Source organism: Bradyrhizobium sp. CFUWI (assembly GCF_056429085.1).
In genome coordinates this window covers 222988-280091 of sequence record NZ_JBWJZE010000010.1, presented here as the reverse complement: position 1 = coordinate 280091, position 57104 = coordinate 222988, and the positions used below count along the sequence as shown (strand labels likewise).

Annotated in this window: 53 protein-coding genes, 2 tRNA genes and 2 pseudogenes (2 of these 57 only partly in view); 18 read left to right on the top strand and 39 right to left on the bottom strand. The window is 63.6% G+C overall.

What is annotated here, in order from left to right:
• On the bottom strand, window positions 1–2788 hold the 5' portion of the coding sequence (locus tag AC066S_RS23170) for an ATP-binding protein (protein WP_135168508.1). Its footprint begins 50 nt before the window's first position; 2788 of the gene's 2838 nt are visible here — the first part of the coding sequence; the start codon lies at window positions 2786–2788; the stop codon falls past the left edge of the window.
• Window positions 2789–3216: 428 nt separating this feature from the next.
• Between AC066S_RS23170 and AC066S_RS23165 the strand changes: the two genes are divergently transcribed.
• The 4 genes from AC066S_RS23165 (at window position 3217) to AC066S_RS23150 (ending at window position 6497) form a co-directional block, all read left to right on the top strand.
• A complete protein-coding gene (locus tag AC066S_RS23165; protein WP_430644557.1) occupies window positions 3217–4191 on the top strand; it encodes a zinc-dependent alcohol dehydrogenase family protein in 975 nt (324 codons plus the stop codon).
• Window positions 4192–4224: 33 nt separating this feature from the next.
• The gene (locus AC066S_RS23160) at window positions 4225–4524 is read left to right on the top strand and encodes a tautomerase family protein (RefSeq protein WP_135168510.1); all 300 of its coding nucleotides are present in this window, start codon (window positions 4225–4227) and stop codon (window positions 4522–4524) included.
• A gap of 87 nt (window positions 4525–4611) precedes the next feature.
• On the top strand, window positions 4612–5436 hold the full coding sequence (locus AC066S_RS23155; RefSeq protein ID WP_135168511.1) for an alpha/beta fold hydrolase: 825 nt from the start codon (window positions 4612–4614) through the stop codon (window positions 5434–5436).
• A gap of 95 nt (window positions 5437–5531) precedes the next feature.
• Window positions 5532–6497: an MBL fold metallo-hydrolase gene (locus tag AC066S_RS23150; RefSeq protein ID WP_135168512.1), complete on the top strand. Its 966-nt coding sequence runs from the start codon at window positions 5532–5534 to the stop codon at window positions 6495–6497.
• A gap of 157 nt (window positions 6498–6654) precedes the next feature.
• On the opposite strand, the pseudogene AC066S_RS23145 reads toward AC066S_RS23150, so the two are convergent.
• Window positions 6655–7427 (bottom strand): annotated as a pseudogene (locus AC066S_RS23145) (SDR family NAD(P)-dependent oxidoreductase).
• Here AC066S_RS23145 and AC066S_RS23140 point away from each other — a divergent pair.
• A complete protein-coding gene (locus AC066S_RS23140) occupies window positions 7350–7520 on the top strand; it encodes a hypothetical protein (RefSeq protein WP_209311841.1) in 171 nt (56 codons plus the stop codon). The pseudogene AC066S_RS23145 and the gene AC066S_RS23140 sit on opposite strands and share 78 nt — an antisense overlap.
• A gap of 59 nt (window positions 7521–7579) precedes the next feature.
• Entirely contained in the window at window positions 7580–7849 is a 270-nt protein-coding gene (locus AC066S_RS23135) for a hypothetical protein (protein WP_135168514.1), read from the top strand.
• Between the two features lie 17 nt (window positions 7850–7866).
• On the opposite strand, the gene AC066S_RS23130 is transcribed toward AC066S_RS23135, so the two are convergent.
• The 5 genes and pseudogenes from AC066S_RS23130 to AC066S_RS23110 all read right to left on the bottom strand — a co-directional run.
• Window positions 7867–9978, bottom strand: a complete 2112-nt coding sequence (locus AC066S_RS23130) for a xanthine dehydrogenase family protein molybdopterin-binding subunit (RefSeq protein WP_135168515.1) — start codon at window positions 9976–9978, stop codon at window positions 7867–7869.
• Window positions 9975–10952, bottom strand: coding sequence for an FAD binding domain-containing protein (locus AC066S_RS23125; RefSeq protein ID WP_478270685.1), 978 nt, complete (start codon window positions 10950–10952; stop codon window positions 9975–9977). The genes AC066S_RS23130 and AC066S_RS23125 overlap by 4 nt, the downstream gene beginning before the upstream one ends.
• 2 nt (window positions 10953–10954) lie before the next feature.
• Complete coding sequence (locus tag AC066S_RS23120; RefSeq protein ID WP_135168517.1) at window positions 10955–11581, bottom strand: (2Fe-2S)-binding protein; 627 nt, start codon at window positions 11579–11581, stop codon at window positions 10955–10957.
• Window positions 11582–11694: 113 nt separating this feature from the next.
• Window positions 11695–12630, bottom strand: coding sequence for a helix-turn-helix domain-containing protein (locus tag AC066S_RS23115; protein ID WP_235885036.1), 936 nt, complete (start codon window positions 12628–12630; stop codon window positions 11695–11697).
• 162 nt (window positions 12631–12792) lie between these two features.
• Window positions 12793–13172: pseudogene (locus AC066S_RS23110) on the bottom strand (non-homologous end joining protein Ku); the annotation flags it as partial.
• Here AC066S_RS23110 and AC066S_RS23105 point away from each other — a divergent pair.
• Together AC066S_RS23105 and AC066S_RS23100 are read left to right on the top strand one after the other, a co-directional pair.
• Window positions 13129–13341 carry a hypothetical protein gene (locus AC066S_RS23105; protein WP_135168518.1) on the top strand — a complete coding sequence of 71 codons (213 nt, stop codon included), beginning with the start codon at window positions 13129–13131 and terminating at the stop codon, window positions 13339–13341. The pseudogene AC066S_RS23110 and the gene AC066S_RS23105 overlap by 44 nt on opposite strands.
• A gap of 1 nt (window position 13342) precedes the next feature.
• A complete protein-coding gene (locus tag AC066S_RS23100; RefSeq protein ID WP_135168519.1) occupies window positions 13343–13927 on the top strand; it encodes a DUF308 domain-containing protein in 585 nt (194 codons plus the stop codon).
• Between the two features lie 107 nt (window positions 13928–14034).
• Here the strand turns inward: AC066S_RS23100 and AC066S_RS23095 are convergent, their stop codons facing one another.
• The 13 genes from AC066S_RS23095 to AC066S_RS23035 form a co-directional block, all read right to left on the bottom strand.
• Window positions 14035–14637, bottom strand: coding sequence for a 4-hydroxylaminobenzoate lyase (locus tag AC066S_RS23095; RefSeq protein WP_135168520.1), 603 nt, complete (start codon window positions 14635–14637; stop codon window positions 14035–14037).
• Between the two features lie 158 nt (window positions 14638–14795).
• Window positions 14796–15437 (bottom strand): HD domain-containing protein, encoded by a 642-nt coding sequence (locus tag AC066S_RS23090; protein ID WP_135168521.1) that lies wholly within the window; start codon window positions 15435–15437, stop codon window positions 14796–14798.
• Window positions 15438–15616: 179 nt separating this feature from the next.
• On the bottom strand, window positions 15617–16591 hold the full coding sequence (locus AC066S_RS23085; protein ID WP_135168522.1) for a GlxA family transcriptional regulator: 975 nt from the start codon (window positions 16589–16591) through the stop codon (window positions 15617–15619).
• Window positions 16592–16803: 212 nt separating this feature from the next.
• On the bottom strand, window positions 16804–17226 hold the full coding sequence (locus tag AC066S_RS23080) for a cupin domain-containing protein (protein ID WP_167767413.1): 423 nt from the start codon (window positions 17224–17226) through the stop codon (window positions 16804–16806).
• Between the two features lie 429 nt (window positions 17227–17655).
• Window positions 17656–18327, bottom strand: a complete 672-nt coding sequence (locus tag AC066S_RS23075; RefSeq protein ID WP_135168524.1) for an HD domain-containing protein — start codon at window positions 18325–18327, stop codon at window positions 17656–17658.
• A 72-nt stretch (window positions 18328–18399) separates the two neighbouring features.
• Window positions 18400–19389 (bottom strand): NADP-dependent oxidoreductase, encoded by a 990-nt coding sequence (locus tag AC066S_RS23070; protein ID WP_135168525.1) that lies wholly within the window; start codon window positions 19387–19389, stop codon window positions 18400–18402.
• 329 nt (window positions 19390–19718) lie between these two features.
• Complete coding sequence (locus AC066S_RS23065) at window positions 19719–21062, bottom strand: anti-phage deoxyguanosine triphosphatase (RefSeq protein WP_135168526.1); 1344 nt, start codon at window positions 21060–21062, stop codon at window positions 19719–19721.
• 197 nt (window positions 21063–21259) lie between these two features.
• A tRNA-Ser gene (locus tag AC066S_RS23060) sits at window positions 21260–21359 on the bottom strand.
• A gap of 205 nt (window positions 21360–21564) precedes the next feature.
• Window positions 21565–21640: transfer RNA gene (locus tag AC066S_RS23055), tRNA-Lys, on the bottom strand.
• A 180-nt stretch (window positions 21641–21820) separates the two neighbouring features.
• The gene (locus AC066S_RS23050; RefSeq protein ID WP_478270684.1) at window positions 21821–22417 is read right to left on the bottom strand and encodes a Spy/CpxP family protein refolding chaperone; all 597 of its coding nucleotides are present in this window, start codon (window positions 22415–22417) and stop codon (window positions 21821–21823) included.
• A gap of 189 nt (window positions 22418–22606) precedes the next feature.
• Window positions 22607–23611 (bottom strand): TRAP transporter substrate-binding protein, encoded by a 1005-nt coding sequence (locus AC066S_RS23045; protein ID WP_126255385.1) that lies wholly within the window; start codon window positions 23609–23611, stop codon window positions 22607–22609.
• Between the two features lie 269 nt (window positions 23612–23880).
• Window positions 23881–25443 carry a 2-isopropylmalate synthase gene (locus AC066S_RS23040; protein WP_126255384.1) on the bottom strand — a complete coding sequence of 521 codons (1563 nt, stop codon included), beginning with the start codon at window positions 25441–25443 and terminating at the stop codon, window positions 23881–23883.
• A 465-nt stretch (window positions 25444–25908) separates the two neighbouring features.
• Window positions 25909–26172 carry a hypothetical protein gene (locus AC066S_RS23035; RefSeq protein WP_126255383.1) on the bottom strand — a complete coding sequence of 88 codons (264 nt, stop codon included), beginning with the start codon at window positions 26170–26172 and terminating at the stop codon, window positions 25909–25911.
• 322 nt (window positions 26173–26494) lie between these two features.
• Between AC066S_RS23035 and AC066S_RS23030 the strand changes: the two genes are divergently transcribed.
• From AC066S_RS23030 to AC066S_RS23020, 3 genes are all read left to right on the top strand, one after another.
• The gene (locus tag AC066S_RS23030; protein WP_126255382.1) at window positions 26495–27712 is read left to right on the top strand and encodes an SMP-30/gluconolactonase/LRE family protein; all 1218 of its coding nucleotides are present in this window, start codon (window positions 26495–26497) and stop codon (window positions 27710–27712) included.
• Between the two features lie 127 nt (window positions 27713–27839).
• On the top strand, window positions 27840–28961 hold the full coding sequence (locus AC066S_RS23025) for a D-alanine--D-alanine ligase family protein (protein ID WP_478270683.1): 1122 nt from the start codon (window positions 27840–27842) through the stop codon (window positions 28959–28961).
• A gap of 337 nt (window positions 28962–29298) precedes the next feature.
• Window positions 29299–30609, top strand: coding sequence for an ABC transporter substrate-binding protein (locus AC066S_RS23020; RefSeq protein WP_126255380.1), 1311 nt, complete (start codon window positions 29299–29301; stop codon window positions 30607–30609).
• Between the two features lie 276 nt (window positions 30610–30885).
• Here the strand turns inward: AC066S_RS23020 and AC066S_RS23015 are convergent, their stop codons facing one another.
• The 3 genes from AC066S_RS23015 to AC066S_RS23005 all read right to left on the bottom strand — a co-directional run bounded on the left by AC066S_RS23015 (window position 30886) and on the right by AC066S_RS23005 (window position 33056).
• Entirely contained in the window at window positions 30886–32055 is a 1170-nt protein-coding gene (locus AC066S_RS23015; protein ID WP_478270682.1) for a Gfo/Idh/MocA family protein, read from the bottom strand.
• Window positions 32056–32100: 45 nt separating this feature from the next.
• The gene (locus AC066S_RS23010; protein WP_126255378.1) at window positions 32101–32415 is read right to left on the bottom strand and encodes a septal ring lytic transglycosylase RlpA family protein; all 315 of its coding nucleotides are present in this window, start codon (window positions 32413–32415) and stop codon (window positions 32101–32103) included.
• A 206-nt stretch (window positions 32416–32621) separates the two neighbouring features.
• A complete protein-coding gene (locus AC066S_RS23005) occupies window positions 32622–33056 on the bottom strand; it encodes a hypothetical protein (protein ID WP_135168531.1) in 435 nt (144 codons plus the stop codon).
• Window positions 33057–33400: 344 nt separating this feature from the next.
• On the opposite strand from AC066S_RS23005, the gene glgC reads away from it, so the two are divergent.
• From glgC to AC066S_RS22990, 3 genes are read left to right on the top strand one after another with little or no spacing between them, the layout of a single operon-like run.
• Window positions 33401–34663, top strand: a complete 1263-nt coding sequence (gene glgC, locus AC066S_RS23000) for a glucose-1-phosphate adenylyltransferase (protein WP_478270681.1) — start codon at window positions 33401–33403, stop codon at window positions 34661–34663.
• Window positions 34660–36114: a glycogen synthase GlgA gene (gene glgA / locus AC066S_RS22995; RefSeq protein ID WP_478270680.1), complete on the top strand. Its 1455-nt coding sequence runs from the start codon at window positions 34660–34662 to the stop codon at window positions 36112–36114. The genes glgC and glgA overlap by 4 nt, the downstream gene beginning before the upstream one ends.
• A 36-nt stretch (window positions 36115–36150) precedes the next feature.
• Window positions 36151–36411 (top strand): SemiSWEET transporter, encoded by a 261-nt coding sequence (locus AC066S_RS22990; RefSeq protein WP_257175976.1) that lies wholly within the window; start codon window positions 36151–36153, stop codon window positions 36409–36411.
• Window positions 36412–36508: 97 nt separating this feature from the next.
• On the opposite strand, the gene AC066S_RS22985 is transcribed toward AC066S_RS22990, so the two are convergent.
• Complete coding sequence (locus AC066S_RS22985) at window positions 36509–37303, bottom strand: DODA-type extradiol aromatic ring-opening family dioxygenase (RefSeq protein WP_478270679.1); 795 nt, start codon at window positions 37301–37303, stop codon at window positions 36509–36511.
• A gap of 154 nt (window positions 37304–37457) precedes the next feature.
• On the opposite strand from AC066S_RS22985, the gene AC066S_RS22980 reads away from it, so the two are divergent.
• On the top strand, window positions 37458–37637 hold the full coding sequence (locus tag AC066S_RS22980) for a hypothetical protein (RefSeq protein WP_126255372.1): 180 nt from the start codon (window positions 37458–37460) through the stop codon (window positions 37635–37637).
• 20 nt (window positions 37638–37657) lie between these two features.
• Here AC066S_RS22980 and AC066S_RS22975 read toward each other — a convergent pair whose 3' ends face one another.
• Together AC066S_RS22975 and AC066S_RS22970 are read right to left on the bottom strand one after the other, a co-directional pair.
• The gene (locus AC066S_RS22975; protein ID WP_478270678.1) at window positions 37658–39115 is read right to left on the bottom strand and encodes a carboxylesterase/lipase family protein; all 1458 of its coding nucleotides are present in this window, start codon (window positions 39113–39115) and stop codon (window positions 37658–37660) included.
• Between the two features lie 76 nt (window positions 39116–39191).
• The gene (locus AC066S_RS22970) at window positions 39192–39404 is read right to left on the bottom strand and encodes a hypothetical protein (RefSeq protein WP_028137961.1); all 213 of its coding nucleotides are present in this window, start codon (window positions 39402–39404) and stop codon (window positions 39192–39194) included.
• A gap of 229 nt (window positions 39405–39633) precedes the next feature.
• Between AC066S_RS22970 and AC066S_RS22965 the strand changes: the two genes are divergently transcribed.
• The 3 genes from AC066S_RS22965 (at window position 39634) to AC066S_RS22955 (ending at window position 43084) form a co-directional block, all read left to right on the top strand.
• On the top strand, window positions 39634–42279 hold the full coding sequence (locus AC066S_RS22965; RefSeq protein WP_478270677.1) for a flavin-containing monooxygenase: 2646 nt from the start codon (window positions 39634–39636) through the stop codon (window positions 42277–42279).
• Between the two features lie 130 nt (window positions 42280–42409).
• Window positions 42410–42682, top strand: coding sequence for a hypothetical protein (locus AC066S_RS22960; protein WP_135168537.1), 273 nt, complete (start codon window positions 42410–42412; stop codon window positions 42680–42682).
• A gap of 96 nt (window positions 42683–42778) precedes the next feature.
• Window positions 42779–43084, top strand: coding sequence for a hypothetical protein (locus AC066S_RS22955; protein ID WP_126255367.1), 306 nt, complete (start codon window positions 42779–42781; stop codon window positions 43082–43084).
• A gap of 359 nt (window positions 43085–43443) precedes the next feature.
• On the opposite strand, the gene AC066S_RS22950 is transcribed toward AC066S_RS22955, so the two are convergent.
• From AC066S_RS22950 to AC066S_RS22890, 13 genes are all read right to left on the bottom strand, one after another.
• Entirely contained in the window at window positions 43444–43599 is a 156-nt protein-coding gene (locus AC066S_RS22950) for a hypothetical protein (protein WP_164718340.1), read from the bottom strand.
• 99 nt (window positions 43600–43698) lie between these two features.
• Window positions 43699–44217, bottom strand: a complete 519-nt coding sequence (locus AC066S_RS22945) for a septal ring lytic transglycosylase RlpA family protein (protein ID WP_126255366.1) — start codon at window positions 44215–44217, stop codon at window positions 43699–43701.
• 169 nt (window positions 44218–44386) lie between these two features.
• Complete coding sequence (locus tag AC066S_RS22940) at window positions 44387–46039, bottom strand: NAD-dependent malic enzyme (protein ID WP_126255365.1); 1653 nt, start codon at window positions 46037–46039, stop codon at window positions 44387–44389.
• Between the two features lie 304 nt (window positions 46040–46343).
• On the bottom strand, window positions 46344–47345 hold the full coding sequence (locus AC066S_RS22935) for a Bug family tripartite tricarboxylate transporter substrate binding protein (protein WP_126255364.1): 1002 nt from the start codon (window positions 47343–47345) through the stop codon (window positions 46344–46346).
• Between the two features lie 104 nt (window positions 47346–47449).
• The gene (locus AC066S_RS22930; RefSeq protein WP_478270676.1) at window positions 47450–49783 is read right to left on the bottom strand and encodes a mechanosensitive ion channel domain-containing protein; all 2334 of its coding nucleotides are present in this window, start codon (window positions 49781–49783) and stop codon (window positions 47450–47452) included.
• An 874-nt stretch (window positions 49784–50657) separates the two neighbouring features.
• Complete coding sequence (locus tag AC066S_RS22925; RefSeq protein WP_126255362.1) at window positions 50658–51608, bottom strand: polyphosphate kinase 2 family protein; 951 nt, start codon at window positions 51606–51608, stop codon at window positions 50658–50660.
• Window positions 51568–52587 (bottom strand): branched-chain amino acid ABC transporter permease, encoded by a 1020-nt coding sequence (locus AC066S_RS22920; RefSeq protein WP_135168542.1) that lies wholly within the window; start codon window positions 52585–52587, stop codon window positions 51568–51570. The genes AC066S_RS22925 and AC066S_RS22920 overlap by 41 nt, the downstream gene beginning before the upstream one ends.
• Window positions 52584–53465, bottom strand: coding sequence for a branched-chain amino acid ABC transporter permease (locus AC066S_RS22915; RefSeq protein ID WP_126255360.1), 882 nt, complete (start codon window positions 53463–53465; stop codon window positions 52584–52586). Before AC066S_RS22915 ends, AC066S_RS22920 begins: the two co-directional genes overlap by 4 nt.
• A gap of 5 nt (window positions 53466–53470) precedes the next feature.
• Window positions 53471–54175 carry an ABC transporter ATP-binding protein gene (locus AC066S_RS22910; protein ID WP_126255359.1) on the bottom strand — a complete coding sequence of 235 codons (705 nt, stop codon included), beginning with the start codon at window positions 54173–54175 and terminating at the stop codon, window positions 53471–53473.
• Complete coding sequence (locus AC066S_RS22905; protein WP_126255358.1) at window positions 54175–54945, bottom strand: ABC transporter ATP-binding protein; 771 nt, start codon at window positions 54943–54945, stop codon at window positions 54175–54177. The genes AC066S_RS22910 and AC066S_RS22905 overlap by 1 nt, the downstream gene beginning before the upstream one ends.
• Window positions 54946–54960: 15 nt before the next feature.
• Window positions 54961–56271, bottom strand: a complete 1311-nt coding sequence (locus tag AC066S_RS22900) for an ABC transporter substrate-binding protein (RefSeq protein ID WP_126255357.1) — start codon at window positions 56269–56271, stop codon at window positions 54961–54963.
• Between the two features lie 93 nt (window positions 56272–56364).
• A complete protein-coding gene (locus AC066S_RS22895; RefSeq protein WP_126255356.1) occupies window positions 56365–57069 on the bottom strand; it encodes an NUDIX hydrolase in 705 nt (234 codons plus the stop codon).
• A 21-nt stretch (window positions 57070–57090) separates the two neighbouring features.
• Window positions 57091–57104 carry the 3' end of an ABC transporter substrate-binding protein gene (locus AC066S_RS22890; protein WP_164718338.1) on the bottom strand. Its footprint extends 1012 nt past the window's final position, so the window shows 14 of its 1026 coding nt (coding positions 1013–1026); its start codon lies off the right edge, out of view — the gene reads right to left on this strand; it ends in the stop codon at window positions 57091–57093.

The window sequence follows — 57104 nt, the reverse complement described above, 5'->3', positions numbered from 1 at the left end:
TCAAATCCACAGTCGCGAATCCTTCAGTAAAAAGGGAATAAACCTCGGCTAGTATCACCCTTGCGTCACGAAGCCGGCCCTGCCGGACCATCAGCTTTGCGAAGCTCGTCGAGGTTCGAAGCCGCCACGACAAGGCGCGCTGATCGGCGGCAATGGTCAAAGATTGCAGGAAGCACGATTCGGCGCCGCGCAGGTCTGAGGCGTCCGCCAACAGGTCTCCATATACACGCAACAAATCCGGCGTATCATAGACGGCAGTTTGCTCCGCAATGGGGGCGATTTCGCTCATGAGGTTTAGGGCCTGATCGAGGTGCCCATCAGCGGCGAGGCCTTGGGCCAAAGTGCAGGTAAGCCAAGGGGTGTAAAGATTGTATTTCTCGACATGCAGGTCGTTCAAGGACTCCCGCAACAGTCTGATGCCAACGCCCAGCTCGCCGCGCCGGACGAGAATATCGCCCTTGAGGCCGACACCGACCGACCTGAAAGGGGACAGAGAGTGCTCGTCGGCATGCTGTATCAGCCGCTCGACGTAGTCTTCCGCCGTTGCCAGATTCCCCGTCCAATGGAACACGCTTGCACCCCAGATAAGTGCAAGGCAGGCGGTCACTGGATCTTGTTGCTCTAGAATTGACGCGGCATGGGCTGTTTCAGTCGCCTGATCCGCAAAGCCCTGCAACCAGAGAGTCCTCGCAAGAACGATTTCCGGATCCCCGTGAAAGCCGAAGAAATTCACAGCGAGCCGCTGGAGGCTCGCAGGCCTCCGAAGGGACGCTGCCAGTGCGGCCCGTGATTCGGTTAGATTGCCACTCAAATGATGGGAAATTCCTGTCATCACCTGCGCCGCGGCGATCGCCGTGAGGTCGCCAAGTTTCCGCGCAATCGCTTCGGCGCGCAACGCGGTCGGCAAAAGCCCGGCGATATTTCCGACCCGACGATCATACATGTGCAGACCGCTGAGCAGCCGGAGTTGCGAAGCCCGGTCGTCAAGCGCCTCGGCAATCTCCAGTGCGCGCTCAAGGGCCGAACGCGCCTGCTCGCTGTTGCCCCTAGTGAACATCATGGAATAGCCTAGCTCGGTCAGAAGCATCATTTCGCAACGTGATGCGTCCATGTTCCCATCGAGCACCGCAAGCGCCCGCTCGCACCATTTTTGGCACTCACCGAGCAGCGAGATTCCGGCGAACAATCGAGCCGCCCCGGCCGCAAGCTGCACCCCGAGGCTTGCATCCCCGGTCCCGGAAAAACTCCATTCCAGGGCTGTCCGAACATTTCCGAGTTGTTCGGCACCGAGCGCCGCAGGCGATTGCGGTGCGGTTGTCGGGTCCATTCCATTGCGTGCAAGTCTCTCCTGATAATGGAGCGCGTGGCGACGGGCAATCACGTCCGCTTCGCCGCTCTCCCTGAGCTTGACTTGCGAGTACGCACGCGTGGTATCCAGGAGCCGATACCGTCTCAATTCCCTGTTGGTCTCCGTAACGACCAGGGACTTGCCTACGAGTTCCGCCAGCGCTTCGACAACTCTCCCACGGTCTATGTGGTCGTCGGCCGCCACCGACTGGGCTTCCTCCAGCGTGAACGGACCGACGAAGACGGACAGCCGCCGCAGCACTATGCGGTCCCGATCTGGAACAAGATCGTGGCTCCACTCCAGTGCTGCATTCAGCGTCTGATGGCGCGCCATGGCCGTGCGACGTCCCTGCCACACCAATTTCATCTTGCTGTCGAGGAGCTCGGCGGTTTCCTGTAAGCCGTGTGTGCTGACGCGACCGGCTGCGAGTTCGACGGCAAGCGCGATGCCGTCCAGCTTGCGGCAGATATCGCCGACGATCTGCGCATCCGCATCATTCAGCTCGCGTCTGTGACCTCCAGCGACGGCCCTTTCAACGAACAGGCGCGCGGACGAGTACTCTAGCAGCTGATCGACGCCGATGGCACGGTCGGCGGGCGGAATAGCCAGCGGCGACAGCGGATAGACGTGCTCGCCGTCGACGCGCAGCGACTCACGGCTCGTAGCCAGGACGCCGGCGCGAGCAGCCCCCTGGAAGATGGCCTCGGCAATTGCCGCGGCCGAGTCGACGACATGTTCGCAGGAATCCAGAACCAACAGCATCTGGCGATCGCGCAAATGGCCCATGATACTGGAAGTCGGGTCACCGGACTGAACCATGAGGCCAAGAGACGCCGCCATTGCATGCGGCACGGAGCCGCCAGGCTTGAGCAAGCCGAGGTCGAGAAAGCAGATTCCGTCCTCGAAGTGTTCAATCAGCCCGTGAGCAACGGCAAGCGCGACCGTGGTCTTTCCAATCCCGCCGGGCCCGTGAATTGTCGTGAATCGGTGTGAGGCCAGAAGTTCTGCAACGGCGCGAACGTCGTCATCCCGCCCGATCACCCGGGCAGGCCGGCGCGGCAGGCCGCTGGCACGTTCGTGGCGCGGCTCAAACGAGACGTTATCCAACGCCGCGTTCCGGCGATCGACTTCACCAACGAAGCAATAGCCTCGCCCAGCCACGTTCGCGATGTAGCTTGCACCGTCCCGGCCGTCCCCCAAGGCCCTCCGGAGGTTCGCGATGTGAACGCGCAGGCTGCTTTCCTCCACGGTGACGTCAGGCCACACTCCCGCAGTCAGCTGCTGCTTCGACATGATGTTGCCGGCGTTCTCGATCAACAGGATCAGAAGGTCGAGTGCGCGGCCACCAAGCGGCACATGCGCATCCTGTTTGAGGAGCCGCCGCTGCGAGGGAAACAAGCGGAACGGACCGAACTCAACGCATGCCAGAGGGGCACTCATCACGCCTCCCGACAGCGTTCAATTCGGATCGTGAATCTCTGATAGGTCAAAATGATATCCTAAAGAAATACGCAGACGCCACGAGCTGGCGCGAAATGGGTCTGCGCCTTCTCGAGCATATTCCGACCATGCTCACGTTAAAGCAAGATTCTGTGCGCATTCATTCCACTATAGCACGGTCACGACCCGCAGCACGTACGGTCGGATGGTCGCAGCCACCGATGGCAACCTTCCAGCTTCATTGAAGGCCGGCCCCTACCCCAACGGGAGATCGCGGCGGGGCCCGACTGTCAGCGCCCATCACAACAACTCACACCGATTCACTGGCATCTGCCGGGTCTATGCGGCCATGGTCTGTCGCAACGCTGGCTCTTCAGCAAGCGGTCATTCACGAAGCGAGCAGGCAGATCATGACTACGAAAAACTCAATGGTTGCCGTGGTTTCTCATGGAGACAGTGCGCCATTCGTCCGCGAGACACTCGCCCGCCCGACGGCTGGTCCGGGCCAGGTCCTGGTTCGTATCAAAGCCAGCGGCGTCAATCCCCTCGATCTTAAAATCCGGAGCGGTAAGGCAGCTCATGCCAAACACCCGCTTCCTGCAGTTCTGGGGATGGACCTGGCAGGAACGGTCGAGGCGGTCGGAGCCGAGGTTACGGCCTTTGCACCCGGCGACGAGGTCTACGGGCTCACTGGAGGTGTCGGCGGTCTGCAGGGATCCCTGGCGGAATTCGCCGCGGTGGATGCGGATTTGCTCGCACCGAAGCCCGCAAACCTCACAATGCGCGAAGCAGCCGCAATCCCGCTGGTCTTCATTACGGCATGGGAAGGCCTGGTCGACCGCGCCGAGGTCCATGCGGGACAGAAAGTTCTGGTTCAGGGAGCCGGAGCCGTCGGCCAAATGGTCATCCAGACGGCTCGTGCCTTCCAGGCGGAGGTGTACGCGGTGGACAAATCTGCTCAGCGCAGTTCGATCGAACAGCTCGGCGCCACGGCCATCGATCGCCACCGCTTCACGGTCGAAGAGTATGTGGACGACCACACCAAGGGGCGCGGTTTCGACATCGTCTACGACACAGTCGGCGCCTTGGACGCTTCATTCAACGCGGTCATGCGCTTTGGTCGCGTCGTCAGTTGCCTGGGCTGGAGCACCCATTCTCTTGCTCCGCTCTCGTTCCGGGCGGCAAGCTATTCGGGCGTGTTTACTCTGCTGCCGATGCTGACCGGCCAAGGTCGAGCCCATCACGGACAAATCCTGCGCGAGGCCACGCGACTGGCAGAGGCTGGAAAGATAACGCCTCGTCTCGATCCGCGCCGATACACCTTCAATTCCGTGGCCGACGCGCATCGGGCGATCGAAGATCGTAGCGCCGTAGGCAAGATCGTCGTCGATATCGACGAATAACCAACCAACACACGAGCACCAAGGAGAATTGTCATGCCTTTCGTCAACGTCAAGTTGGTCGACGGTGTATTCACGCCCGAGGAAAAACACGCCATGGCCAAGGCTCTCACCGATGTGATGGTGAAATTCGAGGGATCGGAAGCCTTCCGCGAAGTGGTTTGGGTGCTGATCGAAGAGCTCCATACCGACGGTTGGCACATCGGCGGACGCCCTTTCGAGGGACCGAAGTCGCTGATGGACACGCTCGGAAAGGCGAAGGCCGTCTACGAAACCATCAACGGGCGCCCGACCACGCGCGAGGAACTTGCCCAGGCCGCCCCCGTCCGCAGCTGACTTTGGCTCTGCAGTTCAACTAGCGCTGCCGAGCGCTATTGCTCCGTCGCGTCAACACAAACATCGATAAAAAGAAGGACCACGACCATGAATACCATCACGACCAAGGACGGCACCCAGATCTTCTATAGGGACTGGGGTTCGGGCCAGCCCATCGTTTTCCATCACGGATGGCCCCTGAGCGGAGACGATTGGGACAATCAGATGCTCTTCTTTCTCGGGCAAGGTTATCGTGTGATCGCTCATGACCGACGCGGCCACGGTCGCTCCATGCAGACCACCAAGGGGAACGACATGGACACCTATGCGTCCGACGTCGCCGAACTTGCGGCACAGCTGGACCTGAAGAACGCGATCCATGTCGGGCACTCGACCGGAGGCGGCGAAGTGGTACGGTACGTCGCAAAGCACGGAAATAGCCGCGTCGCGAAGGCTGCGATCATCAGCGCCATTCCGCCTGTCATGCTGAAAAGCGAAGCGAATCCGGGGGGAACGCCGATGGAGGTATTCGACGGCTACCGGACGGCGCTCGCGGCCAATCGTGCCGAATTCTATCTCGCCGTGGCGCGCGGCCCCTTCTATGGGTTCAACCGGCCCGGAGCGGCAGTCGCCGAGGGCATGATCCGAAACTGGTGGCGCCAGGGAATGATGGGCAGTGCGCTTGCGCACTACGAATGCATCAAGGTGTTTTCGGAGACCGACCTCACGGACGACCTCCGGGAGATCAACGTGCCGATTCTCATCATGCACGGCGATGACGACCAAGTCGTACCGATCACCGATTCGGCCGAGCTTTCGATCAAGCTCGTGAAGAACGGAACGCTCAAGATCTACAAGGGTCTTCCGCACGGGATGTTCGCGACCCATCCGGAGATCATCAATAGGGATCTGCTTGCGTTCATGCGGGAATGACCACGCGCGGGCTGGCCGAAGGCGACGCCTGTCCTTACTTCCAGCGCCCATTCAGCACGCCAGCGCCATGCCGCCGGCAATGGAGACACATCGTCATGGCCAGCACACACGGGCTTTCACGCCGCGGATTTTGCCTTTGCTGCATCGGAGCAACCACGATGGCCGCAACTGGAGGCTGGCTAAGTCCGCGACAGTCCTTCGCCAAGGCACAGGGCATCGTAGACATGATCCGCGCCGACGCGGCGAGGGCCTCTATCAAAACCCACAAATTGCGCGGCAACGTTGCCATTCTGGAAGGATCGGGCGGCAACATCGCGGTGCTGACGGGGTCCGACGGTAAGCTGCTCGTTGACGCGGGCATCACGGCGACACGCCCGCGGATTGTGGAGGCCCTTTCCAGCCTCAACAATGCGCCGGTGAAGCATCTGATCAACACGCATTGGCATTTTGATCACGCCGACGGCAACGAATGGGTCAACGGTGAAGGAGCAACGATCCTCGCCCACGATAATACCCGCAAGAATCTCCTGGCTGCAGTACGCGTGGAGGATTGGGATTTCAACTTTCCCGCCGCACCGTCCTCCGCCATTCCGACCGAAACATTTTCCGACGAGACGATCGTCACATTGAAGGAGACGAAGGCAATCCTGAAGCATCATCCAAACGCACACACCGACGGCGACATCACCGTAACATTCGCAGAAGCGAACGTGCTGCATGCCGGCGATATTTATTGGAATGGCATCTATCCATTCATCGACTACTCCACCGGGGGGAGCATCGACGGCACGATCCGGGCGGTCGAGGCAATTCTTGCAACTACCGATGGCCAAGCAATCATCATCCCCGGGCACGGATATCCTGTAAGCAACAGGTCGGAACTCAGGGATTATCACGAAATGCTCGTCGCGATTCGCGATCGGATTTCCAAGCTCAAGAGTCAGAACCAAACTCTCGAGGAGATCATTGCGGCAAACCCAACGGCGCCTTTTGATCAGAAATGGGGTCGGTTCGTAATCACTCCAGCCTTCTTCACCAAGCTAGTTTACGAGGGGGTTTGACGTAGTGCAAAGGACTCGAGACAGGCATTCCTCCATTTCATGTCCGCTCTGGCCCGAAGGCGAAGGTCGGGTTCGCGTCCGGAACGTCTGCACTTGAGACCATGCCGGAAATGTCTTGGGATGCAGCCCGCTGAATACAAGACAGCCAGCCAGTGGTCTAAGCCTGAGGAAGTGCGATGTCGGTCATCTCACCGAGACGCCCGATGAGCTGATCCTGGAATCGAGGATCGACTGCCTCGCCGACCGGCTGCTCATCCGGAGATTATGCCAATACCGGCCGGTCACCATTGCAGCGGGATCGTCGCTGACCGCCAGCCAGGCCTGGGTTCGTTGCCCGGTCTCGATGTCGACCGGAGCGCCGGGTCCGCCCATCTTCGTACGCACCCAGCCGGGATCGACGGCATTGCTCAAATCGTCCGGCCAGCGCCGCGCCAACGCAAAAGCCAGCGCCACCGCGTGAAGCTTGCTTTCGGCGTAGGCCTTGGCTGGATCCCAGGTGCGCTTCGTCCAATCGAGGTCGGCGAGCGAGCCCTCGCTGCCGCAATGCAGGCCGCTGCTGAGGTAGATCAACCTGCCGGGCCGCTCGATCAGCGCCGTCAGGATGTATGGCGCCAGCGTGTTGATCGCGAGGACCCCGACGTGCCCCTCAGCTGTCGAGCCGCGACTTTGCTGCGTGCAGACAGCCGCGTTGTGGATGATCGCATCCATGCGACCGATGGCGTTGACCTGATCTGCGATGCTCCTGGTTTCAGCGGCGCTGCGGAGATCGCCGACGGCCACTCCCGCGGCCCGCGAAGCTAACCCGCTGAGGGACGCTGCGCGCTCTGCCGATCTGGCGTGCAGCACCACTCGATGGCCCTCGCCAAGGAGTGTCTCGGCCGCAGCGCGGCCCAGTCCATCGGTGCTGCCGGTGATGAAGACCAGCGCCATCAGGCCGACTTCCGCTGGGACCTCGCCGCCGGCTTCTTCGTCGCCGCCACTTTGGGCTGGCTGCCCCCGATCGGCATCAGCATTTCCTTCTGACCGCTCGATGCCTTGCGCGGCTTCTTGGCGGGTTTTTCCCCCGGCAGGAGAGGATGTCGATGCTGATGTTCAAGGATAGGCGACCGGCGATCCGGACGCTCAGCGGCTGGGCGATATCGGTGCTGCAGGAAGCCGGCGCCATCCGCGAATGCGAGGAGCACGGCTGGATGCACGACCGCGCCGACCCGCACGCCCGCGAGCGCGCCTCCGACATCGCTCGTCAAAACCCGCCGGCCGGCGTGTCCGCCGATGAGGCGGTCAAGGATATCCGGGACGTCATGGACTCGATCGGCGACACCTGTCTGGAGTGCCTGCCCAAGGCCGATTAGGCATCGCACTTGCTGAACTACGCGGTCAGGAAATCTTCAATCCGGATCGGTAGGGTGCGCACACGCTTGCCGGTCGCATGAAAGACGGCGTTGGCAATGGCGGGGGCGATACCGACGAGGGCAATTTCACCCAGACCCTTGACCCCAAGCGCATTGACGTGCGGGTCCGTCTCCTCGACGAAGTGCGCCTCGAGCTGGGGAATGTCGAGATTGACGGGCATCAGGTAGTCGGCCATGTGGGCGTTGACCGGACGACCGTCGCGCGTATCGAGGACGGTGCGCTCCATCAGCGCCATGCCAATGCCGCCGACCATGCCGCCGGTGCATTGGCTGCGGGCAAGGCGCGGGTTGACGACGCGGCCGATGCCATAGGCGCCCACCGCCCGGCGCACGCGGATCGTGCCGACGTCGGGATCGAAGGCGATCTCGACGAAGACCGCGCCGAAGGAATGCATCGAGTACCTCGCGGCGGCTTGAGGATCCCGCTGAGACGACGCTGTCGCGTCGATCGGTCGATCGTTCCGCCCTCTTGCGGCCTCCTCTCGCACGGCGATGCAGGCGGCGCGGATCGCGGAGCCGACCGAGGCCATGGTCCATGAACCGCCATGGGATGGTGCAGGCGGATAGTCCGAGCGGCCGAGGCTGAAGCGCACCCGCTCTACGGGGAGCTCGAGGCTCTCGGCGGCAACTTGCGTCATCGACGTATAGGTGCCCGGGCCCATGTCGCTGGCCGCGATCTCGACCTCGGCTGTCCCGTCCGGCAGCAGCCGCGCCCGCGCGGTCGCCGGCGCGTGAAAGGCCGGGTAGCTTGCGGAAGCAACGCCCATCCCGATCAGCAGCCGGCCGTCGCGCATCGAGCGCGGTTCGGGCGTACGCCGCGACCAGCCGAAACGTTCGGCGCCGAGATCGTAGCATTTCATCAGCGATCGGCTGGAGAAGGGCTTGTTTTCTCCCTCGTCGATCTCCGGCTCGTTGCGGCGCCGCAGATCGATAGGATCAAGGCGGAGCTTGTAGGCCAACTCGTCCATGGCACATTCGAGAGCGAACACCCCGCTGGCCTCTCCAGGACCACGCATGTGGTTTGGCGTCCCGGTATCGAGCGGCACCAGACGGTAGCGCGTCCGCACGTTGGGGGAGGAATACAGGAAGGTCGTGACCGAGGTCAGGGCCTCCATGAACTCCTCATAGCGGCTCGTCTCGCCCGTGCCTTCGTGGACCACGCTGGTGAGCTTGCCGTCCGCCGTGGCGCCGAGAGCGATCCTTTGCACCGTGCGCGGCCGATGCCCGGTCGTGAAGAACATCTGCTTGCGAGTCAGCACGAGCTTGACCGGACGCCCCACGTGCCGGGCGGCCATGGCCGCGAGCGTCACATGCGGCCAGGTTCTGAGCGAGGTGCCGAAGGCGCCGCCGATGAACGGGCAGATCACCGTCACGTTTTCGGGCGGCAGGCCGAAGATCGCCGCGATCTCGGCCTGCTCGTTGACGACGAACTGGCTTTTGCTCCAAAGCGTCAGACGATCGCCGTTCCAGGCGGCGATCGTTGCGTGCGGCTCCATCGGATTGTGGTTCTCGCGCGCGATGTCGTAGGTCTCGTCGACTTTCACCGGCGCGTCGGCGAGCTCGCGGTCGGCGCTGCCGCGCGCTTTGTCGGCCGGAAGCCGGGCGTCCGGCTCCTTCCCTGCCTCCGGCACGATGGCATGGGCTTCGGGACCGGCGGAATCAACGATTGGCCGCTCGGCATTGTAGGTGACGCGCAATGCGGCAGCGGCGCGCTCCGCCTGCGCGATGGTCGCGGCCACAACAACCGCCACCGGCTGGCCGTGGAAACGCACGCGCTCGTCCTGCAGCACATGCAGCCGCTCGCCCGTGGCCGGATCAATGTAGCTCTTGTGAGGCCCATACGCCAGGCGCGGCGCGTTGAGGTGCGAGAGAACGGCGAGAACGCCAGGCATCTTCTCGACCGCCGCGCTGTCGATGCCGGTCACGCGGCCGAGTCCCACGGTGGCGCTGACGATCACAGCATAGGCCTGGCCCCGCTGATTGAAATCGGCGGCGTACCGCGCGGCACCCGTGACCTTGGCGCGGCCATCCACGCGGGGCAGCGGCTGTCCGATGATGCCCATCGTCATGCGATTCCTCCCGTCATTTCGAAGGCGCGGACGATCGTCCGCGGCAGGAGTTCGAGTTTGTAGTGATTGCCGGACAGCGGACGGGCCCCTTCCAGCGCCGATCGGGCGGCCGCCTGAAACACCTGCCGATCCGGCACCTTGCCGATCAGAGCCGCTTCCACCGCGCGCAGTCGCCAGGGTCGGGTGCCGACCCCGCCAACCGCGAGCCGCGCGCCGCGGATCACGCCGTCCGCGACGTCCAGCGCCGCCGCCGCGGAGACCAGCGCGAATTCGTAGGACGCGCGGTCGCGCACCTTGAGATAGCGCGCCCGGCGGCTATCCGGCCCTCCGGGGACCCGCACCTCGACGATGAGCTCGCCAGGCAGCAGCGTGTGTTCGAGATGGGGAGTAGCGCCGGGCAACCGAAACAGCTCCTCGACCGGGAAAGTGCGCTCGCCCTTCGGACCCTTGACTCGCATCGTGGCGTCGAGCGCGACCAGCGCGACCGCGACGTCCGAAGGATGCGTCGCCACGCAGTGGTCGCTGGTCCCGAGAACGGCGTGGCCGGCATTGAGGCCATCGCGCGCGGCGCAACCGGAGCCAGGGTTGCGTTTGTTGCAGGCTGCGTCGAGCATCCGGAAATAGGGGCAGCGGACGCGCTGGAGCAGGTTGCCGCCGATCGAGGCCATGTTGCGCAATTGCGGCGAGGCGCCCTCGATCAGGCTCTCGGCGATCAGCGGGTGAAGGCGCTGGACATCGGGATGGGCAGCGACTTCGGCCATCCGCGCGAGCGCGCCGATGACGAGATCGGACCGGTCGATCCGGATATCTGACAGCGGAAGCGCATTGATGTCGACTAGCTGCTGCGGCTGCTCCACCTCGTCGCGCATGAGATCAATCAAAGTCGTGCCGCCGGCGATAAGGCGGCGTCCGGAGGATGCGGCGGCGATGGCGGCGTCGACGGAAGTCACCTTCTCGATCGTGAACGGGAGCATGGTCAGACCCTCTTGGCAGCGTCGACAACGGCGGCGACGATCCCTGGATAGGCCCCGCAGCGGCAGATGTTGCCGCTCATCCAGAACCGAATGTCGTCCGGCGAGCCCGCATGACCTTCGGCGATGCACCCGACGGCCGACATGATCTGCCCCGGGGTACAGAAGCCGCATTGCAAGCCGTCGTGCTCGACGAATGCGCTCTGGAGGGGGTGAAGCTCGCCATTCTTTTCGAGGCCCTCGATCGTCTCGACCTTGGCCCCGTCATGCATCGCTGCCAGCGTCAGACACGACACGACCCGCCTGCCGTTGAGCAGGATGGTGCAAGCGCCGCAGGCGCCCTGGTTGCACCCTTTCTTCGTGCCGGTAAGACCGAGGTCCTCGCGCAAGACGTCGAGCAAGGAATGCCGCGTATCCAGCTCAAGCTCGTGCCGCGTTCCGTTCACGGCCAGGCGAACCTTCGCCATCGTCGCAACTGGCTTGCTTTCGGATGCGGACTGCGCGGCAACTTGGGGCACGACCGCCAGGGAAGCCGCTCCCCCGGCAGTCAGCAGGACCGAACGGCGCGATACTCCTCCCTGAGTGCTTCCGGTCTCAGCAGCGCCGGCGATGAACGGCTCTTGGTTTGTCATGGTGGTCGGGATCCCCTCGGATGATCACGCGCAGTAGGCCATGATCCCAACGGACGCACCGTTCCGATCTTGCGGCGACTATCGCGGTCTTGCGCCGAATTGGTGCGGCGTCCCTAGAGTGCGCGGCGGAATGCGGATGGGGTTACTCCCACCCTTTTGCGGAAAGCCGCAGCGAAGGCCGATGGCGTCTCGTAACCGACCGCAAACCCGACCTCCGTGACGCTCAGCCTGGACCGGGCGAGAAGTTCGCGCGCCCGTTTCATTCGTTGCCCGGTCAACCATTCATGCGGGGTTTGGCCCGTCGATCGCCGAAACGCCGTGCAGAAGTGAAAGCGGCTAAGATCGACAAGCGCGGCAAGTTCGTCGAGCCCGATGTGGCGGTTCAGAAACTCGTCCATGAATGCGGTGACACGCTTCACCTGCCAACCGGCAAGCCCACCCTTTCTGTCCTGAGCAGGCAAACTGCCGAACGACGAGTGTTCCTGGACCAGCCGCAAGCACAGAAGGTCGATCGCCCGCTCCGCGAACAGACGCGACGATGCACTGTCCCGCTCCGCCTCCTGACTCAGGATTTCGAGCAACCCCGCGGCCGCGGGATCGGTGAAGGCCACGCGCGGCAGAAGTTCGATACGCCTTCCACCCGCGATCTCGTCGGCGCACGCCTGGAGGCGTTCCTGCGTGAGATAGACGTGCGAAACCACGACGGGACCTGCAATATTCCAGTGGCCGTCGACGCCTTGCGGAATGAGGGTGAACGCTTTCGGATTGGTCCTCGAGTCCAGGAGCTTGTTCTCGATGCGCCAGGATATCTGATGCTGTCCTTCGTAGCAGCCGACCGCGATGTGTCCGGTCACGCCGCGCATGTAATCCTCTTTCAGCCCACCATGCGCCCACTTCGGCGTCAGGCGCGCATCGCCCTGCAGAACCTCGGACAGCAAGATCGGCGGCTCATCCAGGATGCGCGCCATCTCGGCGGCCGCATCAGGACCGAGGAGTTCGGGCGGATTCTGTGCCGTGTTGCTTCGAGAGCGTAGGAATTGCTGGCCCAAACTGTCGACCTCTCGGAGCTGAGACGTGATTTAGTGATCGGGTTCCATTATGCAGAGGAAACCTCCGCAGCGCCACGACGGCAGCGCGCGACCCGACGTCGCTGCCTTCAATTTGGTCAGTCAGTCATCGATCGCGGCGTGCGGTTCGCGAAGATTTTAGGCTCACGCCGATTTCCGCTGCGGTCTGGCCGTCGGCTTCTTCCCCGCGGGCTCCTTCGCCGCCTTCTTGCCGGCGATCGACATCAGCAGCTCTTTCTGACCGGCTGACTTCGGCTTCTTCGCCTTCTTGGCCGGCTTCTTCGGAGCCTTACTCTCGGCCGCCGCGCCTCCCACGCTCCGCCGCAGGGCCTCCATCAGGTGGACCACGTTCTCTCCGCGGGGACGCTCCTTCGGCACGATCGGCTTGCCTGCCCGCTTCTGGTTGATCAGTTCGACCAGGGCGCGTTCGTACTGGTCTTCGAATTTTCGGGCTCGAAGGTTCCGGATTTCTGGTCGACGATGTGCCGGGCCAGATCAAGCATATCTTTGGTGACTTTGACGTCTCAGTTTATCTCGAAGTCTGAGCGCGAGCGAGCCCGCCTAATTACAGAAGCCCGCGCAATGTATGACAGCATCTTCCCGCCGGCTCACTCAGTCAGCGTACAGGTGGACAAGGCACCCGTTGGTCTTCCGTTCGGCAGACAGCTGGTCTCACTCGGTGATGGAGAGTGAAATGACAACGACAACACGCGTTTTGACAAATGCGCGCACGCAAGCGGAACTAACGCCGAATCTTTCGGGCTATTATCTCGCTCGGGCCATCGTTGCTGCGGCGTGGGCCGCAGCCGCGGTTGCGATCGGCGGTGCAAATACCGTAGCCGCGGCGCTGCTGCTAGTCAGCTATCCTGCTTGGGACGCGTTTGCGACTTGGTTTGATGTTCGCAACAGCGGTGGTCTCAGAGCGAACCAAACACAGGCGCTTAATGTCGCAGTGAGTCTCGTCGCCGCGCTCGCAGTGGCCGTCGCTTTGCAGTTAAGCATGCATGTAGTGCTCGCGGTCTTCGGGATCTGGGCAATCGCCGCGGGATTGGCTCAACTGGTCACCGGCGTTCGTCGCTGGCGCACGTTCGGTGCGCAGTGTGCAATGATCCTGAGCGGGGCGCAGTCAATGCTTGCCGGCGTGTTCTTTGTCACGCAATCGAGTCTCGCTAAGGTTCCGACGATTTTGGATGTAGCACCCTACGCGGCCTTTGGTGCGTTTTACTTCCTGGTCTCTGCCGCATTGTTGATGTTCGCAAATCTGCGGCGAAGCGCCTGACTTTTGCGTCGCTTTCGCGCGGCGCGCCTAACAAGCCCCAGAGAACTCGCTCATCGAGCTAGCCAACCCTTGAGACGAGCGGACAGGCCGAACCGCTAAAAGCGCTTTCATTGCCGATACCCAAGCCGCTTCACAATCCTCACTAGGCTCGAGAGGTTTTTGTTTCGCTCATCTGGTCGAGGCTCGAAATCGTATGATATGCGTCCAGCCGGCAGATAAAACAGCGCGATAACCGCACCGCCCCTGACCTCGGGATAATGCCTGCTGCCCGGATCGGGTGCCGTCCAGCCCGGTCCCCGCCACCCCTGCAACCCCTTCAACTCCGCGCCCTTGTTCAAGGGCACCACAAGGTTGAGCTCGCCATAGGGATGGCCATGATACTGTCCGCGCAGCACGTCGTGTTCGTGCTCATCCTTGAAGCGGCGCGGATCGCCGCTGTTCATGTAAACAGCGGTGATGCTGAACTGGAACGTTTCGTGGGTCGGCTCCATGATCCGACTGCGCCGGTAGTTCGGGCCGTCCACTTCCTGGTTTGCCGCCCATCCCTCCTCGACCCCGATCTTGGTCAGACGAGCGAGGTCCTGGTAGAGCGCGCTATCTTCACCATATGTCTCGTTAAGCCATCGTTCCATCTTGGCTCCGGGTGTCATGTCCTTGACTTCCCGGAGAAACGGAATGCTACGCTGGATCAGTTCTTCCCGGCTTCCCATCGCGGTCTCCTCTTCGACTAGGTATTACAACTCGAATCGATCGGGCTCTGCGAAAGCCCACGCTGCTCGCCGCCGCGGGTCACGGCTTCTTCTTCAGGACCGGACATCCTCTTACGGTTGGTGCTGCATCTTCCTCCCTGGCTCGCGGCAACGGGGGGTCAGTTTGGCCAAGCTGAGCCAAGGATGATTGAGCAGAAGTTCTGACGGACATAGTTCATGTCCTTCAGCGCCAGGACATCAGCCTTCACATTCCCGAACGTCGTCAGCGGCTTCTTGATGATGCCGCGAGCGAAGTGATCTATGATGTTCTCCTTGAAGTTCGTCTCGCGCTGATGATGGACGCAGACATGCTCACGCTGTTCATGCGTGAAGTCGTAATAGGCGATGCCGAGCACATCCATCTCCACACCCGCGGTCACCAGCGCGATGGTTGGGCGCATATGCTCGGGGATTCCGGGCGTGGTATGGAGTGCGATCGCGGTCCAGACATCCTCGATGTCGCGTTCCGGCACGCCGTAGCTTTTCATGAATTTGCGGGCGGCATTGGCGCCGTCGACCTCGAAGCGCAGATCGGGGCTCGAGTATTTCTCGGTGAGGCCCATATCGTGGAACATCGCGCCGAGGTAAAGCAGCTCCGGGTCGTATTTCAGCTCGCGGCGCTCACCCGTGAGTGCGCCCCACAGGAAAACACGGCGACTGTGATTGTAGAGCAGGTCGTCTTCGGTATCGCGCACGAGCTGCGTGGCTGCGCGCGCGATGGCGCTGTCTGGCACGCGGATGCCGGCGATGATCTCAGACATGGAGCAATCTCCTCGTTTGAGTAATGGGCTGGTTGCTTGTCGTATTAGGCAACACTGCCCTGCTCCGGACAACGAACGGGATGCTACGGATCAGGACAGCCGTCCGTCGTTTCCTGACAAGAGGCTCGTTGGCGCCCTCGCACTAGCAGGAGACAGCGCTTTCGTGTTTAGCTCGCGATCTATTCCGACTGCGCCCGTCGGAAGCTAGCGCGATATTGGACAGGGGTTACGCCAAGACGGGCGCTGAAGACAATTCTCATCCGGTCAGCCGACCCGAAGCCGCAATCGAAGGCAATGGCCTTCAGCGGCCGGTCGCTTGCTTCCAGCATCATGCGCGCGGCATCAACGCGGGCGCGCTCGACGAATTCATGCGGTGTGGTCCCGGTCACCTGCCCGAAATGTCGGGCCAGATTCCGTGGGCTCATGCCGACCACAGCGGCAAGCGACTCCAATGTGTGGCGATCCCCAATATTCGCCATGACATGGTCCTGGATGCGTGCGATTGGCGATTCCGGATCAGCAGGCGCCGTGAGATAGGGACTGAACTGCGACTGGCCGCCCTGGCGCTGCGCAACCACGACCAGCCGCTTGGCGACCTTGAGAGCCGTTTCCGCGCCGTGCCGCTGCCCGACGAGCGCCAAGCCCAGATCTATCCCCGCAGTCACACCAGCCGCGGTGATCAACCGTCCATCGCGGACATAGATCAGATCCGGTTCGACTTTTGCCTTCGGAAACCTGGCCGCCAGTGCCTGTGCATCCTGCCAATGGGTTGTGACACGCCGATCGTCGAGAAGGCCGGCATAGCCGAGCACAAAAGCCCCTGTGCAGATCGATCCATAGACGCTCGAGCGCCACGGCAGCTCCTTGACCCACTGAAGCAGGCAGGGTTCGGGCTCCGCTTCCGGTGGCGTTGGAGTGCCGGCCACCAGAACGATGTCGAAGCCGCCCGCCGCCTCATCGAAGGTCAGGTCGGCGACCATGCGTATGCCGTTCGACGCGCGCAGCGGATTGCGGTGAGCAGCAACCAACACGGCTTCGTAGCGGTCCGCGCTGCCGAGAAACGTATTCGCCTCGCTGAACACATCCATCGGCCCCGCCACGTCCAAGGCCTGGACCCCCTCACAGACGACGATGGCGACAGCCTGTACCGGCACCTATTACTGCCTCTCCACTCTGGAGCCTTATTATGCAGGTACTCCGGCCCCCGCAAAAGGCCTACCGCAATCCGGAGGCAACAGAACGAACATTCGTCTACCCCGGATCACCCAGGGGCTGTGGACTTCAATTGGTCAATTTTGCCCTCCCGGCGGCCAACCAAGCGGCCCATGCAGGTCAAAAAAGAAAAACGGGCGAATTTGTCGCGCTGTCATTGTGGTCCCGGCGCCTTGTCTGGCGTCGTTAAGGGCTCGTCCTTGGAATCCACAACGAAGACCGCCAGTAAGCTGGCGGACTCCTTGTCACTCGCGTTCTCACTCACCCTGTGATGCGAACCGGGCATTTCGTAAAAGCTTTCGCCTGCGTGATAGATCTTCGCGGGTTCGTCGCCGACTTGACTTCGAATGGCGCCGGACAGCACATAGGCGTAGATAAATGCCGACGCTGCGTGGTGATGAGCGAGCGATTTGGCTCCGGGAGGATAAGTCACCGTCACAGCAACCAGCCTCTTTCCTTCGACATTCGGCAGTGCGTGCGCGAAGGCGACTTTCACCTGCTCCCGGCCCTGCGCGATCGCCGGCGAGGCTCCCAAGGCGATCGCTGCTGCTATCAGCGGGACGGCGGCCGTTCTCAGTGCTTTTCTCGCTGCTTTTGCCGACATAGCTCGAGGGTTTGATACAGCACCAATCCGATGGGCAAATCCACTGATCGACATCATCGCACCTCCTCTTTTAACGATCTACGCAACTGCTTGAAACCAGAACGCAGAGCCGAACCGATGGTCATGGTGAAGCTTCCGATGAGAAGCCAGACGCCGCCATCACCTTCGGCCTGATGTGCCGCTGCCGCTGAGCAGCGCCGACGGCGGAGCTGCCAGAGCGAGTCCCGCAGCTACCCAGCCGAGCCGCTCCACCGCGCCGTGAGCAATGACCACAGCGCCCGCCGCGGCACCCATCGCGCTGTCAAGCATGCGCCGAGGGTTAGGCAGATGAGGGAGGCCAGCGAGTCGGCGCTGGTAGCTTGCGCGCGATCGGGGTTGAGCTCGCAGAGCACAGGATAGGTCCTAGTCATGATGGTGAGCCTTGTGCTGGGAATCCGGGAAGGGCGAAGCAGCGATGAGATCGCAGGCGTTGGGGCTCTTGAACCCCGGGATGAAACGTTCGCAGACGGCGGCGTTGACGGTGCCATACGTCGTCGCTGGCTTGTGCGCAAAACCGGCGAAATACTCCTGAATGAAGCCCTCTTTGAAATTTGTGCGCGGGTACTTGGCGACGATTTCCTCGCGCAGCTCCGCGGGAAATTGGTCGAACCCCACCCCGATGACATCGAGAAGCACACCGGAATTGAGGAGCGCGACTTCGGGACTCATGTACTTCGGGATGCCGGGGGTGGTGTGCAGCGCGATTGCTTCCCAAACGGTTTGGACCTGATCTTCAGCGATGTTGTGGGTGCTCAGAAACTGCCGTGCGGCATTTGCGCCATCGACCTCGAAGCGCTCGTCCGGGCTCGAGAACTTCTTGATGAGACCGAGATCGTGAAAAGCGGCAGCTACGTAGAGGAGTTCGGTATCGAACCGCAGCTTCCTCTGCCGACCCTGCTCAGCTGCGAACAGGTAGACCCGGACGGAGTGATTGAAGAGCAGATCGGTGGAATGTTCGCGCAGGATCTCGGTAGCCTCTTTCGCGAGCAGAGAATCGGGAATGATGAGGGCGTTGGAGAAATTCGGCGTGGTCATGATTGCGACCTTTCGATAGTTGCTGTCGTGTTTGGCTGCGGATTTGGGGCAAGCTCCGGAAGGTTTAGCCGATCAACTCGCTCCGACGTCGAGCACGATCTTTCCTTTCGGCTGAGGCCGTAAGTGCTCCAGCATGAGATGAGCCTCGCGCGCATCCGCGAGGGGTAAGACTGCCCCTACCTTTGTTCGCAGTTTCCCGCCGTCGATGAGGCGGGCGATCTCCCTCAGATACCGATTCGTGACGTTGACCAGAAAGAAGCTGGCTTCAACATCATGGCGCTTTGCGAGATTCTGATCCGGGCGGGACACTGCGGAGATCAGCTTGCCGCCGCGATGAAGTACCTGGAACGAGCCGGTTTGGGTTTCGCCCCCGACCAGATCAATGACAGCGTCCGCGTTCTGAACTTCTTCCTCGAAACGCTGCATCCGGTAGTCGATCACCGTGTTTGCGCCGAGGTTGCGCACCGCGGAAATATCGCCCGTCGATGCGGTTGCGACAGTTTGCAGACCCGCATGATGGGCCAGTTGAACCGCATAGGATCCAACGTTGCCGGCCGCGCCGTGAATGACGACCGTTTGACCTGCTTTGAGTTGGGCGTGATCAAACAGCGCCTGCCAAGCCGTCACGGCAACGACAGGAACGGACGAGGCTTCAACGTGGGTTAGCGAGGTTGGCCTAGTCGAAACCATCCCTGCGGACGCCACAGCGTACTCGGCGTAGGCCCCGACAAATCGCGGGTTCGTGACGCCGTAGACCTGATCCCCCAGCCGTAACTCGGCAACGGCGGGGCCCGCGGCAACGATTTCACCGGACAGATCCGAACCCAGGGTGAGCGGTAGCGGTTGCGGCAAAGCGCTCTTCCCAGCTCTGATCCAGCCGTCCCATGGTCCGACCCCGGCGGCTTTGACTTTGACCAGGACCTCGCCAGGGCCGGGCCATGGCCGCGGAATGCGCTCGAACTTCATGATCTCTGGTGACCCAAACTCATGAACGCGCCAGGCCATCATTGTTGAAAGAGTTTGCTCTTCGCTAGCGTCAGAAATGATGCTGCTGGGACCCATCTGAGGCTCCTTGAACTTGGCTTCACTCGTTTATGGAGACTTCTCGGCAGCGCCGGCTGGGTTGCTTACTCTGCCGACCTAATCGAAGCAGCCCACGTCCCGCTCAGTAGCGACACTCGGTGACGAACTTCCTCACGAGGATTCCACCTCTTTCGGGAAGCGGACTTCGTCATTTGCGTTCGTCTCGACCAAAGGCGCCAGGAATCGCATGGATCGTTCTCCAGTCATGACGGCCTTGCCCCGTATGTGGCCACGGCCCTCTGGTTTGGGCAACGAAGCCCATCCTGCGGATCAGGACAGCCGCACGTCATTTCCTGACAAGATCAGCGCTACAGCCTGTCGAACACCGATCCCATCCGGGGACTGAACAATCGGTCATATGTCTTCAGCAGGAAGTCGTCGGTCATTCCTGCAACGTAGTCGCAGATCACGCGCACGTCTTCTTTCAAAGCATAACGAGCATATACGTCCGAAGGAAGGAGTTGTTTAGGATCCGACTGAAACGCTTCGAAGACCGAGACTACAAGCTTCTGTCCCTTGTACTCTAAGTGCTGGACGTTCGCGCTAAAGATGACTTTCTTTTCGATGAGATCCTGCAAAGCATCCAGGAATTTGCGTTGCGGTGCTTTGATATGCGCGCGATATCGGATCAAAGGTTCGACGAACTGTCCGAGCGCCACGATCTCGATGTTCGTCACGAAGTGATGCACTAGGCGACCGATGAAGCGCTTGCGCCAATTACCGCCGGAGAACAGCTTCGAGACGAAATAGCCGTATACATCGTTGCCGCATTCCTTGTCGTATTTGAGCTTCAAGGACTCCAAAAACGGCGCGCTCGCCTCCTCGCTCACGTGCTCGCGGAAGTCCCGCTCGTCGACGAGCCCGAGCGCGACCGCATCCTCGAGGTCGTGAACACCGTAGGCGATATCGTCCGACTGATCCATGATGCTGCAATCAAACGACTTATGCCGCGCCTTGCCGTGCTTACCCGGCATAGGATCGAACTCTTGAAACAACATGCGATCGCCAGGCGGCAACGGATCGAGGATCCAGTCGACCACGTCTTTTTCCGAATCGAAGTAGCATTTGGGCGGCTTGCAGCTGCTCCGGTCGAGAATCCGGATCGAAGTCGCCCGCTCGTCGAGACTGGGCTTTATCTCACCGTTCGAAGCCTGCGAAAACCGCACGGGGTATTTGAGGATGGCAAGCAAGGATCGGCGCGTGAGGTCGGCTCCCTGCTCCTGCGAGAAGTTCTCTAGCTTCGCAAGGATTCGCAGAGTCTGCCCATTACCTTCGAAGCCGCCGGCGCTTCGCATGCAGTAGTTCAGCGCCACTTCACCACCGTGTCCGAAGGGAGGGTGGCCCAGGTCGTGGGAGAAGCCCGAAGCTTGGATTAGGCTCAGGGGCGGTAGATACGGGATGGCCGGGTGATCGGGATATGTCTTAGCGAGCTGACGGCTGACCCCTCCGGCGATCTGAGCGACCTCAAGCGAATGGGTCAGTCGGGTGCGGTAGAAATCGCTGTCGCCGAGATTGAGGATCTGGGTCTTGCCTTGCAGTCGGCGGAAGGATCCGGAATGGACGACCCGCCCATAGTCGATGTCGAACTCGCCTCTGGCGTCCTCCTGTTGCTGCCCCCAAGCACTGCGGCGCGCCGACCAAACGTCAGTCATGATTCACCTTCCAGGACCTACCGAACTCGACTTTTCGGACACACTCCCTGTAGGAGGTAAATCGCGCTTCTGCCAAGTCTCTGAAGTGAAGAGCTTTTATCCGCGCAGATCGGGGCAAGCGGCTGAATTAGGTGGTACCGTACGTGGTACGAAACTTTTCGGGAGATGTGAGAATGACGAAAAAGGCTTATTTTCATTGGTAGCGGGGGAGGGACTCGAACCCCCGACCCCAGGATTATGATTCCTGAATTCTCAGTTGCAGCAGCGACATTTCGAATCGTGGCCGCCTACGCCGCCCGAATCCCCCATGACGGCAGTCTAATCCTTCGGCCGTAACTTTCGTCGGCGCCCGCGCTCCGCTCAAGGATTCGAATGCTTGGTTCGCCTCCGCACACAGAAGGGAGGGTAAGCCTCTTCTTCGTGACCCACGCGTGACCCCAATCGGCGCAGCCAATGAGCGTCCGCCGGGTGGTCTTACAAATTATTGATTCGTATTAGATTTTGGTGGGCGCACCAGGGCTCGAACCTGGGACCCGCTGATTAAGAGTCAGCTGCTCTACCAACTGAGCTATGCGCCCGAAAGGCCGGTCAAAGCCCCTGCGAGGCCGGTCGTTTAGCAAAGCGATCCGGGTCTGGCAAGCGATCGGTCGCAAGTTTTCCAAGGTTCTTCTACAGCTCCGGAAAAGCGAAAAGCCGCTGGATTCCAGCGGCTTCGCCAAGGTTAATCCCGGGGCTGACCCCGGCAAGACCCGCCTCGTTCAGAGCCTGCCCTCGCGGTCGCGGCCTTCGCCGCCGTCGCGGTCATGGTGGTCCATGCCGTGCCCCATCATGCGGTCCATGCCGCGCTCCATGAAGCGGCGGTGCCGCGGGCCGTCGTCGCCGCCGCCGAACGGGCCGCGGTGGCGGGTCAGCACGGCGAGGCGCCGCTTCTGGCCCTCGTCCAGGGTCTTGTAGAGCGGATCGGCGGCGTCGGCGATCTTCTTCAGGGCCGCCGACGTCGCGCCCATGTCCTCGGCACGCTGGCGCAGACGGGCGACCGGATCTTCCGGCCTGTCGGCGTCCTTGCCGGCATCGCCGGGGCCGGCATTCATCCGCGCATTGGCGCGGTCGAGACGCAGCTTGGCGAAGTCGCGCACGGCAGCCTCGACCGGCGGCCACAGCTTCTCCTGATCGGCGTTGAGCTTCAGCCCGGCATGGACGGCGGCGATCCGCGCGTCGACGAGGGCGGCGCGATCCTCGGGGTTCATGCGCATGTGGCGGACGTGCTCCATCCACGGGCGATGGTATTGGGCGTAGACCGCGCCTGAGCCGGCGATGCTGAGCACGGCGATGGCGGCGATGGTGAACTTCTTCATCCGAACCTCCTCTGGAAGGACGTCCGTGAGGATGGGCGCGGTGCGACTGACGCGCAACTTACAAGTTGGACAGGGAGCGCGTCCTTACCAAGATGTAACGCGCGATTTTACCTCCGCAATCGGAATCGTTCGCAACAAAAAGGCTTCCGTGCAGACCGCACGGAAGCCTTGGTTCATCGTTCGGATCGATCAGTTCGTCGCGCTCTTGGCCTCTTTGAGGAATTCGTCGATCAGCGGCTGACCGATGCGGCTCGCGGCATCCTTGTAGACCGGCTCCATGGCCTTGCGCATCGCCTCGTTTTGCTCCGCCGTGAGCTTGATGATCTCGCTCTTGCCGCTCTTCTTGATTTCGGCGAGCGCGTCGTCGTTCTCCTTCTGCGACTGCGTGTTGCCGAATTCGGTTGCTTCCTTCATCGCCTTGGTGAGCTGGTCGCGGATGTCGGCCGGCAGATCGTCCCAGAACTTCTTGTTCACGATCACGACGTAGCCGATATAGCCGTGGTTGGTTTCGGTGATGTACTTCTGCACCTCGTGCATCTTCTGGGTGTAGATGTTCGACCAGGTGTTCTCCTGGCCGTCGACCACGCCGGTCTGCAGCGCCTGATAGACTTCCGAGAACGCCATCACCTGCGGCAGCGAGCCGAGCGCCTTGAACTGGGCCTGGATCACGCGAGAGGATTGGATGCGGAATTTGACGCCCTGATAGTCGGCGGGCGTGATCAGCTTCTTGTTCGCGCTCATCTGCTTGAAGCCGTTGTCCCAATAGGCAAGGCCGGTGATGCCCTTGGCATCCAGCAGCTTGAGCAGCCGCGTGCCGAGCGGCCCTTCCGTCACCTTCCGCAGCGTCTTGATGTCGGGCAGGATGTAGGGCAGATCGAACACCTCGAACTCGCGGATGCCGAGCGGTCCGAACTTGGAGTTGGAAGGCGCCAGCATCTGCACGCTGCCGAGCTGGAGCGCCTCGAGCTCTTCCTTGTCCTTGTACAGCGTCGAGTTCGGGTAGACCTCGACCTTGACCTTGCCGGCGGTGTATTTCTCGGCCAGCTCCTTGAACTTCTCCGCCCCCTTGCCCTTCGGCGTGTCGGTGGCGACGACGTGGCTGAACTTGATGATGATTGGCGATTGGGCCGATGCCGGCCCGGCCAGCCCGAGTGCCAATGCCGCGATGGACGCGGCGATCGCGAAGGTGCGCATAATCTCTCCCTGCTGTTATTTGGGCCGCCCGGCGTGCGGAGCGGCCTTTCCTCTTGCCCGGCTGCATCAATACAGGCCGCCGGCTTACACCGCTATTGGCCCTTAGCAGGGCAGGTATTCATGGTGAATGCCGCAGGCACTGCTGTGCACCCTCTCCCGCTTGCGGGAGAGGGTGTTTCGGCAACGGGACATTCCCCGTGGGGAAACAACCCTCACCCGCCACGCTTCGCGTGTCGGCCTCTCCCGCAAGTGGGAGAGGCGAAGAAACGTCAGCTCGCCGCGGCCGTCGTCACGGTGTCGCGCTGGCGCTTCATGACGATCTTGTTGAGCGCACCGAGATAGGCCTTGGCCGAGGCCACCAGGGTATCGGGGTCCGCCGCGCGCGCCGTCATCGAGCGGCCGTCCTGCGACAAGCGCACCGACACCTCCGCCTGCGCGTCCGTGCCCTCGGTGACGGCATGGACCTGATACAGCTCCAGCTTGGCTTCGTGCGGCACCAGGCGCTTGATGCAGTTGAACACCGCGTCCACCGGACCGTTGCCCTCGGCCTCCTCGATCTTGATCTGGCCGTCGACGTCGAGCTTCATGGTCGCGCGCTGCGGGCCATGGGTGCCGGCGATCACGGTCAGCGAGGTCAGCTTGATGCGGTCGTGGGACGCCGCCATCTCCTCGTCGACCAGCGCCTCGATGTCCTCGTCGTAGATGTCCTTCTTGCGGTCGGCCAGCGCCTTCATCCGCGTGAACGCATCCTCGAGCTGGTTCGGGCCGAGCTTGTAGCCCATCTCCTCCAGCTTGTGCACGAAGGCGTGGCGGCCGGAGTGCTTGCCGAGCACCAGCGAGGACTGCTTCAGGCCGACCATCTCCGGCCGCATGATCTCGTAGGTCGAGGCGTCCTTCAGCACGCCGTCCTGGTGGATACCGCTCTCATGCGCGAACGCGTTCCGGCCGACGATGGCTTTGTTGTACTGGACGGGAAACGAGGTTGCCGCCGAGACCACCTTCGAGGCGCGGGTCAGCTGGGTGGTGTCGATCTTGTTCCAGTAGGGGAATTTGTCGTTGCGCACGTTGATCGCCATCACGATCTCCTCGAGCGCGGCGTTGCCGGCGCGCTCGCCGATGCCGTTGATGGTGCACTCGACCTGGCGCGCGCCGCCGACGATGCCGGCCAGCGAGTTCGCGACCGCCATGCCGAGATCGTTATGGCAGTGCACGGAGAACACCGCCTTGTCCGAGTTCGGCACGCGCTCGATCAGCGTCTTCATGAAGTGGGTGTATTCCTCCGGCACCGTGTAGCCGACGGTGTCGGGGATGTTCACCGTGGTGGCGCCGGCCTTGATCACGGCCTCGACGATGCGGCACAGGAAATCCATCTCGCTGCGGGTGCCGTCCTCGGCCGACCATTCGACGTCGTCGATCTGGTTGCGGGCGCGCGCGACCATGGCGACCGAGGTCTCGATCACCTGCTCCGGGGTCTTGTTCAGCTTCACCCGCATATGCAGCGGCGAGGTCGCGATCACGGTGTGGACGCGGCCGCGCTTGGCGAACTTCACCGCCTCGGCGCAACGATCGATGTCGGCGGGATGGGCGCGCGACAGGCCGGCGATCACGGCGTTCTTGGAGCGGCGGGCGATTTCGCTGACGGCCTGGAAGTCGCCTTCGGAGGTGATGGGGAAGCCGGCTTCGATGACGTCGACGCCCATATCGTCCAGCAGCTCGGCGACCTCGAGCTTTTCCTCGAAGGTCATGGTGGCGCCGGGGCACTGCTCGCCGTCGCGCAGCGTGGTGTCGAAAATGATGACGCGGTCCTTGTCGGACTTGTTCTGGGTGGCCATTACGAAATTTCCTTTTGAGCGTTTGCGCCGTTCAGACCGATTTGTCCCCTGGCGCTTGAGGTGTCCGGTGATCTCGACCAACCCCTGAGCGCCCAGGCGCGTGGCGCCCAGCCGGCCCTCAGGGGCAAGTAAGAAGAAGGCCGCCAAGAAGGAGGGTGGGCAGCAGCGCGGCCGGGATCGTGGCGGCGGCCAGAGCCACCTCCCCCGAAATCCCTTCGATTTGGCCGCGAATCAGCATTGCCGGACCCTTTTGAGCCCTCAAATCCTCGGTCAAAACCGTTGACGGTTGGTTGCCGGGAGGCTCAGTGGCCCGTTTCTAGACGAGAAATGGCCGCAACTGCAACGCCAAAAGATGGTCAAGGGGGCTGACCTGATTGGGCGCTCCGTGTCTTCGCTTCGCCGATGGGCTGCGTCCGGGGTACGAGAGCGGAATGGCGGCGCCCGCTCTCTCCACGCCGATCTCCCCTATCCCGCGCGGCGGGCGCGGGCCCTCGTCTCCCAGCGGTTCAGCATCTGGCCGAGCTCGCCGTTGACCACGGGTACGGCCGTGATGGCGCTTGCGATCTCGTTGGTGTTGGCGGGCGCGTTGGCGGACAGCCAATCCGGCTCGGTGTATTCGCGCCAGCGGCGGGCTTCCGCACGCCGCTTGTTGGAGATGTGGTCACGCGTGAAATAGCCGGCCGCGAATGCGATCCCCAGCAACACGATCAATACGATGACGCCAGCCACATTTAACTCCGTTCATCGCCCCCGCACGGTGTCTGCGGGGCAATGCGCGCAAAATCATGGCTTGAACCGGGCCGAATGCGTTGCATGCCGCGCTTTGCCGCAAGCAAATTTTTGCTCAATCCTGCGGAACATTTTCGAGCCCTGCAAACGGCGCAAGGCGAACGCGAAGCGCATCCATTTCGAGCGCATTCGAATATGACGGGATTGCGGCCGCTACATCGCGCGAATCCGATTTCCGCCCTCGCAACCGACTCCGGACCGCATTAACCTCCGGTTGCTCGGCCGGATCAACCGGCCAGCCGAACATCACTGGGAGGACGCGATGACACGCCAAGAACAGCGTGAGCAGGACGCTGCGCTTTCACGACGAACACTTGTCCGGGGGCTTGCGCTTGGCGCCGCGGCCACCGTCGCCGGCCCTGCGCTGGCCCAGACCGGACCCGCCGCACCGCCGACCACCATCACCACCCCGCCGCGCGATTTCGGCCCCAACGGTGCACCGACGACCTATTTCTGGGACCCCGACATCATCGCGGTCGATCCCTCCTTCAACGATCTCGCGCAGCCCAACACCGCGATCAAGCGCCTTTACACCGGCTTGCTTTGGGCCGAGGGCCCGGCATGGAGCGCGCAAGGACGATATCTGCTCTGGAGCGACATTCCCAATAACCGGCAGATGCGCTGGAGCGAGGACGACGGCCGCGTCAGCGTGTTTCGCACGCCGTCCAACAATTCCAACGGCAACTCCTTCGACTTCCAGGGCCGCCAGCTCTCCTGTGAGCATCTGACCCGCCGGGTGACGCGCTACGAGCATGACGGCACCGCCACGGTGCTGGCCGACTCCTATCAGGGCAAGAAGCTGAACTCGCCGAACGACGTCGTCGCGCATCCCGACGGCAGCTATTGGTTCACCGATCCGCCCTATGGCGGCCAGCTCTACGAAGGCGAGCCTGACGTCGCGGGCGGCCCGAGCAATGCGGGCGGCAAGCTCAATCCGCGGATCGGACAGCCGGCCGGCTTCACACCGGGCAGGCGCGAGCTGCCGACCAATTGCTATCGCATCGACCCCTCCGGCCGCATCGACCTCGTCGTCACCGAGGAGCAGGTGCCTGATCCGAACGGCCTCTGCTTCTCGCACGACTACAAGAAGCTCTACATTGCCTCCACCGGCAAGGGACCGGGCGATACCGGACCCGGCGGCAAGGGCGAGATCTTCGTGTTCGACGTCGGCAGCGACAACAAGCTGTCGAATCACAAGAAGTTCAGCGACTGCGTGGTCGATGGCGTGAAGTGCGGGCCGGACGGCCTGCGCTGCGACGTCAACGGCAATTTATGGGCCTCCAGCAATGCCGGCCGCGCCGTCGGATATAGCGGCGTGACGGTATGGTCGCCGGAGGGCAAGCTGCTCGGCCGCATCCGCCTGCCGGAGGTGTGCGGCAATGTCTGCTTCGGCGGCCCCAAGCGCAACCGCCTGTTCATGGCCGCGAGCCAGTCGCTCTACGCGGTGTTCACGGCGACGCAGGGCGCGGGGCCGGGTTGAGCGGCACGGGCCCTGTAACGACACGGCGCCGGCGTCTCCCGCCGACGCCGATTGTCCTGACGGTCATCCTGCTGCATGGACGGGACTACGCAGGTGACTCCCGGACGGAGCGCGTGATAGTTGAGCCATGGCAGACAAGATTCGCGTCGTCGTTCTCTATGGTGGCAGGTCAGGTGAGCACGAGGTCTCGCTAAAATCCGCCGCCTCCGTGCTCAGGCATCTCGACCGTTCGCGCTTCGAGGTCATCCCCGTCTCCATCGACAAGGCAGGACGGTGGCAGTGGAACGATCTGCATGCGATTGATCGGGCGCAGGCGGCGTCCTTGCCGATCCTGCCCGACGCACCCGAGATGCGGCTCGCCCGGGGCCCCGACGGACGCTGCGCGCTCGTGCCGATCTCGCAAAGCGGAGCTGGCCCGCTCGATATCGACGTGGTCTTTCCTGTCCTCCATGGGCCGCTCTGCGAGGACGGCGCCGTGCAGGGCCTCCTGGAATTGGCGGAGGTTGCCTATGTCGGGTCGGGCGTTCTCGCCTCCGCCGTCAGCATGGACAAGGATGTCGCCAAACGCCTCGCCGGATTCGCCAGCATTCCGGTCGCGCCCTATCGCGTGCTGACCCGCAAGGCCTTCGTTCGGGACCGCGCCGCGTCCGTCGCCAAGGCGACCGAGGGCTTGGCGCTTCCGGTCTTCGTCAAGCCGTGCAACATGGGCTCCAGCGTCGGCATTCACAAGGTCAAGACGTGGGAAGCGCTCGGCGCGGCGCTCGACGACGCATTTCGCTATGACGTCAAGGTGCTGGTCGAACAGGGTATAGACGCCCGGGAGATCGAGGTCGCGGTGCTCGATGGCGAGACGCCGTTCGCGAGCATCGCCAGCGAGCTCAATCCCAACGCCCATCACGAATTCTACTCGTATGAGGCCAAGTACCTGGACCCCGACGGCGCCCGGGTCGATCTTCCGGCCAAGCTCGACGCCGCCCAGATGGCGCGCGTGCGCATGCTTGCGGTGCAGGTCTTCGCGGCCCTCGAATGCAGTGACCTCGCGCGCGTCGACTTCTTCCTCGACCGGCACTCCGGTGAATTCTGTTTCAACGAGATCAACACCCTGCCCGGCTTCACGTCGATCAGCATGTACCCGAAGATGATGGAAGCCTCCGGCGTACCCTATGGCGAGCTGCTGACTCGTCTCGTCAACCTGGCACTGGATCGGCACCTGCAGCGTCGGTCCCTGGAACGCACCTACGCAAGCTAGGTTATCCGCCGGCACCGGCGACACCTGGTCGCTGCGCGAAGCATGCGACGCGCGGAGCCGCTCCCGCCGCGGCTGGAGGATCCAGATCGATGACCGGTCGAAACCGACCGATGACCTGATGCAGGGACGACGGCAGTCCGCCGCCGACTATCCGGCGACGAAGCTCAGCGCATGACCCCGTGACCAGACGTCACGCGCGCCTCGCCGTCATTTCGCATTTGCGTTCCATGCCGCGGGCGACTGACCTCGACTTTCGCGATGTTGACTTTCCGTCGTCGCGCTCCCCATACTTCGCAAAAGATAACAAGATCATACGACGGTTTTGAGGGAGGATAGGATGCCGACTTCACGCAGGCAGCTGCTGAAGGGTACGGCGGCTGCCGCCGCCACACTCAGCCTCGATTGGACCAGGGCCCAGGCGCAAGCCGAGAATTTGCGCATCGGCCTGATCTACGACCTCACCGGCCCCTTCGCCGCCGGCGGCTCGGTCGCCTCCTCGATCGGCGCGCAGATCGCCATCGACCTCGTCAACGAGAAGGGCGGTGTCGGCGGCAGATACAAGGTCGCTCCTGTCGCCGCGGATTCCCAGAGCAAGCCCGACGTCGCGATCAACGAAGCGGAACGTCTGATCAGCCAGGAGAAGATCGACATCCTCAACGGCGTCTATGCGAGCTCGCACGCGGTGCCGCTCGCGGCCAAGGTCGAGCAGCAGAAGAAGATTCTCTGGATCACGACCGCGGTCTCCACCGCCGTGTTCAAGGACAAGAACCTGCAATACGTGTTTCGCGCGCAGATCCATTCCGACCAATACGGCCAGGCCTTCGCCGGCTTCCTCGTCGAGCACGCCAAGGCCAAGCTCGGCATCGATCCGAAGGAGGTCAAGGTCGCACTGATCCACGAGGACGGGCCCTACGGCGTCGGTGTCGCCGCCGCCGACGAGACCTACGCCAAGCAGGCCGGCATCCAGGTCGTGCTGCGTGAAGGCTATTCGGCTTCCGCGCCCGACCTTTCGGTACTCGTCACCAAGATCAAGCGCGCCAAGGCCGACGTGATCTCGCACGCCGGCTACAACCCCGACATCACCCTGTTCCTGCGCCAGGCCCGCGAGAGCGGATTGCGCTTCAAGATGCTGTTCGGCGCCGGCGCCGGCTACAGCCAGCTCGACAAGCTGCGCGCGACCTTTGGCGCCGACATCGACAATTTCTGCAACATCGATCCGGTGCCCGCGCAGCTGCTCGATCCCGCCAAGCTTGCGCCGGGCATGGGCGAGCTGATCAAGACCATGGTCTCGCGCTATCAGGCCAAGACCGGCGCCACCGACGTGCCGCCGCATTGCTCGATGGGCTTCAACCAGACCTGGGTGCTGCTCAACAACGTGCTGCCGGTCGCCAAGGAGAAGTACGGCAGCTTCGAGCCCGAGGCCATTCGCAAGGCCGCGCTCGACGTCGACATTCCCGCCGGCGGCACCATTCAGGGCTACGGCGTGAAATTCTTCCCGCCGGGCACGCCGCTCTCCGGCCAGAACGAACGCTCGACCCCGGTGGTGATGCAGAATGCCGGCGAGCACATCTCGGTGGTGTGGCCGACCAACATCCGCACCCAGGACCCGGTATTCCCGCTGCCGAAGGGCTCGACCTACGGGGCGTGAGCGAATTTCTTCGCCTCTCCCCGCATGCGGCAGGGCTATCGCATACGGCGCTTTGGGAGACTTGAGCGCGCGCCTCGTCCTTCGAGACGACCGCTTCGCGGTCTCCTCAGGATGAGGCTAAGCAGCATTGGTGCTGGTTGAAACTCGAGCCGCGCACCCGGTCCTCATCCTGAGGGCCCGCCAACGGCGGGCGTCTCGAAGGATGGCCACAGGCGAGATCGCTCGCATATGCGACTGCCTGCCGCTTGCGGAGCGAGAGAGCGGTGACGATCTCATTCACAGCACCACCCGTCGTCCCTCCTCCGCGGCCCAATAGCCGGCGTAGTTCACCTTGATCGTCTCATAGGCCAGCGCGAGATCCGACAGCGGCTGTCGCCCCGTCGCCACGCATTCCATGAAGTCCTGGATCTCCTGCAGATAGCCGCGCGTCCATTCCTCCTCGAGGCAGACATATTGCCAGCCGGTTTTGCGGTCGACCTTTTCCGTGATGTAGACCGAGGCAAGCTTGTCCTCGCTGGTCTGGTAGCTCATCAGATGATTGTTGGGGGTGATGTTGGCGAACAGCGAGCCGCCGGACGTGTAGGTCTCGATCAGGTTGCGCACGCCGCCCATGATCATGTCGCCGGAGAACACGGTGGCCTTGGTGCCGTCGGAGAACGTGGCGGTGAGCGTGCCCCAGTCCTCGACGTCGACGGGATTGGCCTTGATGTAGGTGCGCTCCTCGGGCTTGAGACCGGCGGTGACGTTGCCGACATCACAGGTGACGCTGGCGACGCGAATGGTCTCGCCGCGCGCCCTGGCCTCGACCTGCTTGAGATAAAGCACGGCGGAGAGCGGATGGCAGCCCATGCGGATCAGCGAGCCGCCGCCGGTCATCGCCCATTGTGCGGCATGGGCCGCATGCGAGCCGGAATGGCTCTCCTCGCCCTTCATGAACAGGATTTTGTCTTTTGTCGCCCTGATGATTTCGGCCGTCTTGGTCACCGCAGGCGCGTAGACCCAGTCCTCGGCATACATGAAGAGCTTGCCGGTGCGCTCGATCGCCGCGCGCGTCTTGTCCATCTCCTCGATCACGCGCTCGTACATCAGCGCCTTCGGCACGCGCCTGCCGATCGGCTGCGCATCGCCCTCGCGGCCGAAATAGCCGGCGAACGGCTTTTCGCAGATCACATGCTTGCCGGCCTGCATGGCGCCGACGATCATCTCGGCATGAAGGTTCGGCGGGGTGCAGATGTCGACGACGTCGAGCTCGCGGTCGGCGATCAGATCAGTGAAGCTGCGGTAAACGCGCGGGATATTGTGGTGCTGCGCGAACGCGATGACCTTGTCGCCACGCGCGGCAACCGCCGCGACCTCGACATCCACGCCATAGACGCGCCGGAATGCATACATGTGCAGCTCCGACACGAAGCCGCAGCCGACGAGTCCCACCCTGATCCTGGCCATCGTGCTCCCCAATACTTTGGGCAGCACTATAGCGTGCGGGCCGGCCTATTCCACGGAGACCCGCACCACGCCGGCACTCATCATGCCAAGCGCCCGGGCGGCGGGGACCGAGAGGTCGACGATCCGACCGCGGATGAAAGGACCGCGATCATTGACCCGGCATTGGATCGAGCGGCTGCCATAGGACACCCTGAGCACGCTGCCGAACGGACGCGTCCGGTGCGCGCAGGTCAGCTCGCCGCCCTTGCCGGCTTTTGCATAGCTGTAATACGAGGCAAGCCCGCTTTCGGCCTGGGCAACAGAAATGGCAAAAAGCGAAAAGCTGGCCAGAGAAAAAAATAGTGTGGTTTGCGCGCGCACGGCACCGCTCCCGGTTGACCCTGCCCTGCGCTGCAAACGTCGCTTTGTTCCCTTGGGTTCCAGACACTGCCGCCGGACGCACGGCGGTGCCATCACACATTGTTACTGTGTTACTGTGAAAAACTGGCACGCCTCCAGCAATCATGCGTGCAAACGCGTTGCGCGTTTGCACGTAGATCATGCTCAAAGCCAAAGGGCGCGGGCGCTCACCAATATCGGCGGTAATAGTGTCGGTGATAGACCCGGTACGGCCGGTAATAGCCGTAGCTGTAATACGGACGATAGGGCCGATAATAGCGCGGATAGGCATAGACCGGCGCGTAGCCGTAGCCGCCGTAATAGGCGGGGGCATAACCATAGCCGTAGCCTGGATAGCCGTAGCCGCCGTAATACGGTGCGCCATAATAACCATAGGGTCCGCCGCCGGCGATGGCGCCGCCGATGATTGCGCCGGCCGCGAGGCCGCCAAGGGCAAGTCCCCAGCCGCCGCCGCGCCAATGCACCGGCGTGACGTCGTCGCCGACCGCGGCCTTCATGGTCGCGACGTTGGTCGGCAGCGGGGCTGCCGCCGCCTGCTCGATCTGGCCGGCGATGACCACACCGGCCAGCGAACAGGCAATTGCCGTTTTCCAGAACCTCATCGTCTTTACTCCTGTTGACGTTTCGCTTGGAAAAGGATCGCAGCGTCATGATCGGGCATCGTTGCGTTAAGTCAAAGCCCGGATTTGCGTGCGGCGCACAAGTCTCCTTCTGCCTCCTTGCGAGAGGGCCGCCGGCACGCGAAGCGCCCGAACACCCGCCGCCCGGCGTCGCCGCGGCGATGCCGAAGCTCGGCGCCTAAGGCAAAGCATTAAGCTTCCCGCCTTCGCAACCAACAACCTACTTCACGATTTACTATGCGTACCGTTACTATCTGTTCCAATGGCGCGGGGGCTTCTCGCGACAAATGGCCTCGGCCTGCGCCGGGCGTGAGTGGGAGGATGACATGAGTGCCGTGGGTAGTGAACCGCTCGCCCGTCAGGCGCTGGCGTTCGTCCTCGCTGGCGGACGCGGCAGCCGGCTCCTGGAGCTGACTGACCGGCGCGCCAAGCCCGCCGTCTATTTCGGCGGCAAGTCCCGCATCATCGATTTCGCGCTGTCGAATGCCGTCAATTCAGGCATCCGCCGCATCGCGGTCGCCACCCAGTACAAGGCACACAGCCTGATCCGGCATCTTCAGATGGGCTGGAACTTCTTCCGCCCCGAGCGCAACGAGAGCTTCGACATCCTCCCCGCAAGCCAGCGCGTCTCCGAGAACATGTGGTATGTCGGCACGGCGGACGCGGTGTACCAGAACATCGACATCATCGAATCCCACGCCTGCCGCTTCATCGTGGTGCTGGCCGGCGACCATATCTATAAGATGGATTACGAGGTGATGCTGCGCCAGCACGTCGAGAGCGGCGCCGACGTCACCGTCGGCTGCCTGGAGATGCCGCGCGCGGAATCCTCGGGCTTCGGCATCATGCATATCGACGAGAACGGCTGGATCCAGGAGTTTCTGGAGAAGCCGAAAGATCCGCCGCCGATGCCGGGCAAGCCGGACGTCTCGCTCGCCAGCATGGGCATCTACGTCTTCAACGCAAAATTCCTGTTCGACCAGCTCAAGCGCGACGCCGAGGACCCGGACTCCAACCACGATTTCGGCAAGGACATCATTCCCTACCTCGTCAAGAACGGCCGCGCGATCGCGCACCAGTTCTCGACCTCCTGCGTCCGCTCCAGCCGCAACAACGGCGCCTATTGGCGTGACGTCGGCACGGTCGACGCCTACTGGTCCGCCAATATCGATCTCACCGACGTGGTGCCGGAGCTCGATTTGTTCGACCGCGCCTGGCCGATCTGGTCCTACGCCGAGATCACGCCGCCCGCCAAATTCGTCCATGACGAGGAGAGCCGGCGCGGCCAGGCGGTGAGCTCGCTGGTCTCCGGCGGCTGCATCATCTCCGGCGCCTCGCTGCGCCGCTCGCTGCTGTTCACCGGCGTGCGCATCAACTCCTACGCCAATGTCGAGAACGCGGTTATCATGCCCTATGTGAATGTCGGCCGCGGGGCTCGCTTGAAGAACGTCGTGATCGATCGTGGCGTCGAAATTCCCGAAGGCCTCATCGTCGGCGAGGATCCCGAGTTCGACGCAAAGCGCTTCCGCACCACTGAACAGGGTATCTCGCTGATCACCCAGCCGATGATCGACGGGCTCAATAGATGATGCCTGCTCGCGTCCTCGCGGTCGCCTCGGAAGTCTATCCCATCGTCAAGACCGGCGGCCTCGCCGATGTCGCCGGTGCGCTGCCGATCGCGCTGAAGGCGCACGGCGTCGAGATGCGCACCTTGATGCCGGGATATCCCGACGTGATGCGACTGGTGTCCGGCGCCGCGGAGATCCGCAAATGGCCGGATTATTTCGGCGGTCCCGGACGGCTGCTTGCGGGCTTCCACGAGGGGCTCGACCTGTTCGTGCTCGACGTGCCGCATCTCTATGCGCGGCCGGGCAATCCTTACGTCACCACTGAAGGCGTCGACTGGCCCGACAATGGCGTGCGCTTCGCGGCGCTGTCGCGCGTCGCGGCCGACATCGGCCACGGCCTCGTGCCCGCGTTCGTGCCCGATATCGTGCACGCCCACGACTGGCAGGCCGGGCTCGCTCCCGCTTATCTGCATTATGACAATCGCCCGCGGCCCGGCACCGTGATGACCATCCACAACATGGCCTATCAGGGCAAGTTCGCGCCCGAGCTGATCGGGTCGATCGGACTGCCCTGGCACTCATTCAACGTCAATGAGCTCGAATATTTCGGCGGCATCAGCTTCCTCAAGGCCGGCCTGCAATTCGCCGATCGCATCACCACGGTATCGCCGACCTACGCGCGGGAGATCCAGAGCGACGAAGGCGGCATGGGATTCGGCGGCCTGTTGCGCGCACGCAGCGACGTGCTGAGCGGCATCCTCAACGGCATCGACGTCTCGGTGTGGAATCCGCAGGAGGATCCCCACATCGCCTACCGCTACGGCGCCGAGGACCTCACGTTCCGGGCCGCCAACAAGGCGGTGCTGCAGCAGCAATTCAACCTCGATTCCTCGGACGAGGCGCCGCTGCTCGGCGTCATCAGCCGGCTGTCGTGGCAGAAGGGACTCGATCTCCTGCTCGAGGCGATCCCGACCATCTTGCGCGAAGGCATGCAGCTCGCGCTGCTCGGCAGCGGCGACCGCGATCTCCAGGACCGCTATCAGGCCGCGGCCCGCGCCAATCCCGGCCGGATCGGCGTCGTGATCGGCTATGACGAAATCCTGGCGCACCTGCTCCAGGCCGGCTCGGACGCGCTGATCGTGCCCTCGCGCTTCGAGCCTTGCGGCCTCACCCAGCTCTGCGCGCTGCGCTATGGCGCCGTCCCGATCGTCTCGCGCGTCGGCGGGCTCGAGGACACCATCGTCGATATCGGCGAGGCCGACGCCTCCGGCCGCGACGCCACCGGTTTCAAGTTCGCACCCGTGACCGCGGATGCCCTCGCCGGCAGCTTGCGCAAGGCCAACGCCGCCTTCCACGACAAGCAGACCTGGCGCCGGCTGCAACGAAACGGCCTTGCGACCGACGTCTCCTGGCGTGGCCGCGCCGGCGACTATGCCGCACTGTATCGTGATCTGATGGCGGCGCGCGCCTGAAGATGACCATCGGCGAATCCATGTTATAGAGCCGGCATGGACCCCTTCGTCATCAAGCTGATCGGCTTTGCCGCCGCCACCTGCACCACCGTCGCCTACGCGCCGCAAGCTATCAAGGTGTGGAAGACCCGCTCCACCGGCGACATCTCGCTCGGCATGTTCCTGGTTATGGTGCTGGGCCTCGCGCTCTGGCTGATCTACGGCCTGCTCTCGGGCGACGCCCCGCTGGTCGCCGCCAACGCCATCACCATGGTGCTCGCCGGCGGCATTCTGGTGATGAAGCTGAGATACGGGTGAGGTTGTTGCTGCGTAGGGTGGATTAGCCGAAGGCGTAATCCGCCACCTCAATTGCGGCCCGATGGTGGATTACGCTTCGCTAATCCACCCTACGAAGTCACCCAAACACATACGACGCCATCGCCACGCCCCCGACTTCGTCGACGAAGACGCGCCTGCCGACGTCGCTGCCGGCGGCGCCGGCGGCCACCATCAGCGGCAGCAGATGGTCTTCGCGCGGATGCGCCAGGCGCGCGCTCGGTGCATTCTCCCAATCGACCAGCATGGCGTTGCGGCGGGCCGGATCCGGGTTGCTGATCGCCTCGTTCAGATAGGCCTCGAAATCGTAGGAGACGGGCTTGGACTCCGGCCGGTTGAAGCCGCGCATGTTGTGATAGGTCAGGCCGCTGCCGACGATCAGGATGCCTTCGTCGCGGAGCGAGGCGATCGCCTCGCCGGCCTTGATGTGCTCGGCCGCATCGTACGCAGACTTCAGCGAGAGCAGCACGATCGGCATGTCGGCGTTCGGATACATCAAGCCGAGCGGCACGAAGGTGCCGTGATCAAAACCCTGATTGGGGTCTTCCCGGCAATCGAGGCCGGCACGCGTCAGCTGCGACTTCACTTGCGCGGCGAGTTCGGGCCTGCCCGGCGCCGGATATTTGAGATGATAGGTATGCTCGGGGAAACCGTAATAATCGTACACCATCGGCGGATGCGCCGAGGTCGACACGGTGAAGGCGTCGGCCTCCCAATGGCCGGTGATGACGAGCACGGCCTTCGGCCTTTCGGGGAGCAGCTGCGGCAGCCGGCCGAACTCCGCGGCGGTCTTGGCATATTGCACCCGCCTGTCCTCCATGAACGGCCAGGGACCGCCGCCATGCGAGAGGAAGAGCGTCGGAAATCGCGTCATGGGCTCGTCTCATCGGCAAAATGCGCGCGCCAGTGCCGGCGCGACCGGCGGCGAGCATAGGCAAACCGGCATGGTTAGCAAGTCGTTAACGATTTGCCGCCCAAAATCTCAAGCGGGGCCGAAGCAGTCGGCCTGAAGACAAGTGAGACGTGAGATGAGGAAGTTTGCGCTGGGGGACGTCGTCAACAGCGACAAGGGCCGCCGCGGCATCGTGCGCGCCGCCTTCAAGTCGCGGGAAGGCCAGCAATTCTACGCCGTCGAGAAGGACGGCGCGATGGATTATCTGGAGGAAGACCGGCTGACGCCCGCCCCGCGCGTCGAGCTCGCGGCTTAAGTCCACTTCATTTTATCGCGCTAGCGCGCGAGCCGGTCCAGACGCTCCGCCAAGGGATCGTCGCCGCTCGCGACGCCGTCGTTCGTCATCAGCAACAGGCGATCGCGGCCGGCCTCCGCGTCCCAATGCGGAAGATCTGGACCGTTGGGATCGCCGCTCCTGGCGAAGTTGATCCAATAGGATCGCATGCGGCTTGCGAGCTTGCGATCGCCCCGCGAGAAGATGCCCGCTCCCGGCACGCCTTCCGCACCGAAAATGAACTGCAACTCGCGCCCGTGCCCGCCTTCGGGACTGGCCCGCCGGGCCTCCGGCACATAGGCGAAGCGATAGCGAAAGGTCGCTGCGCCGCCTGCGGCATGCAGGCGGGCAAGCAATCGTGCGGGCTCGGAAAAGATCTTGTCGGTATAGAACCTTGGCGCAAGCTCTGAAGGCCCGGCGAGACCGGGATAGAGCTCGCGCAGCTCATCGCTGCTGATGCCTGACGATGCGACCTCCTCCTTGATATCGAACTCGCTGTCGAAATCCGTCTCGTCGTCGTTCGAGCCGATGATCAGGGGAATACGGCTTTGATGCCCGGCCGCAAAGCCGGCGGCAATATCCTCGGTCACCAGACTTCCATCCCTCATCGGCGCGAAGCTGCGACGCGAGGTCTGCAACAGACGGCTTTGGGCGGCCAGCAGGCGTCGCGGTTCGACGCCGCGCAAATCCGCCAGCGAACCAAGCGCGGCCACGAACTGCCGGCCGACAGCCTCCGCCTCCTGCACCGAGCGCAGATGCGCGCGGGCGGGGATCGATTGCAGAATGGCCTTCTGGAACAGACCGCGCGCTTGCGCAGACAGCATCAGGAGCGCGATCGACGTCGCGCCGGCGCCGCTGCCGAACAAGGTGACGTTGTCTCGATCGCCGCCGAAGGCCGCGATGTTGTCGCGGACCCAATGCAGCGCGGCGATCTGGTCCATCAGGCCGTAATTGCCCGAACCGCCCGACGACGCGGGATCAACGAGCCAGCCGAGCGCGCCGAGGCGATAATTGGCGGTCACGACGATGAGGCCGGCCTGCGCCAGCCTGGCACCGTCGAACAGCAGCTCGTTCGCGGTGCCGCTGACGAAGCCGCCGCCATGAATGAACATCATCACCGGCAGCGGGCCGTCGACCCCGAACGGACGAAACACGTTCAGCGTGAGGCAATCCTCGCTTGCCTCGGGCAGTGCCGGCTGAAGGCACGGCGCGCCGTACGCGTAGGCGGTGTGCATCTCCGAGCTTTCGTGCGTCGGCTGCGGCGAACGCCAGCGCAACGCGCCGACCGGCGGCGCCGCGTAGGCCAGTCCCTTGAACGACGCCACCTCGCCTTCGACGGCGCCGAGCATCTGTCCTTCGCGCGTCAGCGCGAATGGAAACTGTCCGGCCGGCTGAGCCATGGCCGAGCCGGCAAGCCAAAGGAATGCGGAAGCCGCAATGAGCGCAAGCACGGATCGCATCTTCTGGGCATTTCGATGCGCAGACGGGGTCCCGTGAGGTTATGTCCGCGGCGCGCCGGGAGGCAAGCCTCGCGGCTCACTCACCGCGCTTTGCGAGAATCTCCGCCAGCGCGCGCCGTGCGACGATGCCGAGCTCGCCGAGCGTGGAGTGGCCGGCCTGCGCGGCCTCGATCAGGCGTTCGGCGATGAATCTGCGGCTGTCGTGATCGCCGCCATGCGGCAATTGCCGGCACGTCTGCTCCAGGACGACGTCCATGTTCGCTTTGGTCCGCTCACTCAACTCTGGCATGACGCTCGGTCGCTACGCATGGCTTGTAACCGCAAGCATACACAGACGGATCGGGCATGATTAGCCCGGGTAATCACGGTCATTGTGCATCGCGATGCGTGTAGCCTGCGAACAGCGCGCGGCCACGATGCCGCCGCAAACGACCACCGAAGATTGCACTTGCTCTGATGACAAGCTGAACCTGCAGCGATAGCCTGCCGGCAAAACGACACATACGGGAGGAAATGCCATGTCTGACGCACTGGTCGCTACACGTGCCTCCGAGGAACGCGGAACCGCCCAGCGGGTCGATGTCGCCGTGGTCGGCGCCGGCTTTGCCGGCCTCTATCTCCTGCACCGCCTGCGCGAGGCCGGCTTCTCGGCCGTCGCCCTCGAAGAGGCCGGCGACGTCGGCGGCACCTGGTATTGGAACCGCTATCCCGGCGCGCGCTGCGACATCCAGACCATCGACTACAGCTACACCTTCGATCCCGAGCTCGAGACCGCCTGGACCTGGTCGGAGAAATACGCGACCCAGCCCGAAATCCTGCGCTATCTCGGCTTCGTCGCCGACCGCTACGATCTCAGGCGCGACATCCGCTTCAAGACCAAGGTCACCGAAGCCAGATGGGACGAGACGGCGGAGCGCTGGCTGCTCACCACCGACAATGGCGAACCGGTCTCCTGCCGCCATTACATCATGGCCACCGGCTGCCTCTCGGCGCCAAAGCCGCCGGAGATCGACGGCGTCAAGGATTTCAAGGGCGAGGTCTATTTCACCGGACGCTGGCCGCATGGCGGCGTCGATCTCGCGGGCAAGCGCGTCGCCGTGATCGGCACCGGCTCCTCGGCGATCCAGTCGATCCCGCTGATCGCCGAGCAGGCTGCGCATCTGACCGTGTTCCAGCGCACGCCGAACTTCGCGCTGCCCGCGCATAACGGCCCGGCGCCGTCGGACCGCATGAGCCTGCTGCAAAGCGACCGCGCCGCCTATCGCGAGCAGGCGCGCCAGTCGATGGCCGGCGTGCCCTATCCGCAGCAGACGGTCGTGAGCTGGCAATTGAGCGATGCCGAACGTCGTGAGCGGTTCGAACGTGCCTGGGCAGCCGGCGACCTCGTCCACATCCTGACCCAGCTCTGGGCCGACCAGGCCATCGACATCGACGGCAACAAGATCGTCCAGGACCTCATCCGCGAGAAGATCCGCGCGGCCGTGAAGGACCCCGAGACCGCTGCCGCACTCACGCCGCACGACCATCCCTTCGGCGCCAAGCGCCCCTGCCTCGATACCAACTATTACGCCACCTACAACCGGCCCAACGTCACACTGGTCAACCTGCGCCAGGAACCGATCAAGGCGATCACGGCGAGCGGAATCGCGACCGACAAGCGCAGCTTCGACCTCGACGTCATCGTGTTCGCGACCGGGTTCGACGCCATGACCGGCGCGATCCGCGCCGTGCATCCGATCACCGGGCGCGGCGGCAAGTCGCTCACCGACGTCTGGGCACAGGGACCGCAGACCTATCTCGGGCTCACCGTCGCGGGCTTTCCGAACTTCTTCATGATCACCGGCCCCGGCAGCCCGTCGGTGCTGTCGAACATGGCGGTGTCGATCGAGCAGCATGTCGACTGGGTGGTCGACCGCCTGGCTGCGCTGCGCGATGCCGGCTTCACCACGATCGAGCCGACCGAGACAGCGCAGGCCGGCTGGAACAGGCACATGGCCGACTGTTCGATGCTGACGCTGCACCGGCTCGCCAACACCTGGTACACGGGCGCCAACGTGCCGGGCAAGGTGCAGGGCCTGATGCCCTATACCGGCGGCGTCGGCCCCTATCGCAGCATCTGCGACGAGGTGGTCAGCCGCGGCATGCTCGGCTTCAACCTCACCGGCCCGAACGGCGCCGCGCAGTGCAATGACGGCGAGGTGGTGCGGCTGCAGCCGGACGTGCGGCTGGTGCTCAACCTGCTGGCGTCGCTGAACCTGCCGCCGATCGAGTCGATGGGCGCGGAAGGCGCCCGCGCGTTCGTGAACGAGTTCAACAAGGCCCGGCCTGCGGGACGGCCGATCGGCGACATCGTCGACGGCACCCTGCCCGTCACGGGCGGTGCGCTGCCTTACCGCGTCTACAAGCCGGCAACGCCGGGACCGCATCCGGTCGTGGTGTATTTCCACGGCGGCGGCTGGGTGCTCGGCGACGAGCAGTCGGACGAGCCGTTCTGCCGCGACATGGTGCGGCGGACCGGCATGATGTTCGTCAGCGTCGGCTATCGTCACGCGCCGGAGCATCGCTTCCCGACCGCGGCCGAAGACGGCTATGCGGCAACGCGCTGGATCGCCGAGCACGCCGAAGAGCTCGGCGGCAGAGCGGGCCCGGTGCTGGTCGCCGGCTGGAGCGCCGGCGGCAACGTCGCTGCCGTCACCTGCCAGCTCGCGCGCGACCGCGGCGGGCCCGCGATCGCCGGCCAGCTCCTGATCTGCCCGGTCACCGATTGCAGCTTCGATCGTCCCTCCTACAACGACAATGCGACCGGCTACTTCCTGACGCGCTCGCTGATGTACTGGTTCTGGGACCTCTACTGCTCGCCGGCCGACCGTACCGATCCGCGCGTCTCGCCGCTGCGCGGCAAGGTCGCTGGCCTGCCGCCCGCCTTCGTGGTGACCTGCGAATTCGATCCGTTGCGCGACGAGGGAATCGCCTATGCCGAGGCGATGGCGGCCGCAGGCGTCCCGGTCGAGCAGCTGAAGGCGCACGGCCATTTCCACTCCTCCTTCACCATGGTCGACGTGGTGATCACGGGGGTGCCGGGCCGGGTGCAGATGGCGGAGGCCTTGCGTCGCTTCGCCGGCCAGGCCAGCCCGGGGCACAAGATCGCGGCGGCGGCAAGCTGATCAGGCAAGGCGACCGGGAACCTTTTCGCGGCTGCTGCATTGTGGCGTTGTGGCATTGAGATGCAGCGACAGGTGCAGGCCCCGGCACGCAAATCCGCGTGCTGGGGCGTTTTTTGCGTGAGGCGGGACGATGGGGGACGTTGTCGGAGAGTCAAAGGTCGACTTCGGTGCGCTTGCGGTGCTGAATAAATGGCCGTCGCTGGCCAATCAGCGTCAGCCGGACCGGCAGCCGTATCAGGTTATCGAAGGCACGCTCGACGATTGCATCTCGGCGTTCATGGGCAAGCCGGTGGCGACCCGTCACCTCTATGAGATCCGCACAATGGCGCAGCCGCCGCTCGTCACCGAGGTGCTCTCGGCCGAGCACGTCATCGAGCTCTGGCGCCTCCGAGAGTTTCTCTGACGGCACTTCACGAAATCGCGCAGGAACCTTCTTCCGGTTTTTCCCGTTAACGGGGATCGGAAGCCAAGTCGTAAGCCAAGTCGCGAGTGCCTGAGGATGCTTGAAGCTGGCGCATCACCATCGATCGTACCTTACGGGGCGGACCAAACCTTGTTCGTGGTGGTCGATCGCCGCGATGAGAAGACCGAAATCCGCATCGAACGCAACGACCTCGAAGCCACGATCGGCGAGCTCGTCGCTGGCTGCTTCAACGACCCCATCAAGGTGATCTCCTTCAACACGCTCGAGCATTGGATGAAGGACATCTCGACCGACGTCGCCGGCGAGATCCGTGCGCGCTGCGACATCGACGGAATAGAGCTGCCTGATTATCTCAGCGACTTCGTGGAAAGCCATTCCTGAGCCGCGTTGCGCCGATTTGCGCGGCAACGAAAAGCGCCGCTGCCGCGGCGCTTTTCGTACAGTGTAGTCACCTTAGTGATCCCAGAACAACGCCAGCAGCAGAACGATCGGCAGCGGCACGCCAAGCAACCACAGCAAAGCACCTCGTCCAAAACCCATACTGTCCTCCTCTCTCTCCTGGCCAGATGACGCGGGAGACGAGAACAAGTTCCGCGCTTCGCAGGAAGCACGAATGCGCTCAGGGCATGGATCTGTGAAGGGTCTAAGCGCGATGCGATCAGGAGAATCGTCATCGCGCTTTATTGTTATTCAAGCATGATCTTTTCGGAAAACCGCTGCGCACTTTTCCGGATCATGCTTTAGGCGCGCCGGTACTTGCCGGCGATGACCTCGATCTCGCGGCGGCGTTCGTCGGCGAAGGCAAGGAGCTTTTCGATCGTCAGCGTATCCGTGATCCGTCTGGCGAGACGCTCGGCGCGCGCGGCCTGATCTTCAAGATACTGGATCGTGTTCAAGCGTCCCTCTCCCAACTGCCCCAAATTGCTTGGACATACATGGTGCTCGAGAAGCCGCTAACACCCGGTTAAGCGCGCGCCGCCTTGTCTCGTGAGCCCCTATTGCACGACCTCGAGCCGAACGTTGGTGATGCCCTTGTCGACCATGCCGAGCGCCTCGGCCGCAGACGGGGTAATGTCGACCACGCGTCCGCGAACATAGGGCCCGCGATCGTTCACCCTGACCGTGACGAAGCGGCCGGAATTGGTATCGGTGACGCGCAACTTGGTGCCGAACGGAAGGGTGGGATGCGCCGCGGTCAACTCGTTCCTGTCGAACCTCTCGCCGCTCGCGGTCTCCGTATCCGAATAGAAGCTGGCAATGCCGTGCGAAGCGGTCTGCTTTGCGTCACCGTGGGGAACGCGCGCCCGGCTGATCGGGCGTGGATGCAGCGCCGCCACACGGTGCGGGCGCTCGACCGCGGCCTGCCGGCTGGCGCCGGCGAGATCGGCCTTCTGGCGGCCGACCGGCGCTTGCGCGCAGGCGGCAAGCGAGGCGGCGCCGGCGATGGCAAGCAACAGCCGGCTCGAGGTTGCGAAGGAAATCCGGGAAGTTTCGGCACGTGCAATGCGAGACATGGTACGCCCTCCGAACGGGCGCGATTTTCGGCCGGCAATGAGGGCAGAACCTTGTCGGAACAAAAGCAGGCGTGGGGCCGCCGCCATTTCGCGCCGGCTGTGACGATTCCACCACACTGACGCGTCCTGAATCGGGACAGGCCCCACAGGGACCGGCCAATCCGGTGCCTCAGTAGTGCGGCTCGTACATCTGGGATTGGACCAGGGCCTTGACGTCGTTGGGCGCCGGTCCGGCCGCCAGCCCACGCTGATAGGCGACGTCGGCAACGGCCGCGGCGATGCGGACCGAGACCTCGCGAATGCGCGGCAACGCCGGATAGAGGCTGCCCTGCGCAAGATCCTCCTTGCCGACGCAATCGGCAAGCGTATGGGCTGCCGCCATGAACATCTCGTCGGTCACCAGCTTCGAGCCGCTGGCGATAACGCCGAGGCCGACACCGGGGAAAATGTAGGAATTATTGCCCTGGCGCGGCACGAAGCTGCGACCGTTGAGCTTGACCGGATCGTACGGGCTGCCGCAGGCGAACAGCGCGCGGCCCTCGGTGTAGCGATAGGCATCCTCGGCCGAGCATTCCGCCTTCGAGGTCGGGTTGGAGAGCGCGAACACGATCGGCTGTTCGTTGAGCTCGGCCATGGTCTTGAGCACCTCGGGCGTGAAGGCGCCGCCGACCGCGGCGACGCCGATGATCGCCGTCGGCTTTAGCGTCTTGATCGCGGTGAGGAAGTCGGAGATCGGCGCCTGGCCGGCATGCGCATAGCGCAGCTTGTGGCCGGAGAGACCTTCGCGTCCGCTGACGACAAGGCCGCGGGAATCCACCAGCCAATTGCGCCGGAGCGCGTCCGCTTCGGAAGCGCCCTCCGCCATCATCGCCGACACCACGAGATCGGCAATGCCGGTCGCCGCCTCGCCCGCGCCGAGGAACAGGATGCGCTGATCCCTGAGCTTGCCGCCGGAGATTCGCAAGGCCGAGAACAGGCCGGCCAGCGCCACCGCCGCGGTGCCCTGGATGTCGTCGTTGAAGACGCAGGCTTCGTCGCGATATTTGTGCAGCAGCTTGAACGCCGAATGATTGGCGAAATCCTCGAACTGGATCAGCACGCCCGGAAAGGTCTTTCGCGCAGCCTGCATGAACTCATCGACGAAGCTGTCATAGGCTTCGCCCGTCAGCCGCCGCTCGCGCAAGCCGAGATAATAGGGATCGTTCAAGAGCTCTTCGTTGTTGGTGCCGACGTCGAGCACGATCGGCAGGCACGCTTCCGGATGCACGCCGGCGCAGGCCGAATAGAGCGAGAGCTTTCCGACCGGAATGCCCATGCCGTTGGCGCCGAGATCGCCAAGCCCCAGAATGCGCTCGCCGTCGGTGACGACGATCAGCTTGGCCTGATAGGGCCAGTTCTTCAAGAGCTCGGCGATCTGGCCGCGATCGCGCGAGGATATGAACATGCCGCGCGGCCGCTGGAAGATCAGGCCGTATTTCTGGCAGGCGAGCCCGACCGTCGGCGTGTAGATGATCGGCTGGATCTCGTCGATATGGTCGACGACGACGCGGAAGAACAGCGCCTCGTTGCGGTCATGCAGCGCGTTCAGCGCGACATATTTCTCCAGATCGGTCGGCAGCGTGCGCAGATTGGTGAGGACGCGCTGCGCCTGCGTCTCCATCGTCAGCACGCAAGGCGGCAGCAGGCCGCGCAGGCCGAGTGCGGCGCGCTCGGATTCCGTGAAGGCGGTGCCCTTGTTGAGCAGGGGATCGCGCAGCAGCGCCATGCCTTGCGGCGGATTTGACGACGTCGATTGGGCAACGACCCGAGCAGGTCTATTCACGAATTCCCCCAAGGAGCTTCACATTGAACCAGCGGACATTGTCGGCCAGTGCTCCATTGAGATCAAGGACGTAGAGACCGAGGCGTCGATTGTGATCTCGCACCGCAGCGAGATCGTCGCGAACGAGTAGCAGTCGCGGGAGCAAAAGTTAACGCGGCAAGGCAGCTCTCTCTCCTCATGGTGAGGAGCGCGGTACGCGCGTCTCGAACCATGAAGGCCGAGATCTCGCCCGCGGCCATCCTTCGAGACGGCCGCTGCGCGGCCTCCTCAGGATGAGGAAAAGTGCTTGTGGCGCCGCGCGCAGCTATTCCGCCTTGATGTTGGCCGCCTTCACGATCGGCCACCATTTCTCGGTCTCGGCCTGCTGAAAAGCCGCGAGCGCCGCGGGCGTCTGCTGGTCGGGCGGTGGTATCTCCTGCCCCAGTTCGGCAAAGCGCCGCTTGACCGCGGCCTCGGCAAGCACGGCGACGACGGCTGCGTTGAGCTTGGCAACGATCTCCTTCGGCGTGTTCTTCGGTGCCCAGATGCCGTGCCAATAGGAAATATAGAGCCCAGGCAGGCCCGCCTCGTCGACGGTGGGAATGTCGGGAGCGGAGGCAAGCCTGGTCGGCGATGTCACGGCGAACGCCTTGATCGCGCCGCTCTTGACGTGTGCCAGCGAGTTCGCCGCCTGGTCGAACATGATGTCGATCTGCCCGGCGACGAGATCGATCATGGCGGGCCCTGCACCGCGATAGGGCACGAACTGGAAGTCGGTGCCGGTCTTGTCCTTGAAGAAGACGGCGGCGACGTGGGCTCCTGTGCCCGCCCCTGAGGTCCCCGCAGTGGCCTTGCCGGAATTGGCCTTCAGCCAGGCGATCAGCCCCTTGAGATCGTTCGCCTCGAGCGACGTCCGACCGACGATGAGTTGCGTGCCCATCGCGATCATTGCGACCGGTTCGAAGTCGCTCACGACGTCATAAGGCAGCTTGAGGATCGCTCCGTTCAGCACATGCGTGCCCCAATGACCGATCGTGATCGTGGTGCCGTCAGGTGTCGCGCGGGCGACGCGGGCGCCGGCAATGCTGCCGGAGGCACCGGCGACGTTCTCGACCACGACATTGGTGCGCAGCTCGGCGGCAATCCGCTCCGACAGGATCCGCGCCAGCGTATCGGTCGGGCCGCCCGCCGCGAACGGCACGATGAGCGTGATCGGACGCGACGGAAACGGCTGGGCGTTGGCTTGGGCAGACCAGGCCGCACATCCCATCAACGCGCCCACGACGATCGCAACGCCGCGCAATCCGGCCCACAACAGCCCCCGCATTGTTCTCTCCCAGTCTCTTGCCGCCCGCATGTTGGCAGCGGGCTGGAGGCGGAGTGAACGCTGCCGGCCGGATGGAGGCAAGCCGGAAATTTCCGCAGGAGCGACTAACCCGCGGCCCGCCGCGGCGTCAGATTGGCCGCGGCATCTGCCGGCGGCGCGATATGCATCAGGATGGTCTGGGTGGCGGATGCGACGTCGATGCCGTGCTGCTGGAAGCGGAGCTTCATGCGGCGGTTGAATTCGCGCTGGACCGGCCAGCGCCCCGCCTCGGTGCAGCGGATCTGGCCGACGATCGACACCATGGCGCCGTCCACCTTGTCGATGCCCCACAGCTCGAGGTCGCCGCGGATCAGCGCGCGGAATTCGGGTTCGCGGCGCATCTCGTCGACGATGTCCTTGAGGATCTGGCCGGCACGGTCGGTGTCTTCCTTGTAGGCGACGTTGACGCTGACCGAGGCGTTGCCGGCGCCGCGGCTGGCATTGGTGATGGTCGTGACCGCGCTGAACGGCACGATGTGCACCGCGCCGTCGCCCGCGCGCAGGCGGATGGTGCGGATCGAGACGTTCTCGACGACGCCCGAGAGCCCGGAGACGCTGACATTGTCGCCGACCTGCACCGTGTTCTCCAGCAGCAGGAACAGGCCGGTGATGAGGTCCTGCACCAGCTTCTGCGATCCGAAGCCGATGGCGATGCCGACGATGCCGGCGCCTGCCAGCAGCGGCGCGACATTGACGCCGATCTCGCTCAGCGTGGTGAGGCCGACGATCGTGGCGATCAGGCAGAGCAGCGCGGTGCGCAGCATCGGCTGAAAGGTGCGCAGACGCGCGGCGCGGGCATAGTGCCCATCGCGCGACAGCGTGTTGATCTGGCGGTCCAGCAGCGCGTTGCTGGCTTCCCAAATCGCGGCCGCGATGAACACGGCGAGGCCGATCGTCACCAGGGCGGAGATCAGCCGGCTGCCGATCTGGCCGCCGTAGAACCAGACGATGGCGTCCACACCCCAGACTTCGAGCACCGCCACCAGGCCGATGAAGACGATCGCGCCGGATACGATCTTGCGCAGCAGCGGCAGATAGCGGTTGGCGCGGATCTCGAGGCCCGGAAAGCGCTGGAGAATCTCCGGCTGGATCCGGAAGCCGCGGTCGATCAGGCTCAGCGTCAGCATAACGGCGACGCGCGTGATCACGGCGACCACGATGGTGCCGACGAAATATTGCAGCAGCAGCGAATAGCCGTTGCGGATGTTGAGCGCCCACACCGCCCACAGCGCGAGATCCAGTGCGATGGCGAGATAATGCCAGCCGCCGGCGACGCGGTTGCGCAGGCGGGCCGCGATCCCCTGCCGGTCGGCCGGCGCGCGGATGGCCTCGGCGACCTGGCGGCGGCATTGCAGGATGATGACGACGACGAAGAGGTGCACGATCAGCATCACCATGCGCAGCAGCGCGGCATAGCCGGCGCGGTGCAGGCCGAGCAGCAGCGCGACATTGGCAAAGGCGATGCCGGAGACGCCGACGCCGACGATGCGGCGCGCCCAGATCTCGACATAGGCCGCCGTCTCGGCGCGCACCGGAAACAGGCCGAACGGTCCTGCCAGCGCCCGAACTACGCAGATGAGTCCGCGCGAGAACGCGTAGGCATTGACGACGGCGAGGATCACGAGGCGGACCGTGGTGGGCTGGCCGATCTCGGTGCCGAGCAGCGCCGTCGCGACGCCCACGAAGGCGACAACGGGAAGTAGTTCGAGGACGAGGCGGCCGAGCACGGGGGGCAGCCGCAGCATGATTTGCCAGACGCGCGCAAGGCTGTGGCGGCGCTTGTGCAGCTCGGGCGCCGGGGTGACATCGGCGACCGACGACGGCGGATCGGCAATCGGCAGGGCCTGCGCCGGCAGATGCGCGGTTTGCGGCACGCGTCCCTCCAGGAACGCGACCGGGCGCCGGATCAGGCGGAACAGCACCCATTCGGCCGCCAGCGCGCAACCGATCACCAATGCGAGCTTCCAGGCGATCTCGATCAGAAGGTTGTAGGCCGCGGGATCGTTGGCCGTCCGCACGATCCAGTAATAGAACGCCGGAAAATGCGTGATCGTCCGCGCCACGCTGGCGATCTCGCTCGAGATCTCGCCGATCTCCTCGGACACCGTGAGCAGGAGCTGCGCACCGAGACCATCGGCCGACAGCGGGATCGGCGACTTCTGCGCGGGCGCGGGCGCAGACTGCTGCGGACCGGACGCATTGGCGATCGCGCGCAGCGTATCGATCATCTGCGCGCGCTTCTTGTCGTCCTGGAGCGTCTCAAGCGCTCGCCTGGCCTCCTCGGACGACAACACTGCGGCATTGGTCGTCGCGGGCTGAGCCTGCTCGGCGCGAACGCTGGGGAAGGAGAACGCGAGGAAGAGAACGGCGAGGAATGCCTGGGCAAGCTTGTGCGACACGAGGATTCCCTGAAAAAAAGCATGCGCCGGCGGCGTCGGGACCACCGAAACACATGCGTCATGTCGGATTGCCGTTATTCGCCTCCAGCCTGTGTCGGAAGTTGGCCTTGGAGGCGACATTCTCTTGGCATTTGTCGCAATCCGAAGATGGGGGAACCGTCAGTGGACGTCGACGCAATCCGTCTTTCTGTGGGATTGCCGCAGCTCGACTTTACAGAAGGTCGTTATGCCCGGTCTTGTCCCGGCCATCCACGTTCTTCGTGCCTGCAAGGCGTGGATGGCCGGGACAAGCCTGGACAAGCCCGGCCATGACAGCGTGGGGACAGAGGTAGCCCGCATGCAATTACTCCGTCATTCCGGGCGTCGGCCCGGAATGACGGCGAGGAGGAAGGAGGAGGAAAGCAGGATGTCAAAGGAGGCCACCGCGATCGGCCTCATCATGCCCATCCGACACGTTACTATCGTTTGGGGCTATCGATGTGATTCAAAATACAGCGCCGGGCAGGTAGGGGCTCTGCCTTACTGATGCAGCCCGCTAAACCTTGACCCGGCGTGCCGTTCGCGGTTTTTGCCGCTATGCGATAGTCCGAACGAGCTCCATCGCACTTAACGCGGCTGGATTTGCGGAGGTGGTGTCATAGACCTCCCCTTGCTCTTGAGGTGGACGTTGCGCGTCGCTTGTTTGCGACCATCGGCATGGTCCTCCTGTGACACAAAACTGTCAAGCGGGATCAGCCGGGTGAGACATCACAATCGAACCGCCGGTTCCGCAGAGCTCGGCGCGCGTCTGTTTTGCCCGACGCAGCAAATTCATTTCGCAATGATCAGCAATCCTTCCCGATGGCCATCAAGCCATTGATCTTGCTGCTGCCGGCTACTGTGCATGGGGTTGTTTTCGCGATTTTCGCATATTGTCCCTCTTTTCTTCCTGCTCCAGCGCCTTGCGCACCTCGTCGAACTCCCGCAGCGAGGCCTTGTCGGCGCGGGGAAAGCGCAGGTCGAGCTTTTCCAGCGTCGCATTGATCACCGAGCCGATCACGACGCGCGCGAACCATTTGTGGTCGGCCGGCACGACGTACCACGGCGCATGAGACGTCGCCGTGTGCCGGACGATGTCCTGGTAGACCGCCTGGTAGCGCGGCCACAGCGCGCGCTCCTCAATGTCGCCCATGGAGAATTTCCACTGCTTGGCCGGATCCTGCAGCCGGTCGAGGAAGCGCTCGCGCTGCTCGTCCTTGGAGACGTTGAGGAAGAACTTCAGCACCACGGTGCCGTTGCGGCAGAGATAGCGCTCGAAGGCCGAGATGTCCTCGAACCGCTCCTTCCAGATGTTCTTGGTGAGGAGCTTCTGCGGCAGCTTCTCCTTGGCGAGGAGCTCCGGGTGCACGCGCGTCACCAGGCACTCCTCGTAATGGGAGCGGTTGAAGATGCCGATATGGCCGCGCTCGGGCAGCGCGATCACGTGGCGCCAGAGGAAATCGTGGTCGAGCTCCTTGCTGCTCGGTGCCTTGAACGCATGCACCTCGCAGCCCTGCGGATTGATGCCTTCGAAGATCGCCTTGATCGCGCTATCCTTGCCGCCGGCGTCCATGGCCTGGAACACGATCAGCAGCGACCAGCGGTCCTGGGCGTAGAGCTTCTCCTGAAACTCGGTCAGCCTTTTCTTGTTGGCGTCGAGAATCGCCTGCGCCGACTCCTTGTCGAGATCGCCCTTCTCGCTGGTCTTGTGATCCTTGAGATGAAACTTGCCCGAACCGTCATAGCGGAATGGCGTGATGTAGCGGTCAAGTTCCTGGGCGAGCGGCTTGGACGGCTTCTTGCTCATGAGCGCGGGGCACCTTGCGTTGCGGCTTCAGTCGGTCGAGCAGGCTACCAAGGATGCCCTTGGGAAGGAATATGATGAAAAGCACGAGCAACACGCCGTAGACGAGATTGTCCCAGCCGACCGCCTTGGTGCCGAAGCCGATGCGCAGGGTCTCGGCCAGCAGGATGGTGATGATGGCGCCGAAGGTCGGGCCGAGCGAGACGAACAGGCCGCCGACGATGGCCGCGAACACCATCTGCAGCGACACCGCGATGCCGCTGACGGTGTCGGGCGTGATGAACATCTGGTACTGGCAGTAGATCGCGCCCGCGAGCGCCGTCATCAGGGCGCTGAGCAGCGTGATCTTCAGCTTCTCTGCGGTGACGTCGACGCCGGCGGCAGCCGCTGCGTCCTCGTCCTCCGAGATCGCCTCCAGCGCATAGCGGGCCATGCTGCGGTCGACCCAGTGCCAGATCACGATGCCGAACAGCCAGACCCCGAGCGCGATCAGATACCAGGTCGTCTTGTCGTCGAATTGCAGCGCCAGCAGCTTGTTGCCCGAGGTGCGGTTCGGCGTATAGCCCAGCGATCCGCCGGTGTAGTCGCGCGTCGCGGTGATGACCTGGAGCACGATGCCTGACAGCGCCAGCGTCACGAGCACGAAATAATGCCCGGTGATGCGGAAACGGAAGCAGGGATAGCCGACGATCAGCGCCAGCGCACCGGCTGCGGCCATGCTGATGGGAATGCCGATCCAGGGCGAAAGGCCCAGGTGATTCCACAGCAGCGCGGTGACATAGGCGCCGATCCCCATGAAGCCGCCGTGCCCGAGCGAGACCAGGCCGAACCGTCCCATCATCGACCAGGAGGTGTAGGCGAACGACCAGATCAGGATCAGCACCAGGATGTGCAGATGGTAGGGCTCGCGATAGACGAAAGGCAGCGCGATCAGCGCCGCCAGCCCGATCCCCCATGCTGCAAACCGCCCCTGCCCCATCATCGGCGCCTCGCCAAGAGGCCCGCGGGCCGGATGAACATCATGACGATGAAGAAGGCGAAGGCAAGCACGTAGCCCCATTCGAGGTCGGAGAACAGGCCGCCGAGCGAGATGATCTCGGCAAAGACGAAGGCAGCAATGAAGCCGCCGATGAAATTGCCGAGCCCGCCGAGCACGCAAATGAGGAAGGTGATCGGCCCGAACGACAGGCCGACGAAGGGGTGCACGTCATATTGCAGCACCAGAAGGCAGGCGGCGAGCCCGGCCAGCGCGCCGCCGAGCGCGGAGGTGATGAGATAGATCCGCCTGGTGTCGACGCCCATCAGCGCCATGATCTGGCGGTCCTGCGAGATGGCGCGGATCGCGGTGCCGGTGAAGGTGCGCGTCATGAACAGGTAGACCGCGACCATGCCGACCAATGCCGCCAGGAACGACAGCAGCCTTGCATAGCTGAAATTCATGTCGCCGAAGGCGAGCACCGGCAGGCGGATGCCGAGATTGCGGAAGTCGATGCCGAAGGCGACGGTGGCAAAGCTCTGCAGCACGAACAGAACCCCGCCGGTCGCGAGCAGCTGGTTGATCGGCGGCGCGGTCAGGAGCGGCGCGATCACGAGGTAGTGCAGCGCCGCGCCAAGCACTGCGACCAGCAGGATGGTGAGCGGCGCGGCGACGAAATAGCTGAGGCCGTAAACCTGCACCATGAAGTACATGCCGTACATGCCGATCATCACGAGCTCTGCATAGCAGATCCACGTGACGTCGATGACGCCGAAGATCAGATTGAGCCCGAGCGCGAGCAGCGCCAGCACGCCGCCGAGCAGGATGCCGTTGATCACGGCCTCCAGCAGGTAGATGTCGAAGATGTCGAGGAATCCCTGCATGCCCATTACACCCCGAGATACGCTTCCTTGACCGTGTCGCTGGCCAGCATCTCGGCCGAGGTGCCGGACGCGCGGATCGAGCCGGCCTCGATCAGATAGGCGCGGTCGACCACTTTCAGCACCTGCTGCACGTTCTGCTCGACGATCAGTACCGTCAGCCCGCTGGCGCGGATCCGCTTCACCAGCTCGAACACCTGCTGCACCACGACCGGCGCGAGGCCGGCCGACGGCTCGTCGAGCAGCAGCAGCTTTGGATTGGACATCAGCGCGCGGCCGATCGCGCACATCTGCTGCTCGCCGCCGGACATGGTGCCCGCCATCTGGTGGCGCCGCTCCTTGAGGCGCGGGAACAGGTCGAACACGACCTCGAGCCGCTCGGCAAGATGACCGCGCGCTTCCTTCATGAAGGCACCCATCTTGAGATTGTCGTCGACCGTGAGCTGCGGAAACAGCCGGCGGTTCTCCGGCACATGGGCGATGCCGAGGCTGACGATCTTGTGCGAGGGCGTCGCCACGACGTCGACGCCTTCCATCCTGATCGAGCCGCGCGAAGGCCGGATCAGGCCGGAGATGACCCGCATCAAGGTGGTCTTGCCAGCGCCGTTGGGGCCGATGACGCCGACGGCTTCGCCGGCCTTGACGTCGAGGCTGACGTCGAACAGCGCCTGGAACGTACCATAGCCGGCATTGACGGCGCGGAGCTCCAGCATCAAGCGCCTCCCGCGCGGCGGCGCGCTTCAGCGGCCGCGGCCTGCGTCGTCTCGGCATCGGTGCCGAGATAGACCTCGATAACGCGCGGATCGCCCGCGACCGCGCTCGGCAGGCCTTCCGAGATCTTCTCGCCGTGATCGAGCACCATGACGCGATCGACGACGCGCATCAAGACGCCCATGATGTGCTCGACCCAGATGATGGTGATGCCAAGCTCGTCGCGGATGTTGCGCAGCATGTCGGCCGCCTGGTCCATCTCGGCGTCGTCGAGGCCGCCGAGGCTCTCGTCGGCGAGCAACAGCTTTGGCGCGGTGGCGAGCGCCTTGGCGAGCTCGAGCTTCTTCAGGCCGGCGGCGCCGAGACCATCGACGCTGGCATGGCGATCGGTCGGCAGGCCGACCATGGCGAGCGAGCGCTCGGCCGCTTCCTCGGCCTTGACGCGGCTGTGGCGGCCCTGGCCGTAAAAGCCGGCGAGCGCGACGTTCTCGAAGATGGTCAGACGGCGGAACGGACGCGGAATCTGGAAGGTCCGCCCGATGCCGCTGTTGATGATCCGGTGCGGGGCGAGGCCCGCGATCTCGGAGCCGCCGAACAGGATCGAGCCCGATGTCGGCGCCAGCGTGCCGGAGAGCATGTTGAAAATCGTGCTCTTGCCCGAGCCGTTGGGGCCGATCAGGCCGAGGATCTCGCCCTGCTCGACCCGGAACGACACGTTGTTGACGGCAGTGAAGCCGCCGAACCGCTTCACCAGCCCGCTGACTTCCAGCACCAAAGCCCTCCGCTGCTACTGGTTGCTGTAGGTGGTGCCCTTCGGCAGCGGCAGCACGGCCTCGCGCTGCGCTTGGCTCTTGGGCCACACCACGTAGGACTTGTCGTCGACGTACTGGATCACGACGGGGAACGAGCGCTCGTTCTGGCCGGCCATTGGCGAGCCCTCGCCGTGGAATTTGACGCCGAAGCCGAGCATGGTGCCGCCTTCGGGTATGTCGGTGTCGAGTGCTGCCTTGCGCAGGGAGTCGGGATCTATGCCGCCATATTTCTTGATCGCTCGCGGCAGCACTTCGGTCAGGAACAGGTAGGTGTTGGACGCCGCCATGCCGACATGAGCCGAACGGATGGCGACGCCCGGCTTGCGCTTGTCGAACTCCTCGCCAACCGCCTTGATGATCGGCGGCAGCTTAGGATCCATGCTCTTCTGGTTGGCGAGCCAGATCGAGATCGGATCGGTGTTGAAGAAGTAGTTCACATCGGCGCCCAGGCCTTCCTTCAGCTTCTCATAGACCCCGTAGCCGGCGCCATGTCCCATCAGTGCACCAAACTTCAGCCCTTGCTCGCGGGCTTGCCGGAGCAACAGGGTGATGTCGGGATTGTAGCCGGTGTGGAAGACCACATCCGGCTTGGCCCGCTTCAGCTTGGTGACCAGCGCAGACAGATCCGGGGCCGTGGCCGAATAGCCTTCCCTGAGCACGATGTTGAACCCGGCCTTCTTGGCACCGGCTTCATTGCCCTTGGCAACGTCGACGCCGTAGGCGCCGTCCTCATGGATGATGGCAACCCGCAGGTCCTTCGGATCCTTGCCGAACTTTTCCTTCGCGTTCTGCGCGATGAAGTCCATCGTCATCATGCCGAACTGATCGCCGGAGGCCTGCGGCCGAAACACGTACTTGTAGTTCTTGTTCTCCAGCACCGCGGACGAAATGCAGGTCGTGATCCACATGAACTTCTTCAGCTGCTCGACGCGCGCTGCTACCGGCACGCACTGCGCCGACGAAAAGAAGCCGAGCAGCATGTCGACCTTTTCCTGCTCGATCAAACGGATCGCTTCATTGATGGCGACGTCGGGCTTGCTCTGAGCATCGGCATAGATCGCCTCGATCTTGTAGCCCTCGACATCCTTCGCGCTGTACTGATCCAGCATGATTCTTGCGCCGGTATATTGCAGCTCCGAGCCGCCGCCGGCGAGCGGGCCAGTCAGATCATAGATGACGCCGATCTTGAGCTTCTTGTCCTGGGCCTCGGCGGACACCGCCAAGCCTGTCGCTGATATCGCGACCAACAGCCCACGTACCAAACGGGCAGCCATGCGCAGGCGCATCAAAACCTCCCTGGACGATTGTGCATTGCATTCGTCTTGATCTTGCTTGCCCCCATCACATGGGCAGAGCGCAGCGATGTCAAGCCTTGCGCATCAGCGCGAGGCCAGCTGCTGCTCGACAAAGGCCGTGACAAATCGCGGCATGGTCGGCTTCAGATCACTCATCCCGCGCACGAGATGGATGGCCGACAATTCGGGCTCGTCCTCACGGGCGAGATTGGCTTCGATCCGGGCGCGCGCCTCGTCGCCCGACATGTTCAGGTTGAGCACCTGCATCATCGCAATCGTGGGACCGCTGACGACGCAATGCCAGTCCGGCTCGGCCCGAAAGTCCGCCGCCGTCAGGCCGGTCTCCTCCTCGAGCTCGCGGACGACGCTGCCGGGAATGTCCAGCGTGCCGCCCCTGACGTCGTCGAGATCGGGCGTGCCCGACGGGAAATAGATGCGGCCCGCGTTGGCGGTGTGCGCCGCCATCTCGCCCATCACGAAGGCGCCGTCGGAGGTGCGCAGCGCGCCCATGCCGAAACCGTTGAACACGGGGACGCCGGGAAAGCCCCAGTCGCGCCAGGCGAGGAAGCTTGCGAAATCGGTCTCGAAATAGGTCGCGGCGAAATGGCCGGCCGCGAACACAGGATCGCGCCCGAGCAGGACGCGGCCGTTCCAGATCTTCGGCCGCTCGCGCTGCTTCTCGACGAAGTGCGCCGCGATCTCGTCACGACGCTCCTCGGCGAACGGCCAGACGATCGGCCGCACCGCAAGATCGAGCGTCGTGACGCGATGAATGATCGGTGACGTCATGCGGGACGACTATCGCGCCGGCTATTTGACGCTTC

Coding starts and splice junctions, on each gene's coding strand:
- AC066S_RS23020 (WP_126255380.1), top strand. CDS start 29,299: ATGCCGACTTCACGCAGGCAGCTGCTGAAGGGTACGGCGGCTGCCGCC.
- AC066S_RS22925 (WP_126255362.1), bottom strand. CDS start 51,608: ATGAGCAAGAAGCCGTCCAAGCCGCTCGCCCAGGAACTTGACCGCTAC.
- AC066S_RS22955 (WP_126255367.1), top strand. CDS start 42,779: ATGCTTGAAGCTGGCGCATCACCATCGATCGTACCTTACGGGGCGGAC.
- AC066S_RS23150 (WP_135168512.1), top strand. CDS start 5,532: ATGGCCAGCACACACGGGCTTTCACGCCGCGGATTTTGCCTTTGCTGC.
- AC066S_RS23140 (WP_209311841.1), top strand. CDS start 7,350: ATGGCCCTCGCCAAGGAGTGTCTCGGCCGCAGCGCGGCCCAGTCCATC.
- AC066S_RS23100 (WP_135168519.1), top strand. CDS start 13,343: ATGACAACGACAACACGCGTTTTGACAAATGCGCGCACGCAAGCGGAA.
- AC066S_RS23120 (WP_135168517.1), bottom strand. CDS start 11,581: ATGACAAACCAAGAGCCGTTCATCGCCGGCGCTGCTGAGACCGGAAGC.
- AC066S_RS23050 (WP_478270684.1), bottom strand. CDS start 22,417: ATGAAGAAGTTCACCATCGCCGCCATCGCCGTGCTCAGCATCGCCGGC.
- glgA (WP_478270680.1), top strand. CDS start 34,660: ATGATGCCTGCTCGCGTCCTCGCGGTCGCCTCGGAAGTCTATCCCATC.
- AC066S_RS22980 (WP_126255372.1), top strand. CDS start 37,458: ATGAGGAAGTTTGCGCTGGGGGACGTCGTCAACAGCGACAAGGGCCGC.
- glgC (WP_478270681.1), top strand. CDS start 33,401: ATGAGTGCCGTGGGTAGTGAACCGCTCGCCCGTCAGGCGCTGGCGTTC.
- AC066S_RS23025 (WP_478270683.1), top strand. CDS start 27,840: ATGGCAGACAAGATTCGCGTCGTCGTTCTCTATGGTGGCAGGTCAGGT.
- AC066S_RS23135 (WP_135168514.1), top strand. CDS start 7,580: ATGCTGATGTTCAAGGATAGGCGACCGGCGATCCGGACGCTCAGCGGC.
- AC066S_RS23045 (WP_126255385.1), bottom strand. CDS start 23,611: ATGCGCACCTTCGCGATCGCCGCGTCCATCGCGGCATTGGCACTCGGG.
- AC066S_RS23005 (WP_135168531.1), bottom strand. CDS start 33,056: ATGAGGTTCTGGAAAACGGCAATTGCCTGTTCGCTGGCCGGTGTGGTC.
- AC066S_RS23040 (WP_126255384.1), bottom strand. CDS start 25,443: ATGGCCACCCAGAACAAGTCCGACAAGGACCGCGTCATCATTTTCGAC.
- AC066S_RS22935 (WP_126255364.1), bottom strand. CDS start 47,345: ATGCGGGGGCTGTTGTGGGCCGGATTGCGCGGCGTTGCGATCGTCGTG.
- AC066S_RS22895 (WP_126255356.1), bottom strand. CDS start 57,069: ATGACGTCACCGATCATTCATCGCGTCACGACGCTCGATCTTGCGGTG.
- AC066S_RS23090 (WP_135168521.1), bottom strand. CDS start 15,437: ATGTCTGAGATCATCGCCGGCATCCGCGTGCCAGACAGCGCCATCGCG.
- AC066S_RS22975 (WP_478270678.1), bottom strand. CDS start 39,115: ATGCGATCCGTGCTTGCGCTCATTGCGGCTTCCGCATTCCTTTGGCTT.
- AC066S_RS23160 (WP_135168510.1), top strand. CDS start 4,225: ATGCCTTTCGTCAACGTCAAGTTGGTCGACGGTGTATTCACGCCCGAG.
- AC066S_RS22990 (WP_257175976.1), top strand. CDS start 36,151: ATGGACCCCTTCGTCATCAAGCTGATCGGCTTTGCCGCCGCCACCTGC.
- AC066S_RS22945 (WP_126255366.1), bottom strand. CDS start 44,217: ATGTCTCGCATTGCACGTGCCGAAACTTCCCGGATTTCCTTCGCAACC.
- AC066S_RS23075 (WP_135168524.1), bottom strand. CDS start 18,327: ATGACCACGCCGAATTTCTCCAACGCCCTCATCATTCCCGATTCTCTG.
- AC066S_RS23105 (WP_135168518.1), top strand. CDS start 13,129: ATGTGCCGGGCCAGATCAAGCATATCTTTGGTGACTTTGACGTCTCAG.
- AC066S_RS22985 (WP_478270679.1), bottom strand. CDS start 37,303: ATGACGCGATTTCCGACGCTCTTCCTCTCGCATGGCGGCGGTCCCTGG.
- AC066S_RS22900 (WP_126255357.1), bottom strand. CDS start 56,271: ATGCGCCTGCGCATGGCTGCCCGTTTGGTACGTGGGCTGTTGGTCGCG.
- AC066S_RS22920 (WP_135168542.1), bottom strand. CDS start 52,587: ATGATGGGGCAGGGGCGGTTTGCAGCATGGGGGATCGGGCTGGCGGCG.
- AC066S_RS22965 (WP_478270677.1), top strand. CDS start 39,634: ATGTCTGACGCACTGGTCGCTACACGTGCCTCCGAGGAACGCGGAACC.
- AC066S_RS23165 (WP_430644557.1), top strand. CDS start 3,217: ATGGTTGCCGTGGTTTCTCATGGAGACAGTGCGCCATTCGTCCGCGAG.
- AC066S_RS23030 (WP_126255382.1), top strand. CDS start 26,495: ATGACACGCCAAGAACAGCGTGAGCAGGACGCTGCGCTTTCACGACGA.
- AC066S_RS22915 (WP_126255360.1), bottom strand. CDS start 53,465: ATGCAGGGATTCCTCGACATCTTCGACATCTACCTGCTGGAGGCCGTG.
- AC066S_RS22910 (WP_126255359.1), bottom strand. CDS start 54,175: ATGCTGGAGCTCCGCGCCGTCAATGCCGGCTATGGTACGTTCCAGGCG.
- AC066S_RS23070 (WP_135168525.1), bottom strand. CDS start 19,389: ATGGGTCCCAGCAGCATCATTTCTGACGCTAGCGAAGAGCAAACTCTT.
- AC066S_RS23155 (WP_135168511.1), top strand. CDS start 4,612: ATGAATACCATCACGACCAAGGACGGCACCCAGATCTTCTATAGGGAC.
- AC066S_RS23065 (WP_135168526.1), bottom strand. CDS start 21,062: ATGACTGACGTTTGGTCGGCGCGCCGCAGTGCTTGGGGGCAGCAACAG.
- AC066S_RS23125 (WP_478270685.1), bottom strand. CDS start 10,952: ATGCTCCCGTTCACGATCGAGAAGGTGACTTCCGTCGACGCCGCCATC.
- AC066S_RS23015 (WP_478270682.1), bottom strand. CDS start 32,055: ATGGCCAGGATCAGGGTGGGACTCGTCGGCTGCGGCTTCGTGTCGGAG.
- AC066S_RS22960 (WP_135168537.1), top strand. CDS start 42,410: ATGGGGGACGTTGTCGGAGAGTCAAAGGTCGACTTCGGTGCGCTTGCG.
- AC066S_RS22970 (WP_028137961.1), bottom strand. CDS start 39,404: ATGCCAGAGTTGAGTGAGCGGACCAAAGCGAACATGGACGTCGTCCTG.
- AC066S_RS23095 (WP_135168520.1), bottom strand. CDS start 14,637: ATGGGAAGCCGGGAAGAACTGATCCAGCGTAGCATTCCGTTTCTCCGG.
- AC066S_RS23130 (WP_135168515.1), bottom strand. CDS start 9,978: ATGACGATGGGCATCATCGGACAGCCGCTGCCCCGCGTGGATGGCCGC.